Source organism: Alkalihalobacterium sp. TH-98 (genome assembly GCF_057473385.1).
The window spans coordinates 1-50,691 of the sequence record NZ_JBYCKM010000010.1 but is presented as its reverse complement, the minus strand read 5'-3'; the positions used below and the strand labels follow the sequence as shown (position 1 = coordinate 50,691).

The 50,691-nt window shown below is 35.4% G+C and carries 41 protein-coding genes and 1 pseudogene; 34 read left to right on the top strand and 8 right to left on the bottom strand.

Going from position 1 to position 50,691, the window contains the following annotated elements; all coding sequences use genetic code 11:
• Both AC2VNP_RS05320 and AC2VNP_RS05315 read left to right on the top strand, forming a co-directional pair.
• The coding region (locus AC2VNP_RS05320; protein ID WP_486916354.1) for an N-acetylmuramoyl-L-alanine amidase at positions 1-824 on the top strand (824 nt) is incomplete at its 5' end.
• Between the two features lie 197 nt (positions 825-1,021).
• Entirely contained in the window at positions 1,022-4,237 is a 3,216-nt protein-coding gene (locus tag AC2VNP_RS05315) for a peptidoglycan-binding protein (protein ID WP_486916353.1), read from the top strand.
• A 405-nt stretch (positions 4,238-4,642) separates the two neighbouring features.
• On the opposite strand, the gene AC2VNP_RS05310 is transcribed toward AC2VNP_RS05315, so the two are convergent.
• Positions 4,643-5,563 carry a nuclease-related domain-containing protein gene (locus AC2VNP_RS05310; protein WP_486916352.1) on the bottom strand — a complete coding sequence of 307 codons (921 nt, stop codon included), beginning with the start codon at positions 5,561-5,563 and terminating at the stop codon, positions 4,643-4,645.
• Positions 5,564-5,795: 232 nt separating this feature from the next.
• On the opposite strand from AC2VNP_RS05310, the gene AC2VNP_RS05305 reads away from it, so the two are divergent.
• From AC2VNP_RS05305 to AC2VNP_RS05290, 4 genes are all read left to right on the top strand, one after another.
• Positions 5,796-7,175, top strand: a complete 1,380-nt coding sequence (locus tag AC2VNP_RS05305; protein WP_486916351.1) for a sugar transferase — start codon at positions 5,796-5,798, stop codon at positions 7,173-7,175.
• Between the two features lie 215 nt (positions 7,176-7,390).
• Positions 7,391-9,958: a peptidoglycan-binding protein gene (locus tag AC2VNP_RS05300; RefSeq protein ID WP_486916350.1), complete on the top strand. Its 2,568-nt coding sequence runs from the start codon at positions 7,391-7,393 to the stop codon at positions 9,956-9,958.
• Between the two features lie 486 nt (positions 9,959-10,444).
• Entirely contained in the window at positions 10,445-11,314 is an 870-nt protein-coding gene (galU, locus tag AC2VNP_RS05295) for a UTP--glucose-1-phosphate uridylyltransferase GalU (RefSeq protein ID WP_486916349.1), read from the top strand.
• A gap of 247 nt (positions 11,315-11,561) precedes the next feature.
• Positions 11,562-12,641: a glycosyltransferase family 4 protein gene (locus AC2VNP_RS05290; RefSeq protein WP_486916348.1), complete on the top strand. Its 1,080-nt coding sequence runs from the start codon at positions 11,562-11,564 to the stop codon at positions 12,639-12,641.
• A gap of 533 nt (positions 12,642-13,174) precedes the next feature.
• On the opposite strand, the gene AC2VNP_RS05285 is transcribed toward AC2VNP_RS05290, so the two are convergent.
• Positions 13,175-14,221 (bottom strand): LCP family glycopolymer transferase, encoded by a 1,047-nt coding sequence (locus tag AC2VNP_RS05285; RefSeq protein ID WP_486916347.1) that lies wholly within the window; start codon positions 14,219-14,221, stop codon positions 13,175-13,177.
• A gap of 370 nt (positions 14,222-14,591) precedes the next feature.
• Complete coding sequence (locus AC2VNP_RS05280) at positions 14,592-15,497, bottom strand: LCP family glycopolymer transferase (protein ID WP_486916346.1); 906 nt, start codon at positions 15,495-15,497, stop codon at positions 14,592-14,594.
• Positions 15,498-15,830: 333 nt separating this feature from the next.
• Between AC2VNP_RS05280 and AC2VNP_RS05275 the strand changes: the two genes are divergently transcribed.
• Positions 15,831-16,634 (top strand): ABC transporter permease, encoded by an 804-nt coding sequence (locus AC2VNP_RS05275; protein WP_486916345.1) that lies wholly within the window; start codon positions 15,831-15,833, stop codon positions 16,632-16,634.
• 18 nt (positions 16,635-16,652) lie between these two features.
• The gene (locus AC2VNP_RS05270; RefSeq protein ID WP_486916344.1) at positions 16,653-18,296 is read left to right on the top strand and encodes an ATP-binding cassette domain-containing protein; all 1,644 of its coding nucleotides are present in this window, start codon (positions 16,653-16,655) and stop codon (positions 18,294-18,296) included.
• Positions 18,297-18,398: 102 nt separating this feature from the next.
• Here the strand turns inward: AC2VNP_RS05270 and AC2VNP_RS05265 are convergent, their stop codons facing one another.
• Positions 18,399-20,333, bottom strand: coding sequence for an InlB B-repeat-containing protein (locus AC2VNP_RS05265; protein ID WP_486916343.1), 1,935 nt, complete (start codon positions 20,331-20,333; stop codon positions 18,399-18,401).
• A 350-nt stretch (positions 20,334-20,683) separates the two neighbouring features.
• Between AC2VNP_RS05265 and AC2VNP_RS05260 the strand changes: the two genes are divergently transcribed.
• The 25 genes from AC2VNP_RS05260 (at position 20,684) to AC2VNP_RS05140 (ending at position 45,374) form a co-directional block, all read left to right on the top strand.
• Positions 20,684-21,400 carry a YveK family protein gene (locus tag AC2VNP_RS05260; protein ID WP_486916342.1) on the top strand — a complete coding sequence of 239 codons (717 nt, stop codon included), beginning with the start codon at positions 20,684-20,686 and terminating at the stop codon, positions 21,398-21,400.
• A 13-nt stretch (positions 21,401-21,413) separates the two neighbouring features.
• Positions 21,414-22,106 carry a CpsD/CapB family tyrosine-protein kinase gene (locus AC2VNP_RS05255; protein ID WP_486916341.1) on the top strand — a complete coding sequence of 231 codons (693 nt, stop codon included), beginning with the start codon at positions 21,414-21,416 and terminating at the stop codon, positions 22,104-22,106.
• An 81-nt stretch (positions 22,107-22,187) separates the two neighbouring features.
• The gene (locus AC2VNP_RS05250; protein ID WP_486916340.1) at positions 22,188-22,955 is read left to right on the top strand and encodes a tyrosine-protein phosphatase; all 768 of its coding nucleotides are present in this window, start codon (positions 22,188-22,190) and stop codon (positions 22,953-22,955) included.
• A gap of 13 nt (positions 22,956-22,968) precedes the next feature.
• Entirely contained in the window at positions 22,969-23,130 is a 162-nt protein-coding gene (locus AC2VNP_RS05245) for a hypothetical protein (RefSeq protein ID WP_486916339.1), read from the top strand.
• A gap of 283 nt (positions 23,131-23,413) precedes the next feature.
• Positions 23,414-25,225, top strand: a complete 1,812-nt coding sequence (locus tag AC2VNP_RS05240; protein ID WP_486916338.1) for a polysaccharide biosynthesis protein — start codon at positions 23,414-23,416, stop codon at positions 25,223-25,225.
• Positions 25,226-25,424: 199 nt separating this feature from the next.
• On the top strand, positions 25,425-25,781 hold the full coding sequence (locus AC2VNP_RS05235) for a four helix bundle protein (RefSeq protein WP_486916337.1): 357 nt from the start codon (positions 25,425-25,427) through the stop codon (positions 25,779-25,781).
• An 85-nt stretch (positions 25,782-25,866) separates the two neighbouring features.
• Positions 25,867-26,748 carry a UTP--glucose-1-phosphate uridylyltransferase GalU gene (gene galU / locus AC2VNP_RS05230; RefSeq protein ID WP_486916336.1) on the top strand — a complete coding sequence of 294 codons (882 nt, stop codon included), beginning with the start codon at positions 25,867-25,869 and terminating at the stop codon, positions 26,746-26,748.
• A gap of 235 nt (positions 26,749-26,983) precedes the next feature.
• Positions 26,984-27,376, top strand: coding sequence for a type II secretion system protein (locus AC2VNP_RS05225; RefSeq protein WP_486916335.1), 393 nt, complete (start codon positions 26,984-26,986; stop codon positions 27,374-27,376).
• A 412-nt stretch (positions 27,377-27,788) separates the two neighbouring features.
• Entirely contained in the window at positions 27,789-29,018 is a 1,230-nt protein-coding gene (locus AC2VNP_RS05220; RefSeq protein WP_486916334.1) for a DegT/DnrJ/EryC1/StrS family aminotransferase, read from the top strand.
• Between the two features lie 2 nt (positions 29,019-29,020).
• Entirely contained in the window at positions 29,021-29,650 is a 630-nt protein-coding gene (locus AC2VNP_RS05215; RefSeq protein ID WP_486916333.1) for a sugar transferase, read from the top strand.
• An 18-nt stretch (positions 29,651-29,668) separates the two neighbouring features.
• Positions 29,669-30,400 carry a GNAT family N-acetyltransferase gene (locus AC2VNP_RS05210; protein ID WP_486916332.1) on the top strand — a complete coding sequence of 244 codons (732 nt, stop codon included), beginning with the start codon at positions 29,669-29,671 and terminating at the stop codon, positions 30,398-30,400.
• A gap of 33 nt (positions 30,401-30,433) precedes the next feature.
• Complete coding sequence (locus AC2VNP_RS05205; protein ID WP_486916331.1) at positions 30,434-31,540, top strand: glycosyltransferase family 4 protein; 1,107 nt, start codon at positions 30,434-30,436, stop codon at positions 31,538-31,540.
• 9 nt (positions 31,541-31,549) lie between these two features.
• Positions 31,550-32,710: a glycosyltransferase gene (locus tag AC2VNP_RS05200; RefSeq protein ID WP_486916330.1), complete on the top strand. Its 1,161-nt coding sequence runs from the start codon at positions 31,550-31,552 to the stop codon at positions 32,708-32,710.
• A gap of 1 nt (position 32,711) precedes the next feature.
• Positions 32,712-33,827, top strand: coding sequence for a glycosyltransferase family 1 protein (locus tag AC2VNP_RS05195; protein ID WP_486916329.1), 1,116 nt, complete (start codon positions 32,712-32,714; stop codon positions 33,825-33,827).
• A 119-nt stretch (positions 33,828-33,946) separates the two neighbouring features.
• Positions 33,947-35,254: an O-antigen ligase family protein gene (locus AC2VNP_RS05190; RefSeq protein WP_486916328.1), complete on the top strand. Its 1,308-nt coding sequence runs from the start codon at positions 33,947-33,949 to the stop codon at positions 35,252-35,254.
• Between the two features lie 319 nt (positions 35,255-35,573).
• Positions 35,574-36,782: a glycosyltransferase family 4 protein gene (locus AC2VNP_RS05185; RefSeq protein WP_486916327.1), complete on the top strand. Its 1,209-nt coding sequence runs from the start codon at positions 35,574-35,576 to the stop codon at positions 36,780-36,782.
• Positions 36,783-36,866: 84 nt separating this feature from the next.
• The gene (locus AC2VNP_RS05180; RefSeq protein ID WP_486916326.1) at positions 36,867-38,006 is read left to right on the top strand and encodes a hypothetical protein; all 1,140 of its coding nucleotides are present in this window, start codon (positions 36,867-36,869) and stop codon (positions 38,004-38,006) included.
• Between the two features lie 30 nt (positions 38,007-38,036).
• Positions 38,037-39,440, top strand: coding sequence for an oligosaccharide flippase family protein (locus AC2VNP_RS05175; protein WP_486916325.1), 1,404 nt, complete (start codon positions 38,037-38,039; stop codon positions 39,438-39,440).
• Positions 39,441-39,552: 112 nt separating this feature from the next.
• Positions 39,553-40,647, top strand: coding sequence for a non-hydrolyzing UDP-N-acetylglucosamine 2-epimerase (gene wecB / locus AC2VNP_RS05170; RefSeq protein WP_486916324.1), 1,095 nt, complete (start codon positions 39,553-39,555; stop codon positions 40,645-40,647).
• A gap of 91 nt (positions 40,648-40,738) precedes the next feature.
• On the top strand, positions 40,739-41,728 hold the full coding sequence (gene galE / locus AC2VNP_RS05165) for a UDP-glucose 4-epimerase GalE (RefSeq protein ID WP_486916355.1): 990 nt from the start codon (positions 40,739-40,741) through the stop codon (positions 41,726-41,728).
• Positions 41,729-41,824: 96 nt separating this feature from the next.
• On the top strand, positions 41,825-41,962 hold the full coding sequence (locus AC2VNP_RS05160) for an NAD-dependent epimerase/dehydratase family protein (protein WP_486916323.1): 138 nt from the start codon (positions 41,825-41,827) through the stop codon (positions 41,960-41,962).
• 95 nt (positions 41,963-42,057) lie between these two features.
• A complete protein-coding gene (locus AC2VNP_RS05155; protein WP_486916322.1) occupies positions 42,058-42,483 on the top strand; it encodes a hypothetical protein in 426 nt (141 codons plus the stop codon).
• A complete protein-coding gene (locus tag AC2VNP_RS05150) occupies positions 42,484-42,642 on the top strand; it encodes a hypothetical protein (protein ID WP_486916321.1) in 159 nt (52 codons plus the stop codon).
• Between the two features lie 18 nt (positions 42,643-42,660).
• Positions 42,661-43,827: a nucleotide sugar dehydrogenase gene (locus tag AC2VNP_RS05145; protein ID WP_486916320.1), complete on the top strand. Its 1,167-nt coding sequence runs from the start codon at positions 42,661-42,663 to the stop codon at positions 43,825-43,827.
• 212 nt (positions 43,828-44,039) lie between these two features.
• Positions 44,040-45,374, top strand: coding sequence for a hypothetical protein (locus AC2VNP_RS05140; RefSeq protein WP_486916319.1), 1,335 nt, complete (start codon positions 44,040-44,042; stop codon positions 45,372-45,374).
• A 179-nt stretch (positions 45,375-45,553) separates the two neighbouring features.
• Here the strand turns inward: AC2VNP_RS05140 and AC2VNP_RS05135 are convergent, their stop codons facing one another.
• Complete coding sequence (locus tag AC2VNP_RS05135) at positions 45,554-45,892, bottom strand: hypothetical protein (protein ID WP_486916318.1); 339 nt, start codon at positions 45,890-45,892, stop codon at positions 45,554-45,556.
• Positions 45,893-46,328: 436 nt separating this feature from the next.
• On the opposite strand from AC2VNP_RS05135, the pseudogene AC2VNP_RS05130 reads away from it, so the two are divergent.
• Positions 46,329-47,165: pseudogene (locus tag AC2VNP_RS05130) on the top strand (ISL3 family transposase); the annotation flags it as partial.
• Between the two features lie 36 nt (positions 47,166-47,201).
• Here the strand turns inward: AC2VNP_RS05130 and istB are convergent.
• The 3 genes from istB to AC2VNP_RS05115 all read right to left on the bottom strand — a co-directional run.
• Positions 47,202-47,966 (bottom strand): IS21-like element helper ATPase IstB, encoded by a 765-nt coding sequence (istB, locus tag AC2VNP_RS05125; RefSeq protein WP_025909801.1) that lies wholly within the window; start codon positions 47,964-47,966, stop codon positions 47,202-47,204.
• Between the two features lie 2 nt (positions 47,967-47,968).
• Positions 47,969-49,531 carry an IS21 family transposase gene (gene istA / locus AC2VNP_RS05120; RefSeq protein ID WP_486916317.1) on the bottom strand — a complete coding sequence of 521 codons (1,563 nt, stop codon included), beginning with the start codon at positions 49,529-49,531 and terminating at the stop codon, positions 47,969-47,971.
• Positions 49,532-49,843: 312 nt separating this feature from the next.
• Positions 49,844-50,691, bottom strand: an 848-nt coding sequence (locus AC2VNP_RS05115; protein ID WP_486916316.1) for a hypothetical protein, incomplete at its 5' end; no start/stop codon positions are given.

Sequence of the window (50,691 nt, the reverse complement as noted above, 5' to 3'; positions counted from 1 at the left end):
TAGCCGTAAGTGGAATAGCGGATGAACGCACACTTGGCAAAATTGAAGAAATCATGAGAAGCCCACTAAGACAAGGTGTCCGTCACAGAGATACGATAAAGTTAAAAGAAAACTTGACACAGTTAGGTTTTGGTGGCATGGCAATTAATAATTTGTATGGAAGTTTTACCGCTCAGCGAGTAAGAGAGTTTCAAGCGCGTCACAGGTTAGCCGTTAGCGGGATTGCTGATGAAGTAACTTTGGCAAAGATAGAGGATGCGGTAAAAAATCAAACCATTAGAATATTCATTGACCCTGGCCATGGAGGTCGTGATCCAGGTGCTATAAGTAATGGTATTCGTGAAAGCGATGTTGTACTTGACATTGCATTAAGAGCAGCAGAAGTATTACGAACACAGTATGTGGGTGTTGAAGTTCGTTTAGCAAGAACAAACGATACTTTTGTAGAGCTTGCCGAAAGAGCGAAGATGGCCAATGATTGGGGAGCAGATTATTTTGTTAGTCTTCATATGAATGCGCTCAATGGCAGTGCAAACGGATTTGAAACATACATTCATAATGGAAAAGTTTCAAACGAGACTATTCAAAGACAGCGTGATGTACACAATTACTTAATTAATAGAATTGGTATAAGAGATCGAGGAATGAAACAAGCTGATTTTAGTGTCTTACGAAATTCAAACATGCCTTCTATATTGATAGAGTATATGTTTATTGATAATAGAACAGAGAATCGAAAGTTACAAGATGCCAATTATAGAAGGTGGCTAGGACAAATTACAGCTGAAGCAATTGCAAAATCTTACAATCTAAAAAAGAAGTAATCTCGATATGGTGAGAAGAAGGCTAATGAATAGGGCCTTCTTTTTTTCTATGGGTTAAAACTAGAAAGTCAAGTGACAAATTAATACAAAAAATAACGAAATACCAACGAAAACCTCTTGAAATGATATTGTTTTTATTTCATACTTAAAATTATGTTATAAAAATTAAAATACGAACAGTGGAGGTAAAAATATACGTGAAGAATAAGAAGTCTCAAATACTCGTAGCAAGTTCGATAGTTATATTATCTCCTGCTGTTAGTTATAGTCCGCTAGCAGTTGAAGCGCTAGAAAGTAAAAAGGTAGAAACAATTGAAGCTTCAGAAGTTGAAGCTAACATAGAAGTGATAGAAGAAGAGCAACCCACATTAGTAGAAACTCCTAACGATCGTTCCTCAGATGTAATAGAATTAGAGGAACAGGAACCTCAAATAGAAGACAGTAATAACGAAACAATCGACACCGAATTAGAAATTCAAAAAAACCATGAAGAAGAGCAAAATCTTAACATAAGCACACTCTCAGTAGAAGAAATACTAACCTTGCAAGAAGGGGACGTTCATGAGAGGGTTATAGACTTAAAAAACAGTCTAATTAAGTTAGGTTTTGGTGGAATGCGGGTAGACACCAAATTTGGATCGTTTACAGCCCAACGAGTAAGAGAGTTTCAAGAGTATTATGGGTTGCCAGTAGATGGAATAGCGGGTGAAAGAACATTTAATAAGATAGATGAAGTTTTATCTAGCCCATTACAAGAAGGCAAAAGAAATAATGGTGTAATTGAGTTAAAGCAAAACTTGGAAAAGTTAGGTTACGGCGGAATTATAATTACTGATTTCTTCGGATCATTTACCGCCCAGCGAGTCAGAGAATTTCAAGCTGATTTTGGGTTAAAGGCTCACGGCATTGTTGATAGTGTTACATTAGAAAAGATAGATGAAGCATTGAATAGTATAGTGCAATCTTCTTCTACCTTGAAAGAAGGAGACTCACATGAGAGTGTCATAGATTTAAAAAAGAAATTAAATCGTTTAGGGTTCGGCGGAATAATTTTAAGTGAATACTTTGGATCATTTACAGCCCAACGAGTGAGAGAGTTTCAAGCCTATTATGGATTGCCGGTTAACGGTACAGCTGACCGTCGTACAAGAGATAAGTTAGATGAAGTTTTATCTACTCCTTTTCAAGAGGGCGTTCGTCACCCGGACACAATTCAGTTAAAACATAACTTAAACAGGCTAGGCTATGGTGGCATTATCATTACGGATTTCTATGGGGCATTTACTGCACAAAGAGTAAGAGAATTCCAAGCAGATCATGGACTAAAAGCCCACGGTATAGCAGACCAACTAACATTAGACAAGATTGATGAAGTCCTTTATAGCGTAGTGCAATCTTCACTTCAAATAGGTGATGTTCATGAGAGTGTCATAGATTTAAAGAAGAATTTAAACCGCTTAGGCTTCGGTGGAATTATTGTAAGTAATTTTTATGGTTCATTTACAGCGCAGCGAGTGAGAGAATTTCAAGCCTACTATGGACTACCTGTCAATGGAATAGCGGATGAAAGAACAATAAATAAAATCGACGAAATTTTATCAAGCCCTTTCCAAACAGGAGGGAGACACAATGATATTGTTCATTTGAAAAACAAACTTAACCGTTTGGGTTATGGTGGGATTATTGTAAGTGATTTTTATGGATCGTTTACAGCTCAAAGAGTAAGAGAGTTCCAAGCAGCCAACGGATTAAAAGCCCATGGAATAGCTGATGAACCAACGTTAGAGAAATTAGATCAAGTTCTAATTAGTACGTTCCAACAGGGGAGCCGTCATGAGAGTATTATTCCATTCAAAAGCGATCTTACAAGATTAGGATTTGGTGGTATCATTCTAAATGACTTCTATGGTTCTTTTACAGCGCAGCGGGTCAGAGAATTTCAAGCTTATTATGGTTTAAGGGTAAATGGTAGAGGTGACTTAGCTACACTGGCTAAGATCGATGAGATTTTGTCTAGTCCACTTCAAGAGGGAAAACGTCATAATGATACGATTGAACTTAAAGAAAACCTAACAAAACTAGGCTATGGTGGTATGGCTATAAATACACTTTATGGTTCTTTTACAGCAAAACGAGTAAGAGAGTTTCAAGCAGCCAATGGGTTAAAAGCCCATGGAATAGCTGATGAAGTCACGCTAGCTAAACTAAGCGAATTAGTAGAACAATTATCGTCTAGAGAGGTAGTAACTTTTACTCAATACAACCTTACACTTAACCAAGCAGCTAATATACAATCTACATTAAATCCACCACCACAGACAGATAAATATCGTACTGCGCCAGCATACATTCACAGTAGTCTCGTTGACGTTGTAGAGCGTGGGGCGATAACTGGCGATGGTGTTAACTTGAGAACGTCACCTAGACTAGGGACCACTAGTAATATTGCTACTAACGTAAGTTTAGGTACAACATTTACAATCATTCGTGAAGTTACTGGAGATACGACGAGTGGAAGTAATCGTTGGTATGAAATAGATTACAACGGAAATCAGTTATATGTTCATACTTCGCTTGCATCTTCAACTCAAGTAGCGGTAGTAAATAGTCGGTCTACCGTTCGAGAAGCGGCCAATACGTCTAGTCATATCTTTGGGACAGCTTCTCTCAATAGTGAGTATGTGATTACGAGAACAGTTACCGGAACTTCTTTCAATGGAAGCACTAGATGGTATGAAATCAGGTTCGGCACATGGAGAAATGCAAAGAGGGATGATTTTGTTCCATATTTAGACCCTTCGAATAATGACAGATTTCAACATTTAGTCTTAGATGCTAGTGTCGATGTTTCCGCAGCTCAATTAAATACTGTCTTATCCGGTCGAGGAATATTTGATGGTCGAGGACAAGCCTTTATCGAAGCTGGAAGACGCCATTCTGTAAATGAGATTTATCTAATCGCTCATGCGTTGCTAGAAACTGGGAATGGTAGCTCTGGTTTAGCGAGAGGAATTGAGGTTGGTAGAAATAGTAATGGTAACCTTGTAGTAGTATCAGATAATAATAGATCAAGCCTAACAAACATTAGAACTACTTTTAATATGTACGGGATTGGAGCAGTTGATAGTGATCCTTATAGATTAGGAGCTATTTATGCCTATGAAGCAGGGTGGTTTACACCAGAAGCAGCGATTATTGGAGGCGCTCAGTTTATTTCTAGCAGCTACTTTAACCGCGGTCAAAACACTCTGTATAAAATGAGATGGAATCACCACTATCCTACATCAACCGGCTTTCTTCCTCAATATGCAACAGATATGGGTTGGGCAGTTAAGCAAGTAGCCCGAATTAAGTCATTATATGAAGAATTAGATAACCCAGTGTTACATTTTGATATTGTCAACTATAGGTAGTACGGGGAAACGCAGGAGTCTAAGGTCAAACTTAGACTCCTTTTTCTATATTATGAACTGAAAATTGTGTGCAAGGAGCCCGAAAAAGGAGCCAGAAGGAAAAAGAGGGAAGGTAGAGTAATGCAAGGAACCCTAAAAAGGAGCCAGAAGCAAAAAGAGGGAACGTAGAGTAGAGCAAGGAGCCCGAAAAAGGAGCCAGAAGGAAAAAGAGGGAACGTAGAAGGACAATAAGCTCACAAAAGCATAGTAATAGTTAAATAGATAGACGGACCTTCATATGAACACGAAGATAGTGGAAAATTGTGAGCGTTAAATACAATACATCATTTCAACATTAAAGCAGCACCACAGTAATTTGCTTTTCCAAACGAGCACGGCTCCTTAATAGGATATAATAAGTTCAATCTATATTTTCTCATGTTTGATGTAATAAGAAAATCTCCCGTAACCCATAGGCTTGTAATGGTTGGAAAGAATGCGACGTATGGTTTTCTTAGAACTAATAATTTTACACCAAATTTGAATTGCAGTGGTTGTGACTTTCTGTTTAGGAAACAGAAACATAAATTCTTCAATATTTCTTACTACTGCCGTTGTAATCTCTTCCTTTTCACCGCAGTTTTTACAAATCATGACCCTCTCTTTTATAGCTGTGTTAAGTGAATTACAAAGCTTACAAGGAATTCCCTTATTTAACTGGTCAAACGTATATAGAGGTAAATTACTAAAAAGGGGCTTACTTATGTGTTTGGACAATAATTGGTTTGCTAATTCAAAGTGTGAATTAGTTAACTTTGATGATTTCTTATGAATTCCCATAAAAAAGCTTTTAAGCTGAGGATAAAAAAGAATTGGCATGTTAAGTGGGGCTTGGTAGAGAAAGAAATGAGGATTTATGAAGATGAGATAAGGCACAAGAGAATAATTTACACCGAGTTCACGTAGCATTCGTTGCAGTAAATATTGGCTTCGTTTTAATTGGAGTAAGGGATTAATAATTTCTTTATTTTTTACAGTAAACCACGTTTCATTCTCAATATAAAAGTCGCCCTCGTAATTTTTAACTTCAAAGAGGAAAATTGAGTTTGAAGTAATTAGTAATGTATCAATTTGAAAGAACGTATTATTACTTTCAAGCAATAAATCGTTGAGTAAAAGGTGACCATCATTCGCATGGTCCAACCATTCATCCAACTTTTGCTCCCCAATATAGCCCTTTTCAAGATTGGCATATTGTTGAACCTCTTTTTGTGAAAGCTGCATTCTAACATTTAAACATCGGAGTAGTTGAAGTTCCAGTGGAGCTTCTCGTGGCTTTATAATCAATACGTCACACTCCCGTTTTATTTTTAAGAACATTTTATAAAAAGCAATTATTCATTACAACCAACAGATTGTAAAATAAATATAATGATTAAGTTAATTTCTCCACGTATATACATCCTCCAAAGCAGGCAAACAATGACTTCACAAATTCTTACATATTATTTATCTTTGAATGTTTAATTGAATATGGTAAACTATCTCCTAGTAGATTATAAAATTAGGAGTTTAAAAAATGCCAAATATAAATCCGAATCGTTTATTGAGATTTTCAATTGTATTCGTTGATTTAATTCTGATTTTTGTTGCTTACGTTGCAGCATTTAAAATTGCATCAAACTATACATTAATTGAACAACGTAACATCGATTCTTTTGTAAATTTACTACCTTGGATTTTACTGATAGGAATCTTTTTTATTGTTGTCTTTGAATTAGATCGGTTAGTTCAGTATGACCTTTGGGACTTAACTCGAAAGCTGTTAGTAACCTCGGCGTTCTTCTTTGTGGTTACAATTGCATTTTCCTTTTTATTCCGTGAATTTTCATTACCAAGATCCGTTCTTTTCATGTCACACTTTTTTATTTTTGTAGCTTTATTCGTTTGGAAAGCAGTTGTTATTAAATGTAATCAACTTTCCAAAGGAAAAGCAGTCATTATTGGTCGTCACAGTGAGTATGCGACCATTAAAGGGAATATTAGTAAATTAGTAAAGAAATCAGAACATGTTGATTTTATAGATCATCAAACACCTTATCAGGAAATTAAAAGAAGAATCGCGAATTATGATGCAGTATTTGTAAGTTCTACTGTAAGTACTAAAGTGAAAAATGAAGTACTCTACCTCGCTATGAAGAAAAACAAGGTTGCTTACGTTCTTCCGACAGTTAGTGAATTGTTATTAATGAAATCAACGGTAACGACATTAGATGACACAATGTTATTACAAGTTAAACCATTTTATATTAATGGTGGATATTTGTTTGCTAAACGGGTGTTTGATATCGCAACATCCTTAATTTTATTAATTGTTTCAATGCCGGTAATGTTATTTACAGCAATAGCAATTAAGTTAGAAGATGGTGGCAGTGTATTCTTTAAGCAGGAACGATTAGGGAAAAATAACAAACCATTTAATATACTAAAGTTTCGTTCCATGAGAGAAAATGCTGAAAAAGATACAGGTCCAACCTTAGCAAAAAGTGATGATGCCCGCATTACAAGAGTCGGGGACTTTATTAGAAAAACTAGAATAGATGAGTTACCTCAATTAATTAATGTATTAAAGGGTGAAATGTCTATTGTAGGACCTAGACCTGAACGTTACTTTTTTGCCGAAAACTTCCAAAAGCAAAATATATGGTTTAAGACTCGATGTGCGGTTAAGCCGGGTATTACAGGATATGCACAAATTATGGGTAACTATACAACAGAGATGAATGATAAATTGAAATTGGATCTACATTATATTCGAAACTATTCGTTATGGCTGGACGTTGTAATTTTACTAAGAACTATTTTAGTAGTAATTAATAAAGCTAAAGCAGACGGTGAAGTTCTAGAAGAGCAGCAAGGTGCTAGAGCATTTGTAAGTGCAGGTAAAGAAATTCAATAAACACTGATGTAAAAATAAGAAGGTCGGTTAAACACTGACCTTCTTTTCTTTTTGATCCGTTTTAATATCTCCGTAGTTATATGGTAAAAAATAGATTCAAATGAAGCTTATCTTTTAAATTACTAAAAATGACACTTTACCAAATAATAGCGAGTTTGCTTTTTCATTTAATAGTATTATAATTTTATATATTATATGAATGATAGAGGTGTAGAATGAAAAAAGTTTCTCTCTTTTTACTATTTTGGATTATTGCTCTATTAACGTATAGCCCAGTTTCAGCTATAAATGACGAAACTGAAAAAATAATTGTTGTTTTTAAAGATGAGATTACAGAGGAAGTTATTCATCATTTAGATGGAGAAATAATAGAAACGTTTGAACAACTTGGAACAGTAACTGTTGATCTCCCGAAGGATGCGATTAATGAACTCGAAAGCAATGAAAGTATTCTTTTAGTTGAAATTGATCAACCTGTCAAAATAGTCTCTCAAAAAATGAATTGGGGGATGGAGCAAATCAACGCCCCCCAAGCTTGGGGATCAGGGTATACAGGCAAAGGGGTTAAAGTAGCCATTCTTGATACGGGGATCGCTAATCATAGTGACCTTGTTATTGCAGGTGGAGTATCGAAAACGAGTTATACTAGCTCTTACATGGATGACAACGGGCATGGAACACATGTGGCAGGCATAGTAGGGGCAAGAGATAACGGTATTGGAACGATAGGAGTAGCTCCAGATGCCCAATTATATGCAGTTAAAGTATTGGGCAAAAATGGGAGCGGAATGGTATCTGATGTCATATCGGGTATAAATTGGGCTATCGCCAATCAAATGGATATTATTAATTTAAGTTTAGGTACAAGCCACCATGTAAGATCTCTGAGTCAAGCAGTAGACAATGCTTACAACAGTGGGTTATTAGTTGTGGCGGCGGCCGGTAATGAAGGGACAGGAACTGGAGATACTGTAGAGTATCCTGCTAAATACGAATCAGTCATTGCAGTATCTGCAATAGATTCAAACAGAAATCTAGGAACATTTTCAGCAACGGGCGCCGCAATAGAAATTACCGCTCCTGGTGTAGATATCTATAGTACTTTCCTGAATAATCGATATAGTTATTCGAATGGTACTTCAATGGCTTCTGCATATGTAACTGGAGTACTTGCACTTTTAAAGGAAGCACATCCAAACCTAACAAATGAACAGTATCGAAAAATGTTGAGAGATATGGCAGAGGATTTAGGAGATAAAGGACGAGACGAATTTTTCGGATTTGGCTTAGTACAAGCGCCGGCCATTGATACGTCCGATGAAGAGGGATTTTTCCTTAGAGTCGGAGATGTCGACCCAAGAGTCATTGATTTAAAACGTCAGCTCATTCGCCTTAACTTTGGGGGGATGATTATAAATGAAGTCTACGGTTCTTTTACAGCCCAACGAGTGAAAGAGTTTCAAGCCTATTATGGTCTGCCTGCCAATGGGATTACGGATGAACGGACGTTGGCGAAACTTGATGAAATACTCTCAACTCCATTCCAACAAGGAATAAGGCACAATGGTACGATTGACATTAAACAAAAATTAAACTGGTTGGGCTACGGTCCAATAATAGTGAATGAACTTTATGGCTCTTATATGGCCCAACAAGTAAGGAACTTTCAATCCAACCACGGCTTAAAAGCCCATGGAATAGCAGATCAAAAAACATTAGATAAAATTGATGAAGTTCTGTTTAACACGTTCCAAGTAGGTGGTAGACATAGTCGAGTTGTAAATTTTAAAAGAGATATCACTCAACTTGGTTTTGGAGGAATGAGTTTAACTAACTTTTATGGCTCTTATACTGCTCAGAAAGTACGAGAACTTCAAACATATTACCGCTTAGATGTCACAGGAAGAGGAGACGTTGCTACTTTAACAAAGATCGACGAAATTCTTTCAAGTCCTTTTCAAGAGGGGAAGCGACATCCTGACACGATTCAATTGAAGGAAAACTTAAATAGACTTAAATTCGGAAATATGATTATTAATGAAGTCTATGGTTCATTTACAGCTCAACGAGTAAGAGAATTCCAATCCTATTATGGACTAGTTGTAAATGGTATAGCTGATGAGAGGACTTTAGGTAAAATTGAGAAAATTCTTTCGAGTCCACTACAAGTTGGAAAGAGACATGAAGATACCATCGAACTAAAACAAAAATTAAATCGTTTAGGATACGGCGGCATTATAATTAGTGACTTTTATGGTTCATTCACCGCTCAGCGGGTAAGAGAATTCCAAGCTGATCATGGGTTAAAAGCCCACGGAATAGCAGATCAAAAAACGCTAACGAAAATAGATGAAGTCTTGTCACGTACATTCCGACAGGGAAGTGTACATGACAGTATCATTCCATTTAAGAGAGACCTTGCTGAATTAGGTTTTGGTGGTATTATTATCAGTCGGGTTTATGGTTCATTTACAGCACAGAGAGTAAGGGAATTCCAAACCTATTACGGGTTAACGGTAACAGGAAAAGGGGATTGGAACACCATAACAAAGATAGATAAGAACTTAAGCAGTCCATTCCGCGTAGGGAAACGCGATAACGATACGATACAGTTTAAACAAAATTTAATAAAATTAGGATACGGCGGTATTATTATTAGTGACTTCTATGGTTCATTTACAGCACAGCGGGTAAAAGAGTTCCAATCGGATCATGGACTAGTTGTAAATGGCATAGGAGATGAAATAACGTTAGATAAAATTGAAGTACTATTAGGTTTGTAATACGGGATGATACTCATTAGAGGATATAAGCTACTAGGATAAGGTTAACTTCAAATAGGTATTGCCGGGTTTTATGAGATAACTGACTACTTTAGTAAAGTGGGTCATTAACACTATCTTCAATCCGGCATACTGCATTTGAAAGTTATCCTTTTTTGCTCTCAATCATTCACAGTGGCTGTCTTTTAAACTTTATGGCTGTCGGACGTTATTTTCTTTTGAGACAATCGTACTATTTATTGTGGGTTGAAGGCTCTTACAAAAGCAACTATCTTTGAAGGCTTTCATACACTTTAAGGCTGGAGTACAATGACTATTTTCAGTTTCATCTGGTTTTCGTTATAATGATACTGTATATACTTTTTGTTACATATACAAAATCAGCATTAATAACAAGGGCACTACTTTCGTGCAAGATCAACATGGCTAGACTAAATACTTTTCTATAAACTAACGATATCATCAATCGTATGGGGGTGTACCAGTGTGAAAGTGAGAAAAGCCATTATTCCTGCTGCTGGCCTGGGAACACGATTTCTGCCAGCAACCAAAGCACAACCGAAGGAAATGTTACCTATTGTTGATAAACCGACTATTCAATATATTGTGGAAGAGGCCATTGAATCCGGTATAGAAGACATTATCATTGTAACGGGAAGAGGAAAACGAGCGATTGAGGACCATTTTGATAAATCATATGAACTTGAAGAAACACTAGCAGCTAAAGAGAAGTATGCTATGTTAAAAGAAATTCAAGGCATTTCAAACTTAGCGAATATCCATTACATTCGTCAAAAAGAACCGAAAGGACTAGGGCACGCGATCGCTTGCGCAAGCAGCTTTGTGGGCGATGAGCCATTTGCGGTTATGCTAGGGGATGATATCGTGGAGTCAGAAGTACCTTGCTTAAAGCAGTTGATTGATGTGTTCAACCATTACAGTTCTTCTGTGATTGGAGTTCAGCAAGTTCCTGATCAAGATGTCTCTAAATACGGGATTATTAATCCGAAGAGTACCGAGATCGAACCAGGGACGATGCAAGTCAATGGTTTAGTCGAAAAGCCAAAAGTGGAAGACGCACCATCAAATTATGCGATTATGGGCCGCTATGTTCTGCGACCAGAAATCTTCTCCATCCTTAAAGATTTAGAGCCAGGTGCTGGTGGAGAAATTCAGCTAACCGATGCAATTAACAAACTAAATCAGTCACAAGCTGTTCTTGCTTATCATTTTGACGGTAAGCGTTACGATGTTGGTGATAAGTTTGGATTTGTCAAAGCAACTGTTGATTTTGCATTACGTCGTGATGATTTGAGAGAAGATGTAGAAGCATATTTACGTGAATTACTAAAATAATAAATATAAGGCTGTCTTGTGTTTACCGTTCGCGAAACAAGTGAATAGTAAACAAGGGACAGTCTTTTTTATTGTTAGGAATAGCTTTTCCTTTGTAAAAAAATTCATGAATGAAATCAATGGAAATTGATTTAGGTTGCTATGAAAAAACACAAACCTGACCATAATAATATAAATATCGATTAGAAGAACGTGAATGTGCTTACAATTTTGAGCGGAGAAGTATTATGTAAAAGTAGGTGGAACAATGATGATCCCATCCATATATGTCGTGGCCTTTTTCGTATCATTACTCGTATCCGTGGGCTCCATGCCATTTGTAATAAAGTTTGCAAAGCGATACGGTTTTGTCGACCAAATTAATCACCGAAAAATTCATAAGAAGGAAATGCCACGATTAGGTGGGGTTTCAATCATACTCGGTGCGATTGCAGGTCTGATTGTCATTCATCCAGAAAGTGACTATCTATTTGGTATTGGGTTAGGTGCGCTAATTATTATTATTACGGGGTTAGTGGACGATAAATACACGCTTGATGCAAGGGCAAAGTTCAGTGCACAGATTGTTGCAGCACTCGTCGTGGTGGGATCAGGCATTACCATTCCGTTTATTACTTTGCCTCTCAGTGGCCAATTTGAGTTTGGTGTTTTTACGTATTTAATTACGGTATTGTGGATCGTTGGTATTACAAACTCAATTAATCTAATCGACGGTTTGGACGGGCTTGCTGGAGGAGTCGTAACAATTGCGTTAAGCACAATATTAATTATGGCACTCATTGATTCATTAACGCAGCACTTGATGATTATTACTTTATCGGTTGTATTAATCGGAAGTACGTTAGGGTTTTTATTGTTTAATTTCCACCCAGCAAAAATTTTTATGGGCGATACGGGATCACTGTTTTTAGGGTATTCCATTGCAGTTATCTCAATTTTAGGTTTGTTCAAAAGTGTGACGATGTTTAGTTTGATCGTGCCGGTGATTATTTTAGCAGTGCCCATTTCAGATACGGTCTTTGCGATGGTCCGGCGTCTATTGAATAAGAAGAAAATTACGAGCCCGGATAAGGAGCATATTCATCATTGTTTGCTTGCGATGGGGTACAGTCATCGAACGACGGTGTTGATTGTCTATGGGCTAAGTCTGTTCTTTAGCGGCTTAGCGATGATCTTTACAAATGTCACATTATGGACCGCGCTGATCATTATTGGGATCATGCTGATTACGATCCAACTGTATGCCGAGTTCATCGGTTTATTTGGAAAGGAACGCCGCCCAGTGATTGATGCGGTGAAGAGATTGGGAATGATGGATAAAAAATGAACATTTTTTAAAATACATACTCGATTATAGGTGGAAAGTGACATTTTGTTGAAAACATGTTGATAACGTTAACGATAGAAAGTGAAAAGAGCCAATTCTGTTGAAAAAGTGTGAAGAACGGTAACCTAAGAAGGAGAAAAGAGCCCATTCTGTTGAAAAAGTGTGAAGAACAGTCACCTAAGAAGGAGAAAAGAGCCCATTCTGTTGAAAAAATGTGGAGAACGGTAACCTAAGAAGATGGAAAGAGCCCGTTCTGTTGAAAAGGTGTGGGTAACGGTAACCTAAGAAGATGGAAAGAGCCCGTTCTGTTAATAAAATGTGGAGAACCGTAACCTAAGAAGATGAAAAGTACCCATTTTGTTAATAGATTGTGGAGAACAGTAACCAAAAAACCTTAATCCTCAAGCCGTTAATTAATCTAATCTAATGAACACTAGGTAACACCCCAAAGCAGGAAAAATAGTAAACATCATATAAAACAACAAAAAAACTGCCAAATCATAACTTGATTTGGCAGCCTGATCTATCTTATCTTAATTCGTCGGAAGCGTTGCTGGTTCTGATTCTACTTGAGTCGTTCCTGTCCCATCGGTATTATGCTCTATGCTGTGTACTTGCTGTGGTGCAAGTATATCCAAATGTTCTTGTAAACGTGTCGAGACTTCAACTACAGATTCAGGTACAGGGTCATAGTAGTAAATTCCGTTAATCGTAGCGTTATTGCCTTTAATTTGCAGCTGTTCAATACTGTTTAATGAAGAGGCATACGAATGTAACGCCACCATGTTTCCAAAGGATAGGTTCAAGCTAATATTATCAGCAATTGCCTCAAGTACATCGTCAAAACGAGCAATGGATTGTATGGATGCACTTTTTTCAATAATTGCTTGCATCACTTGCTGCTGTCTTTGCCCTCGTCCGATATCGCCACGAGGGTCTTGCTTTCTCATACGAGTATAAGCAAGTGCTTCTTCACCATTTAAGTGCTGTATACCTTCTGTGAATTCATACCAAACTCGATCAGTACCTCTTTCTGTGAAATCAAAAGGAACTTCAACTTCAATTCCACCAATCGCATCTACAATAGCAATAAACGCTTGGAAGTCAACGCGAATGAAATAATCAATGGGTATATCTAAAAATTGTTCAACTGTATCAATAATCATATTAACGCCACCGAAGGCATGAGCATGATTAATCTTATCCAAACGATCTCTTCCAACAATGTTCACTCTCGTATCACGAGGAATATTTGTCAGGATAATCGAGTTATCACTTTTATTAAACGTAGCCACCATAATTGCATCCGTTCGTGAAATTGGCTCATCGGGGCGACGGTCTTCACCTAATAATAATATCGAGATGTTATCTTTACTTGGATCAACAGCGACAACACGCTTCTCAGACTTCTCTCCTCGCTCAAGTTCAACTTGAACAGTGGATGTGACATTTGCTATTTTTAACGTAACATACGTAGCGCAACCAACTAATAATAAGACCGAAAAAAATGAGATAAGGAGTAAGACCTTTGTCCTACCTTTCTTTTTGCGCTTTTGACTACGTGATCTCAACTTTGTCATTATATTACTTCCCCATTTCAGGTGTAGATTAATAATCTATTACATTTATCTATTGTATAAGAGAAGAAATTTGTCGTAAAGTGTAATAGCGAAAATTTATTATTTAACTTGATATGTAAAGATTGTCAACTATTAATATATCAAACTACTAAAGATAAGCCAGACTCTCTTTACTTACATAGTATTGCTAAATGGCCTCCATTAGTTGAAAATTGATTATTTTTTATAATTTTATATTAAAATTTAGATTTATTGTGCTGAAAATGTAAATCCTGTTTTGATTGATTTATAAGTTAAATGGGTTAGAGCTAGCAGAACTAAAAAAAACCTCGATGAATTATCGAGGTTTTTAGAAAACGAATCTTCGTATTTAATTAAGTTCGAGATGTTCTTTCAGTTCATTACTGACGCGTGCAATTTCTTCAGCAGGAACAATATAGTAGTAAATACCGTTGATGCGTTGGCCTGATCCGCTTATTTGCAGCTCGTCCACACTATGTCTAGCATCGCGGTATTTGGATTGAATTTTGTTCATGCCATCAAAATCTATATCCGTTTTAACATTTGTACCTACTGCTTTTAACATGTTATCGAGTCTTGTGATTGAACCGATTTGTGCTCCTTCTTGAATGACGCCGTTAATAATCTGACGCTGGCGATCATTTCGTCCGAAGTCACCGCGAGGATCTTGCTTTCTCATTCGTGCATAAGCTAGTGCCTCATCACCATTTAGAGTAATTTCACCCTCAGGAAAAGTATATCCACTTTGTTTAAATGCGAAACTGTTGTTTACAGATACACCACCAACAGCATCGACAATATCTTTAAATCCATCCATGTTGACGCTAATGTAATGGTCGATTGGAATATTAAGCATATGCTCAACCGTATCCATTGTCATTCCAACTCCACCAAATGCATAAGCATGGTTAATCTTATCATCATGTCCTCTTCCGACAATGTGTGTTCTCGTATCACGAGGAATACTTAACATTTTAACCGATTTTTGATTTGGATTAACTGTCATTACGATGATGGTATCTGAACGCCCTTTTATTTGATCACCTTTTGAATCTACGCCTGTAATTAAGAAAGAAAGGGGTTCTCTTTGTTCGACATCAACAATACGTGTTTTTTCACGTTCGATTGGTTGATGCATTTCAGTTGCCGTATCTTTTACTGTTTTATATAGATAAAAACCGTACCCAACAACGGAGAGTACAACAAGACCAATTAATACAGAAGCAATAATAATAATCTTTTTCATTTTAGTCATTCGACTGCCTCTTTCTATTAATATTTGACAAATTTTGATAGACTAGCAAAATTTATTATATTAGGATTTTCCTATTTACGCAATCTAATTTTTATGCCAATATTACGAAATCTTAGGGATTTGTACTTTATAAGGTGAGAAGCTTATCTTTTACTAAAAAGATGTAGACAACCGTTGAAGTTATAAGGCAATTTAGGAGATATTTCTAACTGAAATCAATCTCTCGAGGTAGATTTATTTCAGAGAGTGTAATAGAATTTATAGATGTGCTATTGTTTGAAACCTATAAAGTAGCATGTATGTCTATAAAAACTATAAAGGACGAAGTAAACTATGAGGGATGTTATCCAAGTTTTAAGGGAACAATTTTTGCATATTCAACTTATTTTTGGGGTAGCTACCTATGATTTAAAAGGTATGTATCAGATGCATTATTTAGGGGTTGTTTGGCAAATTCTTAACCCTGCATTGCAAATAGCCGCATATTGGTTTGTTTTTGGAATTGGAATTAGAGGAGGACAACCAGTAGGAGATCTGCCTTTCTTTTTATGGCTTTTAGTTGGAATTATACCTTGGTTTTTCATTAATTCATCCATTACTCAAGGATCAAATAGTGTCTATTCTAAAGTAAGTTTAGTTTCAAAGATGAAATTTCCAGTGAGTGTACTGCCTACCATAACTATAGTAAAGCATGCCTATAACTTTTTTATATTATTAGGTGTAATTATCCTTATCGTTTTTATCTATGGGATTAACCCAGGGATTTATTTTCTACAACTTCCCTATTATGTGTTTGCCTTAATTGTCTTTTTATTTTCAGTGACGTTATTATGCTCAACGATCTCTATCCTTGTACGTGATTTCCAGACAGCGATTAACTCACTTATGAGATTACTGTTTTTCTTAACCCCTATTTTTTGGGATGCGAGTAGATTGGCAGGCCATTTTTTAACTCTTTTACAACTCAATCCTCTTTATTACTTAATAGATGGGTTTAGAAATACGCTGCTTCATAATGTTTGGTTCTATGAAGATTTGTTGTTAACTATATACTTCTGGTCAGTTACTTTATTGATTTTATTTGTCGGGGCCTTTATTCATATGAAGTTTAGGCATAAGTTTGTTGATTACTTGTAATATTGGAGGCTTAGAACAATGAAGCCAAAGTTAAAATTAGAAGGTGTTTCTAAAAGTTATCAGTTATATAATAAGCAGTCTGATAAATTAATTGAGGTCTTTAAATCAAAGGAGCAACAAAAAGCAAAGAATTTTAATGCATTAAATAGTGTTTCTTTTGAAGTAAATGAAGGTGAAATAATCGGCATTGTCGGAACGAATGGTTCAGGTAAGTCGACATTATCGAACATCCTAGCGGGGGTCGTTCCTCCAACTTCAGGAACGCTGGAAATCAATGGGGAAGTTTCACTTATAGCCATTAACGCAGGCTTGAATAAACAATTATCGGGACGCGAAAATATAGAATTGAAATGTATTATGCTTGGTCTTAAAAAACAGGAAATACAAGAAATCATGCCAGCTATCATTGAGTTTGCCGATATTGGTCAATTTATCGATCAACCGATAAAAAATTATTCGAGTGGAATGAAATCAAGATTAGGATTTGCGGTGTCCGTCTTTACCAACCCAGACATTTTGATTGTTGATGAAGCTTTGTCTGTTGGTGATAATACATTTAATAGAAAGTGTATTGATAAAATCCGAGAATTTAAAGCAGAAGGAAAGACGATCTTCTTTGTCAGTCATACGATGTCGCAGTTACGATCGATGTGTGATAAAGTTCTTTGGTTACATCATGGAGAAGTAAAAGAGTTTGGAGATGCGAAAGAAGTATTAGCAAACTATAAGGAGTTTGTTAAGTGGTTTAATAACTTAACAAAAGAGGAAAAAAAGGCGCATAAGCAAGAATGGTTAGAGAAGCAGTCGCATACGCCTACCACTAGAGAAAAAAGACTATCTAAAAAAGAAAAACAACAAACGAGAGGTACGATTGCGCAAATCGCATTCTTATTTCTTGCCACTATGCTAAGTGCCTTATTTATGTTTATTGACCAATCACCATTAGCGATTTTCCAAGACATGAAATTCCAAGACATGAAAGGGACAAAAGTAGTTGATGAAGAAATTGAACGACCTTTTAAAGAGCTTATGAATGAGCCGCCCGCTACAAGTGATATGAACGAAGAGCGGACGATCGTTAATCAGTTAGGGAATATAACGGTTCGTTCGGCTGATTTATACAACGACGAAGCCTTGGAGAACAAGATAACTGCCGTTCCATTTGCTACACCAGTGCAAGTTGAATTACAAATCGGTGACGTATATAAAATCCGTTTTAATGAGGAAGAAGGCTATATACGTGCAGATCAAGTGATATTATTAGATCAAAGTGAAACACGCGTTGTTAATATTAGAGAAATGTATTCTGTATTCCCGTCTGCATTTGGGGAATCTTATGAGTATTTTTTAGCACATATGAATATGGAGTACGATGCTGTGCTGAATAGCTTAAGTGGCCATACGCGTAAAGGTAATGACGAATTCGGAAATGCTTTCCTTGAGTACGAAAATTACCATGTGACCTATCAATTTAATCAGAACGAGATATCAAAAAGTATTGTCGTTGCAAATATAGATACGAATCAAGATGTTGTACAAGAATTAATAGATCAAGCGATCATCTCTACGGATGATCGGGAGCTGTTTTACGTTGCAATAGAGGAGTACAATATCATTTTAAACTTGAACGAAAAGACGCTAGAGCTCAAGTCAAGCCAATAACAGTTTCTAAAACTAAAGGAAAAAGAAAAGACCTTAACCGTTTTAACTTCGGTGAAGGTCTTTTCTATTGATTAACTTTTCATAACGGCCGCTTGGACTATTTTACTCATCTGACTCATCTTCATCCTCTTTAGGAGGGAGAGTTTCTTCTTTTTTCCTAAAGACCGCCGTCAGTTCTCGATTTCCGTTCATGGTTACTTGGATCGTAGAACCTGAATCTGATACGCCTTCCCATCCAGCAAATGTCCACCCGTCAGCAGGTGTTGCGGTAAGTCTCACGGACGTGCCTTCCGCATAATTCGCTTCATTACTGCTTCTTGTGATAGAACCGCTGCCAATTACTTTTGTACTTAGTGTATAGGTTCTCTTAAATACAGCACGTACATTTTTGTTGCGGTCCATTGTAACGGTTAAGGAAGTAGACGTTCCAGAGGCATCTCCTTCCCAATGGGAAAATGTCCATCCGGAATTTGCAGTTGCCCTTAAACTTACAGTCGTTCCTTTCGCGTGATTTCCGCTAGAATGGTTTCCTTCGATTTGCCCGCCGTCAGTTGCTTGTGTGGTCAATTTGACTTGCTCTTGTCGTGGTTCAGTTGAATTAGTTGGTCGTTCTTCCGATTCCTGTTTCGGTTTCGATTGTTTTTCTTCCATTTCCTTCTTTGTAAATACAGCCGTTAATTGTTTATCACTGTCCATAATAACCGTGACATGAGGTGAAGTATTTCGAATACTGCCTTCCCAACGTTCAAATGTCCAACCTGGTTTCGGTTGAGCAGTTAAAGTCACACTTTCTTGATGCTGGAAGGTTGTTGCTTGAGAGCTTTTAATAATTTCACCTTCCCCTGATGTACGAACCGTTAAATCATGTGTATTTTTTTCGAAGATGGCTCGAACCGTTTTGTTACGGTCGACCGTGACCTCTTGGGAATTCATCGTACCCGTAATATCGCCTTCCCATCTAATAAATTCCCAGCCATTTGCAGCTTGTGCTGTAATAGTAACTGTACTACCTTTAACATAGACCTTTTCATCAGGTGATAGACTAATGACTCCTTCACCGACTGTTTCGGTCGTAATATATTTTACTTCTCCATCTATGATCACGTATAATACCTTCTCGAAATCTTCGAACGTAATAGTGATTGTCTCAACACCGCTTTCTTCAGCAGTAAAGGTCGTTTCTAATTCATCAGTATGACTAAATGTTCCAAGGTTGTTCTTTAGACTCCAGGTTGGCTGAAAATCGAAGATCTCTCCTGCTGCATCATAACCAATGGCCGCTAAGGCAAGAGTTTCGCCCTTAGCTAGTTCCAATTTGTCAAAATCACTATCGTTAATAACAATGTCTTCTAAAATTCGATCTCTGACTTCAATTTCGGTCTCTACTACTAGAGAATGAACCGAAGCCGTTATTGAAGTTACACCAATTTCTTCTGCCGTAAACACCGTCTTACCGTCTGATTGTGAAACATGACCAATGTTTTCATTCTCAACACCCCAGTCAGCCTCAATTGTAAAGCGATGACGGTCATCATTCCAGATGAGCTCAATTTCTCTATCATAACCTTTTTGAACAACAGGGCGTACCATCGTGATATGTAAATGATCTATCATAAAATCCATTAATTCTTGAAAGTCTATGTGACCAGTCGCTTCATTTCCTTGTTCAGTAATTTTTAAGGCCTTGATAATATCAGCTTGAGAAAGGTAAAAGTCAGCTAAATTTAAATAATACACTGTTTCTTCCGGTGAGAGATACACGCCCTCTGTGAGAACGGATTCTACTAAATCCCATTGTTGGAGAGCGAAGTAACATTTGGCGAGCCCTAAACGTGCCTTAACGTTACGGGGATCCGTCTCTAAAATTTCTTTATAGGCTGCGATGCTTTTTTCATAATCTTCATGTTCAAAGGCGGTTTCAGCAATTTTTATCTGCTCTTCTAGATGGTTCGATTGGACCACGTTAAATGTTAAAAGAATCATCAAACCAACTGCGAAAACACTGGTTAAAGATAGAATTAGATACTTTTTTTTCATACGATCTTTCCCTTCCTATTGATTGAATTATAAATAAGTATAAGTCCATGGAAATAAGTCTCTTACTAATATTTTCTATATATCGACAATATCATAAAAAAGCGACAATCTGAACGACAAAAATAGTGAAAGCTATGAAAAAAACTTACAAGAGAAAGATTGATGATTTGAAAAAGGTAAAATAGACTCTTGTCATATTTAAATTGAAGATACATGAAAATACCAAAATATCAAAATTTGTTAAATACAATTTATGACTTCAAAAATCGACGCCATGTGATATAATTCACTTTGTGATTATTTGTTGAAATTTACAATTTTATAAGCTTCTTACTAATAGGGAGGACAAAATGGAAGAAACAATCAGTCTAAAAGAACTATTTACAACATTAAAGAAAAGAATAAAATTGCTCATCATTTTACCGCTAATAGCTGTCGTTGTAAGTGGTCTAGTGAGTTACTTAGTATTAACACCGATTTATCAATCATCGACACAAATCCTCGTGAATCAATCAAAAATGGATATGCAAAACCTAACACAAGCTGATTTACGAACGAACATTGAATTAATAAATACGTACAACGTCATTATGAAAAGTCCAGTAATCTTAGAAAAAGTCATTGCTGAACTAGATTTAAATCGATCAGTTGGTGCTTTAAATAGTAGTGTAACCGTCGGTAGTGCGCAAAACTCACAAGTTGTAGCGATTACGGTACAAGATGAAGATCCTGTCATGGCCGCACAAATCGCCAATACGATTGCTTCTGTGTTCCAACGTGAAATTGTGAACATTATGAACGTGGATAATGTCAGCATTTTATCAGAAGCACAACCAAGTACTAACCCTGTAAAACCTAACCCCAATTTAAACATGGCGATTGCATTCGTTGTTGGTTTGATGACAGCAGCAGGACTCGCTTTCTTACTAGAGTACTTAGATACAACGGTAAAAACGGAGCAAGATGTTGAAAGTTTACTAGGTTTACCTGTCATTGGTGTAGTTTCACGAATGGATGACACCATGGGAAAACAATCGAAAAAGAAAAATCGCAGACAAGCTTCTTAGAAGGAGGTAGACGATGTCACGTAAAATAAATACGAAACAGTCAAATCAACGGAATTTAATTGCACACAACGAACCGAAATCACCAGTATCAGAACAATATCGAACGCTTCGTACGAATATTGAATTTGCTTCTATTGATGGAAAAATGACGACGATCCTCGTTACATCGGCAGGGCCAATGGAAGGTAAATCAACGACTGCCTCTAATTTAGCGGTTGTTATGGCGCAACAAGGAAATAGTGTATTGCTTATTGATGCGGATTTACGAAAACCAACCGCGCATTATACGTTTGGTGTTCCTAATTTAGCCGGATTAACGAGTATGTTAACGAAACAACATACAGCAGACGAAGCCATCCAAGCGACGAAAGTGACAAACTTATCGATTTTACCGAGTGGACCCGTTCCACCGAACCCAGCAGAATTATTAAGTTCAAGAGCAATGTCATTACTACTCGACAAGCTATCCAAAATCTTTGACATTATTATTCTAGATTCACCACCTTTACTAGCAGTTACTGACGCGCAAATATTGGCGAATCATACAGATGGGACGATTTTAGTGGTGAGTAGTGGGAAAACCGATCGTGAGCAAGCGGTGAAGGCAAAAGACATACTAGAAGCGGCAAAGGCGAAAGTTTTAGGTGTCGTTTTAAACGCAAAAGAACAACAAGAGGGACAATATTACTATTATTATGGTGGTTAAGTTGGAAATTATGTAAAAATATGTACCTTTTTGTCCTTTATCGTGGTAATATGGAAATAGATTTACAGAGAGGTGAGTCGAATGATTGATATCCACTGTCATATCTTGCCGAATGTAGATGATGGACCTGCTAGTTTTACTGAAAGTATTCAAATGGTAGAGCAAGCGATTGAAGAAGGAATTACAACGATCATTGCGACTCCACATCATTTAAATGGTCCTTACGTGAATACTAGAGAATGTATTATGGCGGCTGTTGAACAGCTGAATAAAGAACTTAAAGAACACAACTTTAATTTAAACATACTACCAGGTCAAGAGTGTCGCATTTATGGAGAATTAGTAAATGACTATCATAAAGGGGATATCCTTCCTTTAGCTAATAGTCATAAATATGTATTTGTTGAATTTCCATCTAGTCAAGTGCCTCGTTATGCGAAACAATTATTCTATGATATACAACTAGCTGGATTAACACCGATTGTCGTACACCCGGAGCGTAATAGTCAGTTGATGACATCTCCTGACCTTTTATATGAATTTGTAAACAGTGGCGTACTGACACAAATTACAACGTCCAGTTTAACCGGGCATTTTGGGAAGAAGATTAAGAGATTTACAGAAGAACTGATTGATCATCAACTGACACACTTTCTCGCATCCGATGCTCACAACATTAGCAATCGTCCTTTTCGTATGCGAGAGGCATATAGAGAGCTAGAAAAGAACTTTGGAACGGAAATGGTCTATCAGTTTCAAGAAAATGCAGATCTTGTGATCAACGGTCTTCATGTTGGAATAGAACCGCCAGAACGGATAAAAAAGAAGAAATTTTTAGGACTATTTTAATTAGGTGATCGTTGTGAAAAAAGTTACAGATTTTCCAAAAACAATTACTAAAACGATTAGATATATTAAGCAGGATGCGCCTCTCGAAGATTTAGAGGCAATCCAGCAATACATTCAAACAGCCATAGATAGAAGAAAACAACAAGACAACGGGACGAGCAGGGCGTCCTGTTAGACGATAGTTCTATTGGGCAATGTCTCCTTGCCATTATCGACGGAGGCACTCGGCCATGCTGTGGGGTTCAGATAAGAACCCTTAGGTGCTTGTCGCCAAGGGTATGGTGTGAGGAGAGGTTAAATGCCTCTATAATATATTTTTATTGTAAAACAATTAAAATTGAAATGCTTTCATAAAAACTCAATCAAGCCTTAAGCTATGCATCTTTTCACTAAAAGGAATATAGCTTAAGGCTTTATTATTGAAAAACGGAAATGGAATTTTGGAAGGGGATGGGTAAATGTCGTATCAAAAACGTCTGCTCGGGTTAATGATAGTTGACTCGATTATTGTTATCGCTTGTATTTATATTAGTAATTTTATTTTGCTACCAACAGGTAACGCGTTTACAACGATTATTATCGTGAGCTCTATTACTTTATTATTAAGTCATCATTTATTTGCCTATTACTATAAGCTGTATAAAAAAGCGTGGGAGTATGCGAGTATTAATGAGCTCGTTGCGATAGGAAAAGCAGTCACATTGTCTGTTATTGTAACTGGACTCGTACAACTTGGAGTTTTCCAAGAAGTATACTTACGAACATTAGCGATCACATGGATGATGCACATCTTATTTATTGGCGGAGCGCGTTTTTCATGGAGAATGTATCGTGATACATACATCAAACCGAGTAAAGATAAAAAACGAACACTCATTATCGGTGCTGGTTCAGCAGGAACGATGGTTGTCAGGCAGCTTCAGCATAATGAAGAAGTGGAACTGAACCCTGTTGCTTTTATCGACGATGATAAGGCTAAACATCACTTAGAAATCATGGGGATACCAGTTTTAGGTGGGGTAGAACGAATTGAGCGAGTCGTTCAAGAAAAGCAGATTGAACATATTATTATTGCGATACCATCATTAAGTAAAGAAGAGTTAAATCAGATCTTCAACGAATGTGCAAAAACAAAAGCAAAAACACAAATCATGCCAAAAATTGAAGACATCATGGTCGGGAAAGTATCGGTTAACCAATTCCGTGATGTGCAAGTAGAAGACTTACTAGGACGTGAGCCGGTTGAGCTTGATATTGCAGGAATTGAACAGTTTATCAAAGGACAAACGATCTTAGTTACAGGTGCGGGTGGTTCAATTGGATCAGAAGTATGCCGTCAGATTACAAACTTTGCCCCAAAACAATTGATCTTACTAGGTCATGGGGAAAATAGCATTTACTCGATTGAAATGGAACTAAGAAGAAATCTTCCAGACCTCGAACTAGATACGGAAATAGCCGATGTTCAAGACCGTGAAAAGATGTTTGCAATTATGAACAAACGTCAACCACATGTCGTGTTCCATGCCGCTGCTCATAAGCATGTGCCATTGATGGAACGAAACCCAGAAGAAGCCGTGAAGAACAATGTGATTGGCACGAAAAATGTCGCCGAGGCGGCAAGTGATGCAGGAGTGAATACATTCGTTATGATCTCCACTGATAAAGCGGTAAACCCAACAAGTGTCATGGGATCAACAAAACGAATTGCCGAAATGATTATTCAACATATGGACATGATCAGCGATACCCGCTTCGTAGCCGTTCGCTTCGGTAACGTACTAGGAAGCCGCGGAAGTGTAATACCTCTATTTAAAGAGCAAATTCAAAACGGCGGACCTGTCACAGTCACCCACCCAGAAATGGTTCGCTATTTTATGACAATCCCAGAAGCGTCACGCCTCGTATTACAAGCCGGTGCACTAGCTAGAGGTGGAGAAGTGTTTGTACTGGATATGGGTGAGCCTGTTAAGATAGTAGACTTAGCTAAAAATCTCATTAAACTATCAGGCTACACAGAAGCAGAAATCCCTATCCAATTCACAGGCATGCGCCCTGGAGAGAAGATGTTTGAAGAGCTTCTTGGTGAGGATGAGGTTCATGATGAGCAGGTGTATCCGAAGATTTACCGTGGGAAGACGCCGATGGTGAATATTAATGTGGCGGAGCAGTTGATCGTAGACTTCGAGAAGATGCCGAAAGAGGTACTGCGTGAAGAGCTACTAGATATTGCAAACTTTAGGAAGAGAGAATTGCAGGTAGTTGGGTAGGGGTTAGGGGATAGTTGTTAGTTTGTAGGAAAAGCGTAATGAGTTGGAAGAGTTGGAAAGTTGGAACTCGTTTCGGCTAGCCGAAACATTGAGGTTGGAAAAGTAAGAAAAAGCCATTGAACTTCTACCCCCTACCAACTAACGCCTAACCCCTAATAACTAACCCCCGCCCCCTAAAAAAAGAAAGCGAGGCTTTCGCATGTTACATGATGTGAAAAAACTAATTGTATGGCAAAAAGCACATCAACTCGTTTTAATTACTTATGCAATAACTAAAGATTTCCCTAATGATGAAAAGTATGGCTTGATCTCTCAAATGAGAAGAGCGGCCATCTCCATACCAAGTAATATCGCCGAAGGAAAAGCCAAAGGGTACACGAACGAATACAAACGCTTCTTGCTTATGTCCAGAGGCTCATTAGAAGAATTAAAATACTTCTTTCTATTATCTAACGACTTAAAATATATCACGGAACAAGAATACAAAAAAGTAACAGAACTAACAGACGAAGTTGGTAGACTACTAAACGGGTTAATAAAAAAGCTAGGCACTTAAATCTTTACTACCTTGGCTTAACTTAACTTTCTACCCTAACCACTACCAACTACCCCCTAACCCCTAAAACAAAGGACGTGATTACATGAAAAAAGTCAAAAAAGCCATCATCCCAGCTGCTGGTCTTGGAACACGTTTCCTCCCAGCCACAAAAGCCATGCCAAAAGAAATGTTACCGATTGTCGATAAACCAACGATCCAATACATTGTCGAAGAAGCAGTGAATTCTGGAATAGAGGATATTATTATCGTTACTGGTAAAGGAAAGCGTGCGATTGAGGATCACTTTGATCATGCGTTTGAGTTAGAGCAAAATTTATTCCAAAAAGGGAAAACGGACTTGTTAGAGAAAGTTCAGTACTCCTCTAAAATGGTTGATATCCATTATATTCGCCAAAAAGAGCCTAAAGGATTAGGACATGCCGTTTGGTGCGCTCGTAAATTTATCGGTGATGAGCCATTTGCTGTGTTATTAGGTGACGATATTGTACAAGCGGAAAAGCCGGGTTTAAGACAGTTAATTGAACAATACGAAGAGACTCTTTCATCTGTTATTGGTGTTCAGACGGTACCTGATGAAGAAACACATCGTTATGGTATTGTGGATCCATTATCGAATGTAGGAAGAAGATATTCAGTTAATCAATTTGTCGAAAAGCCTAAACAAGGAACAGCTCCATCGAATTTAGCGATTATGGGCCGTTATGTGTTAACTCCTGAGATCTTTATGTTCTTAGATCGACAAGAAACCGGTGCTGGCGGGGAAATTCAGTTGACGGATGCGATCCAGAGCCTAAATGAAATCCAGCGTGTGTTTGCTTATGATTTTGAAGGTAAGCGGTATGATGTTGGGGAGAAGATGGGGTTTGTGAAGACGACGATTGAGTTTGCGATGCAGAGTGGGGAGTTAAGGTCTGAGTTGATTGATTTTCTTGAGGAGATGTTGGAGAGGGAGAGAGTGAAATAAAGTTGGTTAGGGGTTAGTGGTTAGTAATTAGGGGGAGAGTTGGAAAAGTTGGAACTTGTTTCAGTAACCTGAAACGTTGTGGTTGGAAGAGTTGGAAAGGAAAAGATTAGAAAAGACCTTTGTTCCAACATACCAACAAAACCTACAGTCAATCATCCAGTTGTTCCAGCTCTTCCAACTTTAATACATTTTGACACCTTAGAAGTGCTATATGATACTTTTGGAGGTGTTAAGGATGTTTGTTGTTAGTTTGTTGTTGAAGTTGAAATCTGTGGGAAACATCTGTAAAGGAAAGAAAGGTGTTACGTTAATTGAGTTGTTAGTAGCACTTACTATTCTGGGGATTCTCTTGGCGATTGCGGTTCCTTCTGTTTTAGGTTGGATTGATAAATCTAGAGAAGAAGTTTGTCGCGTGAATATTCTTCAGTTTGAAAAGGATTATACGAGACATCTGGCAATGGAAAGAGTTGACCACTCAGATATTGTTTTTACGCAGTTTTTAGAGAGCTACGATGGTAGCATTTGTAACGATGAATGTCATTTAGTGTATGTTGATGGGAAAGTTGTTTGTAGTGATGGTGCTGGAGATGGTAGTGGTGAAGATGACGGCGGGGTTCCTTTTCTGTGATTGGTAGTGGTTAGTCTGTTAGGGGATATGTGGTAGGAGGACCTTTACCTAGTTCCTAACCAACTAACTACTAACCAACTATCCAACTAAAAAGATTGAATGGACTTGAGGAACTGACTATCGTAATCAGATAACACGCTGGAAGCCTTGGGGCATAAGGGTTTCGGGTGTTTTTAGTAGTTTTTAAGGTTTGATTGAATGGTAGTTTAATAGGAAGAAATACGGTTGAGATTAGTTTAAAAATGAAAAAACTTCGTGATTGAATGTTGTTAATTGAATAGGTATTACGAGGTGGCTATTGATAATGGATAAATTTAGTAGATTAGTAGTTGGGTGGAATGAATTCTAATTAAGTACTAAGTTACTAAATGTATATGAAACATAATCTTTCGATAAAGTGAGGAAAACTAAAATGAATGATACTCAAGTTAAAAATATTCCTTTCTCTCCGCCAGATATTACAGAAGCGGAAATAGAAGAAGTAATAAAGGCATTGAAGTCTGGATGGATTACAACTGGACCTAGAACAAAGGAATTTGAGAAGAGAATAGCTGAATATGTTGGAACGAATAGAGCTGTTTGTTTAAATTCAGCTACAGCAGCAATGGAGTTAACTCTTCGCATTTTAGGTATTGGACCTGGTGATGAAGTTATTACATCAGCCTATACTTACACAGCTTCAGCTTCAATTATAGATCATGTGGGTGCCAAAATTGTACTAGTGGATACCGCACCTGATTCTTTTGAGATGGACTATGCACAGCTTGCAGATGCGATTACAGAAAAGACGAAAGTTATAATCCCTGTAGATATTGCTGGGAAGATGTGCAATTACGATGCAATCTTTGAAGTAATTGAAAGTAAAAAAGAGTTATTTAAAGCAAATAACGATATTCAAAATTTATTTAATAGAGTAATAGTAATGACTGACGCAGCTCATGCATTTGGAGCTGAAAGAAAAGGATTGAAATGTGGGCAAGTAGCAGACTTTACTTGCTTTTCTTTTCATGCTGTAAAGAATTTAACAACCGCTGAAGGCGGAGCTGTTGTTTGGCGAAGTGTACCAGGTTTAGATGAGGAATGGATTTATAAGCAGTATATGCTATATAGTCTGCACGGGCAGTCAAAAGATGCATTAGCGAAAACACAAAAAGGTGCATGGGAGTATGACATTGTTTATCCAGCCTATAAGTGTAATATGACCGATGTTATGGCTGGGATAGGTTTAATTCAGTTAAATAGATATGAAGGCATGATGAATAGACGTAGAGAGTTAATTGAGATGTATGATAAAGCACTTTCACCATTAGGTATTCAGAGCTTACAACATTTTGGATATGACTTCTCCTCATCGGGACATCTTTATTTGGCAAGGATACCAGGGATAGGTGAACTTAAAAGGAATGAAATAATAGTTAAGTTGGCTGAGTTGGGAGTGTCATGTAATGTTCACTATAAGCCATTACCAATGTTTACAGCTTATAAGAACTTAGGTTTTGGTATTAATGATTATCCAAATGCTTTTAGTATGTATGAGAACGAAATTACACTACCACTTAATACACTAATGAGTAACGAAGATGTGGACTACGTTATTGTCACGTTGAAAAAGGTAATCAATGAAGTTTGGAGTGGGTGTTAGAAATGTATAAGAGCTTTTTTAAAAGAATTTTAGACTTAATACTGGCATTAGTAGCTTTACCCTTTTGGTTTATTATTCTACTAATAATTGGTCCAATAATATATTTTCAAGATAAAGGATCTATTTTTTATAATGCACCACGGTTAGGTAAGGATGGAAAAGTATTTAAAATGTATAAATTTCGTTCAATGAAAATGAATGCACCTGATCTCCGAAATGAAGATGGATCAACATTTAATGCTGAAGATGATCCTAGACTTACAAGAATAGGTAAGTTTATTAGAAAGACGAGCTTAGATGAGACACCACAACTTCTAAATATTATTAAGGGTGATATGAGTATTATTGGGCCTAGGCCCGATTTACCTGAACACCATAAATTATATGAAGGTACCGAGGCTAGGAAGTTAGAGGTTAGACCTGGCGTTTCTGGTTTTAATCAAGCTTATTTCAGAAATACAGTACCTTGGAAAGAACGAATTCAAAATGATATTTACTATATTGATCATTTATCTTTTTGGCTAGATATAAAAATCTTCTTTAAGACCGCTGTTTCTGTATTAAAGCGTGAAGATGTCTTTGTTAAGGAAAGTAGTACAGAAGCTACTAAAAATAAAAAAGTTAGTATGTAGGGAAGGAGTAATTGTCATATGGATAAAAGCAGCATAGAAAGTCCAGCATCCTTCTACAATCTTGAATGGGACACAAAGTTTTTTGGTGTAACTTGTGCTAAAGCTATTCTAAATAAACCATTAAAACAAAATGAATGGAATGATCTTAAAGAAAGTTTTAAAGATTATCAGTTTGTCTCAATCGAAAACCGCAATTCTGAACCAGAAAACTCTCAATTCATTGGTAAAGATACTAGTGCCTTTTTGGCAGATGTAAATATTCAGTTTATAAAGAAGATACAAGACGTTTATGAAATTCCAAGAAATCTTGTTGTTCACCAAGCGTTAAAAAGAAATGATCAAATTATTAACATAGCAGACTTTCAGTTTTCTAAGTTTACAGAGGATAAAGAACTGGCTAAGCGTGGTGGAGAAAAAGTATATCAACAATGGTTAATGAATTCTTTTGAGAAACAGGATAAGTTCTATGTCTTATCTTTCGATGAAAATGCTGAGATAAATGGGTTTTTATTACATTCTTATTCAGATAATGTTTGTGTGATAGAGCTTATTGTAGTTTCACAAAATACTACAAAAAGTGGAATCGGTACGAGTTTATTCAGAGCTGTAGAGTATGCGGCTCATAATCGTGGAGTTAACATAATAAAAGTCGGTACACAAGTTCGTAATACAGGTGCAATTAATTTTTATCATAAGGTTAATTGTAAACAGGTAGGGTGTCATCAAGTATACCATTTGTGGAATATATAGAAATGTGAAATGCAATTACTTCGGAGGAGTTAAATGAAAAAAATCTTAATTGTCTCAACAGTAAGTAGACAGTTTTATTTATTTGAACAGGGTAATATAGAAGTTTTAAAATCATTAGGTTTTGAAATACATGCTGCAGCTAATTTTAGTGATGCAAATGAAAGGTTAGACTCTTTAGATATTATTAAGCACCCTTTTGATATACAGCGTTCACCGTTTTCTTTTAAAAATATTAAAGCTTATAAACAACTTAAAGCGATAATGAAATCAGAAAACTTTGATGCAGTACATTGCCATTCACCAATGGGCGGTGTACTGGCAAGGTTGGCGGCTAGATCTATAGGATTTTCCCCGGTGATATATACCGCTCATGGATTTCATTTCTATAAAGGTGCTCCTTTAATTAACTGGGTATTGTATTATCCTGTTGAAAAATGTTTAGCAAGGTATACAGACCATCTAATCACCATAAATAAGGAAGACTATGATAAGGCAAATAAGTTCAGAAAAACGAAGGTACACTACGTTCCTGGTATTGGTGTTGAAACTAGAAAGTTTGAAGAAGTTACAGTGAGTCGAGAAGAAAAACGTAGAGAATTAGGAATTTTGGAAGATAAGGTAATACTCCTTTCTATAGGTGAGATGATTAAACGGAAAAATCATGAGGTTGCGCTCAGGGCACTAGCAAAACTAAAAAATCAAAACTATGTATATGTTATATGTGGTCGAGGTGAATTAGACAAGTATCTAAAAGAACTTACAATTAAACTGGGGATTACTGATAAAGTAAAGTTTCTTGGTTTCAGGAATGACATTATTGAAATCTGTAATGCTTCAGACGTGTTTGTTTTCCCATCTTATCAAGAGGGATTGCCTGTTTCTGTAATGGAGGCAATGTCTGCTGGTTTACCAATTATTTGTTCGGAAATTAGAGGTAATACTGATTTAATTGAAGATGGTGTTGGGGGATTCTTGCTAGATCCAAATGATATAAAAGGTTTTAGTCGTGCTATTGATAGCTTAATTGATTCTAAAGAAACTAGAGGAAAAATGGGGAAGTACAACAAAGAAAAGGTTCAATTATTCGATAAAAGCAATGTGAAAGAAGTTATGAATGAATTTTATAGTCAATGGAGGTAGGTCTTATTAATGAAGAAAGTATTATTTGTTCATGATGGTCCTATATATAAATCAAATTCAGATAAATATTTCGGTGTAGATTATAATAATGAACTTAAAAATAGGTATTTATATTTAGGGGCTCAGTTAACCTTTTTAACCCGTGTAAAAGAGTTAGAAGATGGTATGAAACTTTCCTCTATTGATGGGGAAGACTTCAGTGTTGTTTCCGTACCAAATTTTAAAACAGTAACTAAATATTTTTATAATAAAATTATAGCAAAAAAAGTAATTTTATCTACTGTTAAGGAACACGACTTTCTAATTATTAGATTACCTAGTTCAATCGGTTTACTGGCATGGCAATACGCAGTTAAATATTCAAAGCCCTATATCATTGAGTTAGTTGCTTGCCCGTGGGATGGATATTTTTCTCATAGTCTACTCGGTAAATTAGTTGCTCCACAAATGTACTTTAAAACAAGAAATATAGTACAAAGTTCGTCATATGTAATGTATGTTTCTACAAAATTCTTGCAAAGAAGGTATCCGACAAATGGGAAAGTACTATCATGCTCAGATGTAACATTACCTTTTATTGACAAGAATATGTTATCACGTAGATTTGAGAAAATAAATAATATGAAAAAAGGTGATAAATTAGTTCTTGGAACTGTTGGGTCTTTAGCGATGAAATATAAAGGCCAACAATATGTAATTAAAGCAATAAAAAAACTTAAAGATCAAGGTTTTAATGTAGAATATCAGCTTGTTGGTGGGGGGAATAATTCTTATTTAAAGAAATTAGCGGAACTGTTAGGTGTAGAAGAAAACATTAAATTTATTGGTACTTTACCGCACGATAAAGTATTAGATTTTATGACGGAAATAGATATATATATTCAACCAAGTAATGTTGAATCACATGGGAGGGTTATTATCGAAGCGTTTAGTACGGCTTGCCCTGTGATAGGATCATCAACTGGCGGAATACCGGAATTAGTGGATGAAACCTTTATATTCAAAAGAAAAAATGTAGCTGATTTAGTTGGTAAAATAAAGAAAATGTTAGAAAGTGACCTTAATGAAATTAGCCAAAATAATTTCAATAAAGCCCGTGAATTCCAACTAGAAATATTAAATAGTAAGAGATTTATATACTATGATGAATTTTTAAAACATGAGGGATAAAATGATAAAAATTTTACATGTTGTCTCAGGCCTTGGTAGTGGAGGCGTTGAAACAATGCTATATAACTATTATTTAAATATGGACCGTGAAAGTATTAGATTTGATTTTATTGTACACGACCCTAATAATGGGTTATTAGAAAAAAGTTTTGAAGAGCTTGGCTCTCAAATTTACCATGTTACTCCGAAAAAACAATCATTATTAAAAAATACAAGGGAAATATTAAATATAATTCAAGAAGGTGATTATGATATAGTTCATAGCCATCAAAATACGTCTTCATTTCTAGCTTTAATAATTGCAAGAATATGTGATGTAAAGGTAAGGATTGCCCATAGTCATGTTGGCTTTATGAATGAAACACTAACTCAAAAAATAGTTAGATACCCATTTAAATTCCTAACAAAGTATTTTTCAACCCATTGGTTTGCATGTTCAGGTATTGCAAGTAGGTGGCTTTTTGGTAAAGTAAAAAACGATAAGAAACATTTTATCATAAAGAATGCAATTAATTTAGAGAAGTTTAAATTTAATGACGAAGTCCGTAGAGCAGTTAGAAGTGAGTTTAAATGGGGAGATAAATTTGTTGTAGGGAATATAGCCCGCTTTTTCCCAGAAAAAAATCATAAGCAACTAATTCAAATATTTAAAGAGATTCATAACAACTGCCCCTCAGCTATCTTAGTATTAATAGGCGGAGAGGGACAAGAGGAAAGCATAAGAGAGCAGGTAAAGACACTAAATATAACAGAGTGTGTTTTCTTCCTTGGAGTAAGAAGAGATGTTGATAGGTTAATGCAAGCTATGGATGTTTTTATACTCCCCTCAAAATTTGAAGGATTTGGAATGGTATTTGTTGAAGCACAGGCTGCTGGATTACGAAGTTTTGCAAGTGATTGTGTCCCAAAAGAGACAAAAGTTACTGATTTAATAGAATATATTCCTCTAGATAATCCACCCGAAAAATGGGGAGAAAAAGTTTTAAAATCAAATGGAGAATATACACGAGAAGATACCTCAAAATTAATAAGAATGAAAGGTTTTGATATAAAGAGGGAAGCAAAAGGACTAAATACTATATATATTGATTTATATAATAAAAATAATTTTAAATAGATTGATATCTTGTCCCTTTAAAAAGTATTCATTTCCTTTTCTTTTCTTTTTAACTCAATACTATTCTCACCCCCATATAAAATTTTTGTTGGTGCATTGTGAGAGGAGATTAACATATAATGACTGGGAGTAAATTAATAGGTTACCATCAACAAAAGTCAACGTTACTTGAACAAATAAATTTGCTTTTTGTATATTTAATAATTATTTGGGCTTTCACTCCATATATACAACGAAATGTAGATGATATATTAATATTAATAAGCATTACAGGGTGGTGGGCAAGTAAACTACTTATGTCAATAAGTAAAAAAGATTTTGCTCTTTATATTAAAGACTTGATTCACCCAATTTTAATAGTGTGGCTAATTATTGTTTCACTTTACATTGTTGTTCAATTTCCCAATTTTTCAATAGGTAATTATTACTATATTATACTTTATTATATGCCAATATTTATTTTTACTCACTATTTAATTATAGGTAATATATCAAATATAAAAAAAATAGTTTTATTTTCTTCTTTTATATTATTTATAAATGCAATAAGTAATATAATTATATTATATGAAAACCCGTATGCAGCAAAAGAACAAACCGGAGGTTATGGTTTAGTTGATTTATCAGGAACAAACGTTATAACTGATATATATATATTTAGCTTCATTTTAGCTGTATATGGTGCTATAGTATTTACACGTTTCATAGAAAATAAAGGTGTAAAATGGATCCTTGGTGTATTTATTATCATTGTAACTATTATGATAATTCAATCAACATTTTTTATTGCCGCTCTTTCCCTTGTAATCATGGTAGGCTTATATTTAATATTCAGTGGAAAAAAGAAAGCGTATATATCATTTAAATTTTTAACATTTTTAACTGTATGTACTTTGCTTTTAATATTCAAGAATAATATTCTTTATGGGGTTAAAGATTGGATTGTCTCGGCAACTAATAATTATATTATTATTGAGCGAGTACATTTAATTAGTAATGTTCTTATAGATTTCAGCTTTGAGGGTACTCTATCTGCCCGTTTAGATGGAATTAAATTAAGTATTTCAACATTTTTAGAAAATCCTTTTTTAGGTAAAGGGTATCTTCTTAGCCCTGATATATTAAATACAGGCATAGGAATGCATTCACATTTTTTTGATGACTTAGCAAGGTTTGGAATTGTGGGTTTTTCCTTTGAGCTATTAGTCTACTTAGTTTTCTTTAGGTATGTAATGAGAAGGTTAAGTAAAGATATAAGAAAGTATTATTTAATTTCTATATTTGGATTTCTATTTTATGCCTTATTTAACCCTATTGTTTATCCAGCTGCTGGTCTTATGTTATTCTCTATTTTCCCCTTAGCCATTTATTATTTAGATACTATCAATAAGTTAAAGTCAAGAGAAAGACATAAGGGAATATATTAATAGTAGATAATTTATATAACTAAATATATTTTTATAAAATTTAAGAAATAGAATTAAAAGTACTATTACTCATAAACATATAATTTATTTGTATTTCATTTTTTAAAGGCATATTTCCATATATCAGAGACTCCACCTTAATAAAGTGCTGGGGTCTTTGTTTATTTCTGTTATATGTTATTAAACTAGTCTTTCTATAAAAGCATAAAAATAAGTGTTTATATCTTTTTAATCTAATACTAAAAAGTATAGAGGTAAAGTTTTATTTTTTATTTATTTGTTCCCGATAAATAAAAAATCATTAACAGGAGGTAAATTGATGAAATTATTAATTGTGGCAAGTGATACTATTCCTCATATCGGGGGGAAGTCTACGCATATCTTGGATTTAATAGATGGATTTAGGGCTAATGAAGTAAAATCAGACATTATTTCAATGAGTTCATTGGATAGAAAAAAACAATTTGCATTAAAGTTATTATTAAGTCCGTACAAGCTTATTAATAGAGATTTATATCAATCACAATATAGACGTTATTGGGCAAAAATTTTAAATAAAAAAGTTTACGATTTTTGCCAAAAAAATCAACCAGATATTATTTCAGTTCAAGACGCTTTTGCTGCATCTGCAATAAGAAATACAGTTGAAACATTAAAGATTCCAACTTTTTTAACCATGCATACTTATTTCGGACTTGAGGAAGCGTTGGACAAGGAAATGAATTCATTATCTACAAAAGTGTATGACAAAAATTTATCTAGAGAACTTTCTTCTTTGCTAATAGTTGATGGAGTTATTGCAGTAGATGATAGAATTTGTCACCATATAAAAGATACAATCAAAAGCCAATTTAATAATAAATGTAAAGTTAAGGATGTAACAACTATTACGAATTTTACTAATGTACAGTTATATACTCCACAACCTATTGAAAAGAAAATAGAGTATAGAAAACAACTGAAAATTGCCGAAGGAAAATTTATTATTAGTTGTGCCAGAAGATTGGTGGAAAAAAATGGTGTAATAAATGCTGTGAAATCAATGAAACATATAGAAGATGAAAATACTATATTACTAATAGCTGGTGACGGGCCTCAGAGAGTGGATATTGAGGATTATATATTAAAAAATAATTTAAAAGATAAGGTTAAAATGTTAGGCTCATTAGGTGGCGAGGATGTAAGGAAATTATATTTAGCATCTGATATCTCCATAGTGCCTTCAGTAACAGCTAATGGCCTACAAGAAGCTACTTCAATTTCTGCAATTGAGGCTATGGCGTGTGGACTGCCAACCATCGCAAGTAATATAGGTGGATTAAAACAATTAATTAAACACGAATTTAATGGTTTACTTGTAGAAGAAAACGATTGTTTGGCAATTGCTAATCAAATCAATAGATTAAAAAATGATAGTGAATTTTTTAAGAGTATTAGTAAGAATTCCCACGAGTATATAAAAAAGCATCACTCACATATAAATGTAGCAAAGGAATATTTAGACTTTTACTCATCATTATTAAAATGAGATTAGTATTTAATGTCATTTTTTAAGTAAAAATAATTAATGAAATTATATTCAAATTTACAACTAGCTAGAATAGGAGCTTTTATGTTGAAAAATAAAAATGAGTTAATTCCCTTACTTCAACTTCCAAAAAAAATGAAATACTATATATCCAAAATAAACAATGAAAAAAAGGAAACAAAAAAGTTATTCCTATCATACAGTCATCTATTAGATCAAGGGATATATAAATGTGAAAAAAAAGGGAAAATGTTCCTATATAATAAAAAAGAGAGAAATGGAAAAGAGTTTATTAATAAAAACTCAACCCACACCACAAGAAGCTTTAGTACTAATACAGGCTATAAAGATATGATCTTTAAAGCAGTTCAATTTTCTTTAAATAGTATTCTCTCTCTTAAAGTGGATAAGAAAGGGGCATATGATGGAACTTTATTAATGGTTACAAGGGAGAATAATATAAAAATTTTTAATTTCTCAAGAAAAGAAGTTGTAACAGTTTTCCAGGATGAAAAAAGTTTTCTAGAGATGAAAAAAAAACAAGAATATTTTTCTCAGTTTTTTATAACCCCTTATAAAAAAAGTGATAAAAAACATAAGCTTATATTTGAACAATTACTAGACTTTCAGCCTTATTCAACTTGGGATAATAAACTCAGAGATACAGCAATCAGTAGAATCTTTTCCGATTACGAATCGTATTTTAAAGAATTTAAAAAAAGTGATTATAGTGTTATTGACACAGAAAAGTTAGTTTGTAAATTTTGTTCTCACTTTGAAAATAATAAACTTGCAAATATGCTTAAGAAGTACCCTACAACACTCAGTGGGAATAAAATACCAGCTATTAAACTTAGTGGTGATTTAAACTTTAATAATATATTATATAAAGGGGATTTTTACTATATAGATTGGGAAGATTCAAATCAGTATATATTTTTTCATGACATTATTAACATTATGTTTGTAGAAGCCATGTATCACGAAGATTATTATTATATAAAAAGATTTTTAAAAGGTGATTATGATAATGAGTTCTTAAAACTATTTAATAGTGTAAATGAATTCTTTGAAATAGATATGAAATTAAATTATATTTGCCTATATATTATTGATCGAATTATTAATTTTGAACTAAAAACTAACATTGACAGTATGGAAGAAACAATTGAAAAATACTACAAGACTTTTAGTGTGTTGGTAAATATGAATTGCCATAAATGAGAAACTTGTTTTGTTATGAGGAGAATTAAATTGAAAGATGATGCTAAAACTCTACTCCGTAGGTTCTCTGTGTTTAGTATTGGACCTGTCATTTCGGCCTTTATTGGCTTTTTAATAGTACCAGTAACTACTTGGTTTGTTGTTCCTGAGGAATTTGGGAAAGCATCCATGTTTTCTGTAGTATTAGCCATGGGTATTTTAATTAGTATTTTAGGCCTTGATGGAGGTTTTGTTAGAGAATATAATATATGGAAAAAAAATAAGAGTCACCTGCTCTTAAATAGTTTTCTAATACCAATTATTATTTCAATAGTGTTATCATTTTTATTGTTATATAACTATGAATTTGTATCTTTTATATTGTTTGGTGAGAGTGATTTTATAGTTTCAATAATTATTGCTATAGCATTGATTTTTAGTGTGATCCAACGCTTTAATTTAATATTAATTCGTTCACTTGAAAACGGTTGGCTCTATTCTGGATCATTGGTTATTGAAAAGGTCATTAATTTAATTATGCTATTATTTTTCTTGAATTTTGTAGAGGCTAGTTTTAAAAGTATTATTGTAGCACAAGTTATATCTATTATACTCATAGCCTTAATACTTACAGTTAAAAATAGGAAGTATTGGTTTTCTGAGTTTAATTTTGATAAAAATTTAATTAAAACTTTATTGCTTTTTGGGTTACCAATGGTTCCAGCCTTATTAATGACTTATTGGTTGTCTGCTATAGACCAATTTGCTTTAAGGGTATGGGCAGATTTTTCTCAAATTGGCATTTATGCTGTTGCTCTTAAAATTGTTATGATATTAACGATTCTAAATACTTCTTTTTCAACTTTCTGGTCTCCTACAGCTTACCGTTGGTATGAGGAAGGAGTTAGTAATAATAAATTTATTATGATAAGTCATATTGTTACATCTTTTTCTTTAATAATTTTTGGTCTTCTAGTCTTATTAAAAGATTATATTGTAATTGTTTTGGATCCTTCCTATTTATCAGCTGCTATCGTAATTCCTTTTCTTTTATTAGTGCCAATTAGCGAAATAATGAACCAAACTACTGGGAAAGGTATTTCTTTTAGTAGAAAAACTGGGTATAACACAATTTCTTCACTTATTGCAGTTGTCATTAATTTTATTGGTAACTATTATTTAGTACCAATCCATGGAGCAGTTGGAGCATCAATAGCAACTGGTTTTAGTTTTATTGTATATTTTTGGGTTCGAACATTGATTTCAAGAAAATTATGGTTTAAGTTTACACTAAATTACTATATTGTTACTACAATTATTATGGTATGTATGGCGGGAGCTTCGATTTTCTTTAATAACTTAATAATAGATATTATTTTCTTTTTAATTATACTAGTTTTAGTAAAAAAGTATGTATCTATTGTTTTTTTACGCCTAAAAGGTGCTAAAATCTAATGTTATGATAAGTAAGAAAAGCATTGAATTCATATTAATCCCGTAAGAAAAATGTATTAAAAATATTCCATTCTTTTTAACTAATAATTAATAGGTAAAGTAGGTAGGTAATATGAGGAAAATAATGGTTGTTTTCGGAACACGACCAGAGGCTATAAAAATGTGCCCTTTAGTAAACGAACTAAAATCTCGTGATAATTTAGAAACGGTTGTTTGTGTTACAGGTCAGCATAGGGAAATGTTAGATCAAGTCCTTAATGCCTTCAGTGTTTTTCCGGATTATGACCTTTCAATTATGAAAGCGAAGCAAACATTGTTTGATGTGACCATTAATATACTTGAAAAAATGAAAAATGTTTTAGAAGAAGTAAAGCCTGACGTTGTTTTAGTTCATGGCGATACTTCGACAACTTTTGTAACAGCTTTAGCTTGTTTTTACTTGCAAATTCCGGTTGGCCATGTTGAAGCTGGCCTTCGAACGTATAACATCTATTCACCTTATCCAGAAGAATTTAATCGTCAAGCGGTTGGGATTGTAGCAGATTACCATTTTGCTCCAACAGAGATGTCAAAAAGCAACTTAATTAATGAAGGTAAAAATTCAGATAAGATTTATATTACTGGTAATACAGCTATTGACGCTTTAAAAACAACAGTTAGAGAAGACTATTTTCATGAACATCTAGATTGGGCAGCTGATAGTAGACTTATTATGATTACAGCACATAGAAGAGAAAATCTTGGCGAGCCTATGAAAAATATGTTTAGAGCCATAAAGAGGATAATAGATGAGCAACCAGATATTAAGGCTGTCTATCCGATCCATATGAATCCAGTAGTCAGAGAAGCTGCTATTGAGATTTTAGGAAACTGTGAGCGAGTAAGAATTATCGAGCCTCTGGAAGTTTTAGATTTCCATAATTTCCTTTCTAGGTCATATTTAATACTAACAGATAGTGGCGGAATTCAGGAAGAAGCACCTAGTTTGGGGAAACCTGTCCTAGTTATGAGAGATACAACTGAACGACCTGAAGGGATAGCTGCTGGGACACTTAAGTTAGTTGGTACTGAAGAAGAGACCATATACCAAACTTTTAAATTGTTACTTGAAAATGAAGAAGAGTACAAAAGGATGAGTCAAGCAAGTAATCCATATGGTGATGGTTTTGCTAGTAAGAGGATTGCGGATATACTGGAAATAAATTAAAAGGTTTGTTTATATACTCAGTTATGCCATTATTCTATGATAATAATGGTTTTTATTTTACTATTAGATGTTACAAGGAAGTGAGATAAATTTGTCAATTCTAATAACTGGTGGGGCAGGTTACATAGGCTCACATACAGTAAGACATTTTATTGACCAAAATGAAGAGGTTATAGTAGTTGATAATCTGCAAAGTGGACATAGAAACTCTGTCGATGTCGAACATTTTTATCAAATTGATTTAAGAGATAAAGAAGCATTGGATAAAGTGTTTAAAAGTCATAAAATTGAAGCAGTTATTCATTTTGCTGCCAACTCCCTAGTTGGGGAGAGTATGGACAAGCCTTATGAATACTATCATAACAATGTTTACGGTATGATGTGTCTTTTAGATGTAATTAAAGAAAATAGTGTAAATAAGATTGTATTCTCATCTACTGCTGCAACTTATGGAGAGCCTAAGAACATTCCAATATTGGAAAATGACGAAACCAATCCAACAAACACTTATGGTGAAACAAAACTAGCCATGGAAAAGATGATGAAGTGGTTTGAGCAAGGATATGGGATTAAATATGTTTCTCTTAGATACTTTAATGCTGCAGGAGCTCATCAAAGTGGATATATTGGTGAAGACCACGATCCGGAAACCCACCTAATACCCCTTATCCTAGAAGTACCGCTTGGAAAAAGGGAACAGATTTATATTTTTGGGGATGATTATCCAACTGAAGATGGTACTTGTATAAGAGATTATATTCATGTAATGGACTTAGCTTCGGCTCATTATTTATCATTAGAGTATTTAAGACAAGGTTCTTCAAGTAATATATTCAACCTTGGTAATGGTAACGGTTATTCTGTAAAAGAGGTAATAGATGTAGCAAGGGAAGTAACAGAGCATCCTATACCGGCCATATTAAAAGAAAGAAGAGTAGGAGATCCTGCTGTTCTGATAGCTTCTTCAGAAAAGGCTCAAAATATATTAGGTTGGAAACCACAATTTAATTCTTTAGAAATAATAATGAAGGATGCCTGGAACTGGCATAGGTATAACCCTAATGGTTACTCGGCAAAATAATTGCTTGAGAACCTGTCACTGTGACTACCCGATATTTGTCGAAAGTTTGTGCGGTCTATAGTAGGACAAATTGTATAAGAAAAGGGGGTATTTTTGGTGAAGATACTTGTTACAGGTGGTGCTGGATACATCGGCTCCCATACTTGTGTAGCCTTTGGGAATCGTCACTGTGACACCCCGAAAAATCTTGTTTCACGGAATGTTTCACGAAATCAGGGATCTAATCCCCACTAGGGTAAAGCATTACCGCTGTGAGGGACAGACCTAGATAACCGTACTTTGCAGAAAAAATTTAGGAGCACTATAAGGAGTAGGTAGGAGGTAGAACCTTGAAAGGGTTAAGGTCAAGTTGGAAAAAAATAATTGCAAGATTTCTTTCTGTTAATGTTTATATAAATATGGGCCTTGTGATAGCTATAATTACTGTAATATTAATAGAGGGATTTCTTGTATCAATACCTGAATGGTTTAGAGGTGCATCCCAAATTGGTAATATCAATGCTTCGCTATCATTAGCATATATAGCTTCATATATATTTTACTTTCTTACCGTTCATCTTCCTAATTATGAACTAAAAGTAAAAGCGGCATTGTTAATAAATAACAAAGTTAATAATGTGATTGAATTAAGTTTAGCAATGAAGAAAAGCTTAATATTTGTAGCAAAAGAACAAACTGGGACTAAGGAGCAAGAAGAGAATTGTCACAGTGACATCCCGAAAAATCTTGTTTCACGGAATGTTTCACGTTGGTAGATGATTATTAATCAATTAAATGAGGAACAAACTGTTCTAGTATATGATTTCCAGGGTGTTCGTTACGAAGTTGGAGATAAATTCGGTTCTATAAAAGCGGTTGTCGTTGCATTAGAACGTGACGGTTTACGTGAAAATATAGTGGATATTAGTTTCTAATTAAGTGGAGGGCAAAACATGAAAATTGCAGTAGCTGGTACTGGTTATGTCGGATTATCAAATGCCGTATTATTAGCTCAACATAATGAAGTCATCGCACTTGATATTGTTGAAGAAAAAGTAGATTTGATTAATAACAAGAAGTCTCCAATTGTAGATCAGGAGATTGATGAGTTTTTAGTAACAAAACCTTTAAATCTTGTTGCAACAACAAATCCAGAGCAGGCATTTAAAGAAGCGGAGTTTGCTATTATTGCTACTCCTACTGACTATGATCCAGAGACAAATTATTTTAATACTAGCTCTGTAGAGAATGTAATTGATACGGTATTATCGATCAATCCAAATGCTGTTATGGTCATTAAATCAACGATCCCAGTTGGATATACAAAAGAAATCAAAGAAAGATTCCAAACAGAGAATATCATGTTTTCACCAGAGTTCCTCCGCGAAGGAAAAGCGCTATACGATAACTTATATCCTTCACGTATTATCGTTGGGGAAAAATCTGAACGTGCGAAAGTGTTTGCTGACCTTTTAGCTCAAGGGGCTATGAAAGAAGACATTTCAGTTTTATTCACGGAGTCTACCGAAGCGGAAGCCGTGAAATTATTCTCTAACACATACTTAGCGATGCGTGTCGCTTATTTTAATGAGTTAGATACGTATACAGAAACAAATGGCTTAAATACAAAAGATATTATTGAGGGTGTCGGACTAGACCCACGTATTGGTGGGCATTATAATAACCCTTCTTTCGGCTACGGTGGTTACTGCCTACCGAAGGACACAAAGCAATTACGTGCCAACTTCGAAGGCATCCCAAGTATCATCATTGGTGCCATCGTAGAAGCAAACGACACACGAAAAGACCACATCGCCTCACAAATCATTGCAGCTAAACCAAACACTGTCGGTATCTACCGCCTAACAATGAAAACCGACTCTGACAACTTCAGAGCCTCTGCCATCCAAGGCATTATGCAAAGAGTGAAAGAAGCAGGTATTGATGTTGTGATTTATGAGCCAGTGTTGAAGGAAGACCAGTTTGAAGGATTTACTGTTGTGCAGGATTTAGGAGAGTTTAAGCAAATTTCTGATATTATTGTTTCTAACAGACTGGATGCGGAATTGAGTGATGTTAGAGAGAAGGTTTATACTAGGGATTTGTTTAATAGGGATTGATACATTATGAGTAATGAACTAGCAACTAACAACCGCTGAGCTATTATGGCTTAGCGGTGCTTTTTAGATTCCAGCCTAAATATTATTTAATAAGCTATTGAATAGATTAAGTCCAATTTAATCAGTTATGATAATAGTGAAGTATCTCGATAACACCACATTGATAATGATAGGAATGGGCTAATTATAAGGAAATGATAGAGGGGGCAATTATGAATGAATTGTCAAGATTAACTTATGAACAAATAGAACAAAAAGAATTAGATGAATTGAAAGAGTATATTAGTTTTGAAGTTAATGCATATGACAAAAATATAGAATTCTTCCAGGAAATGGTTACCAAAATAAAGAAAAAAGATAAGGATTTTATCTTGTCAATTTTAAAAGGGTACTATGTTGCCGAAGATCCAGATGAGTTAATGGTTTCAGCAGATATTGATTTCTCTGAGAAAGCAACAGAAGAACTATACGAATTTGTTAGAGAAAAAGAGCCAATTTTTGATGAAGAAGGAAAGAAAAGATCGTTTAAGTTATGTTTAAAAGCACTTTATCTTTTAGGGTTTATTGATTTCTCTTTCCCAGAAGCCACTAAATACCCTAGTTTCGAAGTCAATCTTGATAAAACCATGTTCTTAACTGCTAAGCTAGGCCATAATCTTGCATATTTAGTGCAAAAATATCCTGATTTATTCAATCCCGATAATTTTCTAAACAGTAAATTTGGAGAGGTAGAGTTAAGACTTAAGAAGTACTCTCATCAATCACGTTTTGCCTATTTAAGAGAAATTTCAATGGATAATTACTACAATAACCTTCAGGCTTTTCATGAAAGAAAAGAACAGAGAAATGCATTTATACATATACATTATGAAAACTTTAATGCCCTACTTTACTATGGATCAATTGTCAATTGCTTAAATAGAGATGACTCAATGACAAAGATTACACAAAAAGGACGAGACTTTTTATCGCACGAAATGAACAAAGAAATCATTAGCAAGCAAAATGACATTAGTGAAAAACAAGGTGAAGTTGAAGCAAAAACCGTTGATCTTACTGAAAAAGTAGATACATCAACAGAAAAAATTGATATAAAGGTGAATGAGTCGGTAGACCAAGTTAAAGGTTTTTATAATAATATTACCGTATTGTTATCCATTCTAGTTGCTGCTTTCTCGATTATTGGGATTAATATTAATTTCCTTGCCAATAATACTGGACCTCTTACACCACATATTCTTATCATCAATGCTTCATTAGTTGCTAGTATTGCCTTCTTATTTTTCATATTAAAAATAACCGTATTTAAAACCAAAGAAGGTATCAAAGAATGGATATTATGGTCAGGGATCGCAGCTACTAGTGTGGTATTTTTATTACTTGCCTATTCTTTAGGTGATAAAGTAGTTGAATTCCAAACCAACGTACATATCAATGATTTACAATTAATTGAAAGAGAAGAATATGAGAATTTGCAAGATAGAGTTGTAGAGTTAGAAAAAATTTTAATGGAGTTGAAGGATGAAGAGGAGAATCAGTCACAGTGACACCCCGAAAAGTCTTGTTTCACAGAATTGCTTCACGCAAAGGGAAAGGGACGGTTCGATTGCTTCTTTAGTGTAGCAAAACAAAGGAAGTACAAGAAACGTCATCTACAAGAGATAAAGGTTAACGCGAGATGCAGAAAGAGACCCTGCTCAATTCCATACTACAACTAAAATACACATTACCTATCCAACCACTGCCCCCACTGTGTCTCCTCGGCAACTATTTTTCTTTTCTCCACAGTAAGTAAGTTCGATACGGTACCATAAAAATAAGGCATAAAACTCGTTTGTATTCGCTTTTGCTTATAACGGTAAACGGTTTGTTTAAAAGCGTGTACAATGGTTGGCAGCAAGGTCTCGATCGTTGTGTCTTTAGTGAAGTGGGCTGATCGAAAAGCGATCTGTGCCCGATTCCATAGGCCACAAACTTCAGTCACACGATTAAAAAATGGTTTGACGGCTTTGATGAACGGTGTTGGAATATCATCTGGAACGAAAGAAACGTCCAATTCGTTCATTTCCACTTGATCGATCTTTTTAGAGAAATGTCACTGTGACACCCCGAAAAATCTTGTTTCACGGAATGTTTCACGGAGAACCTGCACAGTGGGTACTTGAATTTGCCGAAATCTATTTGATACGATAACGGAATTGGTATGGAGAAGCCTCGTATTTTGGTTGACAGTGCTTTTCCATACTTTTTATAATCATAGTAGTTCAATTGAAAGCTTTCTCCATTTTCCTCATGTTTTTCTTCGCTTTTATCTGCAATAACTTCATTCATTCGTTATTCTTTGTTTAAAAAATCCATCAAAAAATACCTTTTGGGAGGTGTGTATTTTTGGCTCTAAAATATATGTTGGGGTTTTAAAAAATTGAGCATATAAAAACACGCAAACTCCAAAATCCTTTAGACTTGAATTGTCGAGAAACAAGAAAAAGGATAGGAGTTGCGTGCATATGCATTTTATCATGAATTTCCCTGGATTAGAAGAATTGACAGTAACAAAAACAGAAGTAGTGGAAGATTCGTTTCATATCCACGTAGAGATGGAACGTAAAACACATCGTTGTCCCGTTTGTGAGGGGAAAACGAAGGTTGTTCATGATTATAGAATTCAGAAGATCCAACATTTGAAGATGTTTGAAAGAAATACATACTTGTTTTATAGAAAGAGACGCTATAAGTGTTCCTGTGGAAAGAGGTTTCCTGAAAAGACGAATGTGGTAGAAAGGTATCAGCGACACACTGTGGAATGGAATCAGGCCTTGGGTCTTCGTGTCATTCAGGGTAAGAACTTCAAAGATACAGCTAGACAGTTTCGTACATCTCCAACCACCGTAATCAGACGATTTGATATGATCTCCACTCCGATGTTTAAGGAGGTGGAGGAATTGCCAGAAGTAATTGCGATTGACGAGTATAAGGGAGACACAAACAAAGGGAAATACCAGGTCATCATAGCGAATGGAAAGACAGGAGAGCCACTGTACATCCTTCCAGATCGTTCGGTAAAAACAGTTAAAGCCTACCTGAGAAAAAAAGGGACCCATGTAAAAATGGTAGTGATGGATATGAGTTATGCATTTAAGTCAGCTGTTGAAAAAGCGCTTGGTAGCCCTGTGATTATTGCGGATCGTTTCCACTTCTGTCGCTATATTTATTGGGCATTAGATCGTGTACGAAGAAGAGTTCAAAAAGACTTTCATCAGTACGATCGAAAAAAGTGCAAGCGTATGAAGCATGTTTTTAATAAACGCAATGAAGAATTAACAGACAAACAGCGCTGGTGTGACCGTCAAGTAGAATGAAACAATTTTTGCTCGTTATTTTGAAACACTTTGTTCCCCAAATATGGTAGAACGATGCTTCATACGATAACTATCTTCATTTAAATGAATGATTTCTACTCGGTGAAGAATCCTATCTAGAATTGCTGTTGTTATAGCTTGATCACCCAATAATTCTCCCCATTCTTTTGGTGCCTTATTAGAGGTCAAGATAATGGAAGACTGATTATACAAGTCGTTAATTAAATGAAAGAACATATTAGCTTCTTGTTGATCCATTGCCATAAACATTAAGTCATCTATTATGACTAAATCAGCCTCTCTAATTCTTTTCATTCTTGCTTTTGACTTTCGTGTGATTTCTTCTGTTTTCAGGTTATGAATTAAATCTCCCATTGATGTGAATATCGCTTTATACCCTTGGTTAATAGCCTCTATTCCTAGGCCTACGGCCAGGTGAGTTTTACCTACACCTGGTGGCCCTAATAAAATCAAATTGTACAGCTGTTCTATCCAAGTTAAATCTTTTAATCTATTTAGTTGTTTGTTGCTTAAAGACTTTTGTTCTTTTAAATTAAACTCCTCAAGTGTTTTGCTGAAAGGAAAAGTTGCCCACTTTAATCGGTTGTTTAGTTGCTTTTCTTCTCTTCGAGTTTGCTCATAAGAAGTGACATCTAACAGGAATTGAGTAAATGAAAGGTCTTTTTGCTCAGCTTCTCTGATCAAATGGGGGAGATGCTTGGCAGTTTCAACGAGCCTTAACCCTTTCATTATGTCTTGTAATTGTTGGATTTGGCTCATCGCTATTCAACCTCCATTAAAACCGTGTAAGTATCTACTTTTCTTTTGTATGCTTCTGTTTCTAAAACCCATTCCGATAGCCTGTTCAATGTCTTAACTTCTTTCTTTTTATCAATAACTGTTTCATGTACCTGGCGCTGACGTTTCACATATGCAATGATATCGCCAAAATCAGTTGCACTGTATAATTTCCTTTTTAAACACTCTGCTAACGCTTTAGTCAGTACTTCGTTATCGATACCTTTTGTTTCGCGCAAGATGATTTGCAACTGGTCTTTAATGTAACGAGGATTTTTTTCCCTAACCTTCTCTAAATATTTAAAGGCTAGTTCTTTATCTTCAAATCTCTCAGCCACTGTATTAATGAATGCTCCAACACCTTTTGTACGATCCCTACTATGTTTTTTATCTTTTATTAACAGCCCTTTCCCTTCGGGAATTGAATGTTTTGCAATAATTTCGCCAGTATCAGGTATATAAATAACTAATTCTTTAGTCTCCGTTTCCTTGATACATACTTTTTCATATTTGTTATAAGTTCCAAGTGGAAGAGAGTACCGATTAGATTGGTAACGAATAGTATTGTCCTTATGAACACATCTTGCTATACTTATCTCATAGTTATTTTGAATATCTATATTTTGGGAGACTGGTTTTAAGTGTTGCTTTTCCAGGAGGAACACTTCTAATGGTCTCTTTTTTGTTGTATTGTGTATTTTATAGTTACCCGTTCTGTTCAGCCATTCCCATCCTTGCTCATTCCAAGAGTCGATGTTATGAAACACTCTATGTTTGGCATAGTTTTGTTTGATAAATCCAACTACATTTTCTATTCTTCCCTTACTCTCAGGGTCAGCTTTTCTACAAACCCGAAGGTTTATTCCTCTGGATTCTCTATACTGCTGAAATTCTTTAGTTAAAATTAGATCTCCACCATTTTCGCTAACAACAATTAAACTATCTTGGTCATAAACGATCTCATTGGTCATTCCTCCATACCATTTAAACGCGTTCTCATGGGCTTGTATAACATCCCGTGTTGTAAATGGTCTATCCAACCACTCTTTATACTTTTGTCTAGAATGTGATAAGACAAAAGCTATAAAGTTGAGTTTGGCTTCCTTATTATCAACAGTTTTTTGTCTCGTATGACCAAAATCTACTTGCATTTGTTCTCCCATTGGAGGATCAGGAATTGCCTCATACATTCGAGGAGATGTTTCCTTATTTATTTTGTATTCTTCTCTTAATGCTTTTACATATGTTCTTACTGTACTTTCTCCAACAGTTAGATCTTTATATTTCTCTAAAAGCCAATCATAAACTTGTGCTGCTGACATATCCGGATGCATCCTCAACCAAGATAAAATCAGTTCTTTATATGGATCTAATTTTTTCTTTTTATACTGAAGAGAATCAACCCATTCCGCCATCTCCGATGGAGATCTCTTTAAGTGCCTGTAAACAGTTGTTCGAGAAACCCCTAACTTTTCAGCTATCTTTGTCTGACTAAATCCTTGCTTTAATAATTGCTTTATCTCCATGTACATTTCCCACTTATCCACCTTCGCTAACCTCCACTGTAAGTATGAACTATGATCATTTTACAGTGATAGGTTGATATTTTTTGCTGGTATATTTGGGTAAATAAGCGTTTCATCTTATCAAGCAAAAACTGTACACTTTATTCTAGCAGTCACAGCTGGTATTTGGAAAGGTATTTAAATCTCTCCGGTGAATTGAGAAGAGCTTATAAGTTGAAGGAAGCCTTCCGCTCTTGGTTTGATAATAGGATTCCGTCACTGTGACACCCCGAAAAATCTTGTTTCACAGAAATGTTTCACGCAAAGCAGAAATCGGGGGCAGGCTCCTTTCTCCTAATTCCGCACTAACCACTCACACCAAGCCATATCCCCAGCCATTAACCTTCTCTTTTCCACCGCCAATTTCCCAGCTACTGTTCCGTAAAAATACTGAATAAAGGTTGTCCTAATAGAACTTTGTTTGTATTTATAGACCGTCTCTTTAAACGCTTGAATGATGGTTAGAAGGAACATGTCGACCGGTTGGTGGAATTTCATCGAGCGGTAGGCGATCAATGCTTTGTCCCATAGGGAACAGATGTCTTTGGCGCGGTTGAAGAACGGTTTGGTGACTTTGACAAACGGGGTTGGGACATACGGCGGTACGAATGTGTGATCGAGTGAGTCTAGTGTTGGCTGACGTAGTTCTTTAATAGGTTTTTGCTTTTTAGTTTGAAAAGATGGAGCTTCGGGGGCTTTTTTTTGGACTTGAGGACTTGGTGTGGCTGGTTTTGTCACAGGTTGTCGATTTGTCAATTGTGAGTCTTGCGATTCGTCAAAGCGGTGGAAGACATAGACGTTATGAGAATATCCTCCTTTTTGACGGATCGTGTGGTGGATACTAAGGATCCCAAGAGCTTTTGCCTTGCGCAGCATTCGTTCGAACGTCGAGCGAGAGATGTTCCCGTTTTTAGCCTGGGCGGCTTGTACGAGTTTAGCCACCCTTGCATTACAAACTCCATACTTTTTTACGCTGAATTGAATTAACGTTAATAGAGCAATTCGTTCTCCTTTCGTAAACTGATGCTCATATTGTTTTCTTGCCTTTTTCATGGATTCATTGAAATCTTTTACCGAAGAGAACGGACTTAAATGCGAGAATTGGTCGATGTGGCCTGGTTTCACGGGGAGTGCCTCCTTGG

What these genes read in the sequence shown, in the direction of transcription:
- AC2VNP_RS05305 (WP_486916351.1), top strand. Translation starts at nt 5,796, where the DNA reads ATGCCAAATATAAATCCGAATCGTTTATTGAGATTTTCAATTGTATTC.
- AC2VNP_RS05300 (WP_486916350.1), top strand. Translation starts at nt 7,391, where the DNA reads ATGAAAAAAGTTTCTCTCTTTTTACTATTTTGGATTATTGCTCTATTA.
- AC2VNP_RS05290 (WP_486916348.1), top strand. Translation starts at nt 11,562, where the DNA reads ATGATGATCCCATCCATATATGTCGTGGCCTTTTTCGTATCATTACTC.
- AC2VNP_RS05285 (WP_486916347.1), bottom strand. Translation starts at nt 14,221, where the DNA reads ATGACAAAGTTGAGATCACGTAGTCAAAAGCGCAAAAAGAAAGGTAGG.
- AC2VNP_RS05280 (WP_486916346.1), bottom strand. Translation starts at nt 15,497, where the DNA reads ATGACTAAAATGAAAAAGATTATTATTATTGCTTCTGTATTAATTGGT.
- AC2VNP_RS05275 (WP_486916345.1), top strand. Translation starts at nt 15,831, where the DNA reads ATGAGGGATGTTATCCAAGTTTTAAGGGAACAATTTTTGCATATTCAA.
- AC2VNP_RS05270 (WP_486916344.1), top strand. Translation starts at nt 16,653, where the DNA reads ATGAAGCCAAAGTTAAAATTAGAAGGTGTTTCTAAAAGTTATCAGTTA.
- AC2VNP_RS05265 (WP_486916343.1), bottom strand. Translation starts at nt 20,333, where the DNA reads ATGAAAAAAAAGTATCTAATTCTATCTTTAACCAGTGTTTTCGCAGTT.
- AC2VNP_RS05260 (WP_486916342.1), top strand. Translation starts at nt 20,684, where the DNA reads ATGGAAGAAACAATCAGTCTAAAAGAACTATTTACAACATTAAAGAAA.
- AC2VNP_RS05255 (WP_486916341.1), top strand. Translation starts at nt 21,414, where the DNA reads ATGTCACGTAAAATAAATACGAAACAGTCAAATCAACGGAATTTAATT.
- AC2VNP_RS05250 (WP_486916340.1), top strand. Translation starts at nt 22,188, where the DNA reads ATGATTGATATCCACTGTCATATCTTGCCGAATGTAGATGATGGACCT.
- AC2VNP_RS05240 (WP_486916338.1), top strand. Translation starts at nt 23,414, where the DNA reads ATGTCGTATCAAAAACGTCTGCTCGGGTTAATGATAGTTGACTCGATT.
- AC2VNP_RS05235 (WP_486916337.1), top strand. Translation starts at nt 25,425, where the DNA reads ATGTTACATGATGTGAAAAAACTAATTGTATGGCAAAAAGCACATCAA.
- galU (WP_486916336.1), top strand. Translation starts at nt 25,867, where the DNA reads ATGAAAAAAGTCAAAAAAGCCATCATCCCAGCTGCTGGTCTTGGAACA.
- AC2VNP_RS05225 (WP_486916335.1), top strand. Translation starts at nt 26,984, where the DNA reads ATGTTTGTTGTTAGTTTGTTGTTGAAGTTGAAATCTGTGGGAAACATC.
- AC2VNP_RS05220 (WP_486916334.1), top strand. Translation starts at nt 27,789, where the DNA reads ATGAATGATACTCAAGTTAAAAATATTCCTTTCTCTCCGCCAGATATT.
- AC2VNP_RS05215 (WP_486916333.1), top strand. Translation starts at nt 29,021, where the DNA reads ATGTATAAGAGCTTTTTTAAAAGAATTTTAGACTTAATACTGGCATTA.
- AC2VNP_RS05210 (WP_486916332.1), top strand. Translation starts at nt 29,669, where the DNA reads ATGGATAAAAGCAGCATAGAAAGTCCAGCATCCTTCTACAATCTTGAA.
- AC2VNP_RS05205 (WP_486916331.1), top strand. Translation starts at nt 30,434, where the DNA reads ATGAAAAAAATCTTAATTGTCTCAACAGTAAGTAGACAGTTTTATTTA.
- AC2VNP_RS05200 (WP_486916330.1), top strand. Translation starts at nt 31,550, where the DNA reads ATGAAGAAAGTATTATTTGTTCATGATGGTCCTATATATAAATCAAAT.
- AC2VNP_RS05195 (WP_486916329.1), top strand. Translation starts at nt 32,712, where the DNA reads ATGATAAAAATTTTACATGTTGTCTCAGGCCTTGGTAGTGGAGGCGTT.
- AC2VNP_RS05190 (WP_486916328.1), top strand. Translation starts at nt 33,947, where the DNA reads ATGACTGGGAGTAAATTAATAGGTTACCATCAACAAAAGTCAACGTTA.
- AC2VNP_RS05185 (WP_486916327.1), top strand. Translation starts at nt 35,574, where the DNA reads ATGAAATTATTAATTGTGGCAAGTGATACTATTCCTCATATCGGGGGG.
- AC2VNP_RS05180 (WP_486916326.1), top strand. Translation starts at nt 36,867, where the DNA reads ATGTTGAAAAATAAAAATGAGTTAATTCCCTTACTTCAACTTCCAAAA.
- wecB (WP_486916324.1), top strand. Translation starts at nt 39,553, where the DNA reads ATGAGGAAAATAATGGTTGTTTTCGGAACACGACCAGAGGCTATAAAA.
- AC2VNP_RS05150 (WP_486916321.1), top strand. Translation starts at nt 42,484, where the DNA reads ATGATTATTAATCAATTAAATGAGGAACAAACTGTTCTAGTATATGAT.
- AC2VNP_RS05145 (WP_486916320.1), top strand. Translation starts at nt 42,661, where the DNA reads ATGAAAATTGCAGTAGCTGGTACTGGTTATGTCGGATTATCAAATGCC.
- AC2VNP_RS05140 (WP_486916319.1), top strand. Translation starts at nt 44,040, where the DNA reads ATGAATGAATTGTCAAGATTAACTTATGAACAAATAGAACAAAAAGAA.
- AC2VNP_RS05135 (WP_486916318.1), bottom strand. Translation starts at nt 45,892, where the DNA reads ATGAACGAATTGGACGTTTCTTTCGTTCCAGATGATATTCCAACACCG.
- istB (WP_025909801.1), bottom strand. Translation starts at nt 47,966, where the DNA reads ATGAGCCAAATCCAACAATTACAAGACATAATGAAAGGGTTAAGGCTC.